At 55.8% G+C, this 40697-nt stretch carries 37 protein-coding genes; 13 read left to right on the top strand and 24 right to left on the bottom strand.

The window, feature by feature from the left end:
- The 6 genes from N879_RS08195 to N879_RS08220 form a co-directional block, all read right to left on the bottom strand.
- The coding region (locus N879_RS08195) for a retention module-containing protein (protein ID WP_152978313.1) at positions 1–1515 on the bottom strand (1515 nt) is incomplete at its 3' end.
- A gap of 175 nt (positions 1516–1690) precedes the next feature.
- Positions 1691–2305 carry a response regulator transcription factor gene (locus tag N879_RS08200; protein ID WP_009462470.1) on the bottom strand — a complete coding sequence of 205 codons (615 nt, stop codon included), beginning with the start codon at positions 2303–2305 and terminating at the stop codon, positions 1691–1693.
- A gap of 108 nt (positions 2306–2413) precedes the next feature.
- Positions 2414–3775: an HlyD family type I secretion periplasmic adaptor subunit gene (locus N879_RS08205; protein WP_031232555.1), complete on the bottom strand. Its 1362-nt coding sequence runs from the start codon at positions 3773–3775 to the stop codon at positions 2414–2416.
- Positions 3772–5961, bottom strand: a complete 2190-nt coding sequence (locus tag N879_RS08210) for a type I secretion system permease/ATPase (protein WP_031232557.1) — start codon at positions 5959–5961, stop codon at positions 3772–3774. Before N879_RS08210 ends, N879_RS08205 begins: the two co-directional genes overlap by 4 nt.
- Complete coding sequence (locus tag N879_RS08215; RefSeq protein WP_022983326.1) at positions 5939–6160, bottom strand: hypothetical protein; 222 nt, start codon at positions 6158–6160, stop codon at positions 5939–5941. The genes N879_RS08210 and N879_RS08215 overlap by 23 nt, the downstream gene beginning before the upstream one ends.
- A 43-nt stretch (positions 6161–6203) precedes the next feature.
- Positions 6204–7721, bottom strand: a complete 1518-nt coding sequence (locus N879_RS08220; RefSeq protein WP_009462462.1) for a TolC family outer membrane protein — start codon at positions 7719–7721, stop codon at positions 6204–6206.
- A gap of 848 nt (positions 7722–8569) precedes the next feature.
- Between N879_RS08220 and N879_RS08225 the strand changes: the two genes are divergently transcribed.
- From N879_RS08225 to cysG, 12 genes are all read left to right on the top strand, one after another.
- Positions 8570–9997, top strand: coding sequence for an NAD-dependent succinate-semialdehyde dehydrogenase (locus tag N879_RS08225; protein ID WP_022983327.1), 1428 nt, complete (start codon positions 8570–8572; stop codon positions 9995–9997).
- Between the two features lie 106 nt (positions 9998–10103).
- Positions 10104–10757, top strand: a complete 654-nt coding sequence (locus N879_RS08230) for a TetR/AcrR family transcriptional regulator (protein ID WP_009462459.1) — start codon at positions 10104–10106, stop codon at positions 10755–10757.
- A 211-nt stretch (positions 10758–10968) separates the two neighbouring features.
- Positions 10969–13314 carry an acyl-CoA dehydrogenase gene (locus N879_RS08235; RefSeq protein ID WP_022983328.1) on the top strand — a complete coding sequence of 782 codons (2346 nt, stop codon included), beginning with the start codon at positions 10969–10971 and terminating at the stop codon, positions 13312–13314.
- The gene (locus tag N879_RS08240; RefSeq protein WP_022983329.1) at positions 13311–14606 is read left to right on the top strand and encodes an acetyl-CoA C-acetyltransferase; all 1296 of its coding nucleotides are present in this window, start codon (positions 13311–13313) and stop codon (positions 14604–14606) included. The genes N879_RS08235 and N879_RS08240 overlap by 4 nt, the downstream gene beginning before the upstream one ends.
- The gene (locus tag N879_RS08245; RefSeq protein ID WP_009462457.1) at positions 14603–16546 is read left to right on the top strand and encodes a 3-hydroxyacyl-CoA dehydrogenase NAD-binding domain-containing protein; all 1944 of its coding nucleotides are present in this window, start codon (positions 14603–14605) and stop codon (positions 16544–16546) included. The genes N879_RS08240 and N879_RS08245 overlap by 4 nt, the downstream gene beginning before the upstream one ends.
- Positions 16547–16671: 125 nt before the next feature.
- Complete coding sequence (locus N879_RS08250) at positions 16672–17997, top strand: OmpP1/FadL family transporter (RefSeq protein ID WP_009462456.1); 1326 nt, start codon at positions 16672–16674, stop codon at positions 17995–17997.
- A 9-nt stretch (positions 17998–18006) separates the two neighbouring features.
- Positions 18007–18525 carry a DUF4442 domain-containing protein gene (locus tag N879_RS08255; RefSeq protein ID WP_009462453.1) on the top strand — a complete coding sequence of 173 codons (519 nt, stop codon included), beginning with the start codon at positions 18007–18009 and terminating at the stop codon, positions 18523–18525.
- Positions 18526–18544: 19 nt separating this feature from the next.
- Positions 18545–19117 (top strand): chalcone isomerase family protein, encoded by a 573-nt coding sequence (locus N879_RS08260; RefSeq protein ID WP_009462452.1) that lies wholly within the window; start codon positions 18545–18547, stop codon positions 19115–19117.
- A gap of 23 nt (positions 19118–19140) precedes the next feature.
- Positions 19141–20805: a long-chain-fatty-acid--CoA ligase gene (locus tag N879_RS08265; protein WP_009462450.1), complete on the top strand. Its 1665-nt coding sequence runs from the start codon at positions 19141–19143 to the stop codon at positions 20803–20805.
- Between the two features lie 154 nt (positions 20806–20959).
- Positions 20960–22792 (top strand): assimilatory sulfite reductase (NADPH) flavoprotein subunit, encoded by a 1833-nt coding sequence (locus N879_RS08270; RefSeq protein WP_022983330.1) that lies wholly within the window; start codon positions 20960–20962, stop codon positions 22790–22792.
- 11 nt (positions 22793–22803) lie between these two features.
- The gene (gene cysI, locus N879_RS08275) at positions 22804–24513 is read left to right on the top strand and encodes an assimilatory sulfite reductase (NADPH) hemoprotein subunit (protein ID WP_009462446.1); all 1710 of its coding nucleotides are present in this window, start codon (positions 22804–22806) and stop codon (positions 24511–24513) included.
- A 1-nt stretch (position 24514) separates the two neighbouring features.
- On the top strand, positions 24515–25969 hold the full coding sequence (gene cysG / locus N879_RS08280; RefSeq protein ID WP_009462445.1) for a siroheme synthase CysG: 1455 nt from the start codon (positions 24515–24517) through the stop codon (positions 25967–25969).
- A gap of 326 nt (positions 25970–26295) precedes the next feature.
- Here cysG and N879_RS08285 read toward each other — a convergent pair whose 3' ends face one another.
- The 5 genes from N879_RS08285 to N879_RS08305 all read right to left on the bottom strand — a co-directional run bounded on the left by N879_RS08285 (position 26296) and on the right by N879_RS08305 (position 30772).
- Positions 26296–27045 (bottom strand): ABC transporter permease, encoded by a 750-nt coding sequence (locus N879_RS08285; RefSeq protein WP_009462442.1) that lies wholly within the window; start codon positions 27043–27045, stop codon positions 26296–26298.
- A 77-nt stretch (positions 27046–27122) separates the two neighbouring features.
- A complete protein-coding gene (locus N879_RS08290) occupies positions 27123–28319 on the bottom strand; it encodes an ABC transporter substrate-binding protein (RefSeq protein WP_022983331.1) in 1197 nt (398 codons plus the stop codon).
- 10 nt (positions 28320–28329) lie between these two features.
- Positions 28330–29139 (bottom strand): ABC transporter ATP-binding protein, encoded by an 810-nt coding sequence (locus tag N879_RS08295; RefSeq protein WP_009462437.1) that lies wholly within the window; start codon positions 29137–29139, stop codon positions 28330–28332.
- Complete coding sequence (locus N879_RS08300; RefSeq protein WP_009462435.1) at positions 29136–30227, bottom strand: acyl-CoA dehydrogenase family protein; 1092 nt, start codon at positions 30225–30227, stop codon at positions 29136–29138. The genes N879_RS08295 and N879_RS08300 overlap by 4 nt, the downstream gene beginning before the upstream one ends.
- On the bottom strand, positions 30212–30772 hold the full coding sequence (locus N879_RS08305; RefSeq protein ID WP_009462432.1) for a carboxymuconolactone decarboxylase family protein: 561 nt from the start codon (positions 30770–30772) through the stop codon (positions 30212–30214). Before N879_RS08305 ends, N879_RS08300 begins: the two co-directional genes overlap by 16 nt.
- A 129-nt stretch (positions 30773–30901) precedes the next feature.
- Between N879_RS08305 and N879_RS08310 the strand changes: the two genes are divergently transcribed.
- Complete coding sequence (locus N879_RS08310) at positions 30902–31870, top strand: AraC family transcriptional regulator (RefSeq protein WP_009462430.1); 969 nt, start codon at positions 30902–30904, stop codon at positions 31868–31870.
- A 360-nt stretch (positions 31871–32230) separates the two neighbouring features.
- Here N879_RS08310 and rpsQ read toward each other — a convergent pair whose 3' ends face one another.
- The 13 genes from rpsQ to rpsJ all read right to left on the bottom strand — a co-directional run bounded on the left by rpsQ (position 32231) and on the right by rpsJ (position 40551).
- Positions 32231–32506, bottom strand: a complete 276-nt coding sequence (rpsQ, locus tag N879_RS08315) for a 30S ribosomal protein S17 (protein WP_009462428.1) — start codon at positions 32504–32506, stop codon at positions 32231–32233.
- A 1-nt stretch (position 32507) separates the two neighbouring features.
- A complete protein-coding gene (gene rpmC / locus N879_RS08320) occupies positions 32508–32699 on the bottom strand; it encodes a 50S ribosomal protein L29 (protein WP_003803032.1) in 192 nt (63 codons plus the stop codon).
- A gap of 9 nt (positions 32700–32708) precedes the next feature.
- Positions 32709–33125 (bottom strand): 50S ribosomal protein L16, encoded by a 417-nt coding sequence (gene rplP, locus N879_RS08325; protein WP_003803033.1) that lies wholly within the window; start codon positions 33123–33125, stop codon positions 32709–32711.
- 3 nt (positions 33126–33128) lie between these two features.
- Positions 33129–33902, bottom strand: coding sequence for a 30S ribosomal protein S3 (rpsC, locus tag N879_RS08330; protein WP_003803035.1), 774 nt, complete (start codon positions 33900–33902; stop codon positions 33129–33131).
- Positions 33903–33911: 9 nt separating this feature from the next.
- Positions 33912–34241, bottom strand: a complete 330-nt coding sequence (gene rplV / locus N879_RS08335; RefSeq protein ID WP_009462426.1) for a 50S ribosomal protein L22 — start codon at positions 34239–34241, stop codon at positions 33912–33914.
- A 3-nt stretch (positions 34242–34244) separates the two neighbouring features.
- Positions 34245–34520, bottom strand: a complete 276-nt coding sequence (gene rpsS, locus N879_RS08340; protein ID WP_003803039.1) for a 30S ribosomal protein S19 — start codon at positions 34518–34520, stop codon at positions 34245–34247.
- Between the two features lie 12 nt (positions 34521–34532).
- Positions 34533–35360, bottom strand: coding sequence for a 50S ribosomal protein L2 (gene rplB, locus N879_RS08345; protein ID WP_003803041.1), 828 nt, complete (start codon positions 35358–35360; stop codon positions 34533–34535).
- Between the two features lies 1 nt (position 35361).
- Positions 35362–35658 carry a 50S ribosomal protein L23 gene (gene rplW, locus N879_RS08350; RefSeq protein ID WP_003803043.1) on the bottom strand — a complete coding sequence of 99 codons (297 nt, stop codon included), beginning with the start codon at positions 35656–35658 and terminating at the stop codon, positions 35362–35364.
- On the bottom strand, positions 35655–36275 hold the full coding sequence (gene rplD / locus N879_RS08355; RefSeq protein ID WP_009462425.1) for a 50S ribosomal protein L4: 621 nt from the start codon (positions 36273–36275) through the stop codon (positions 35655–35657). Before rplD ends, rplW begins: the two co-directional genes overlap by 4 nt.
- Positions 36276–36278: 3 nt before the next feature.
- Positions 36279–36953 carry a 50S ribosomal protein L3 gene (gene rplC, locus N879_RS08360; RefSeq protein ID WP_003803046.1) on the bottom strand — a complete coding sequence of 225 codons (675 nt, stop codon included), beginning with the start codon at positions 36951–36953 and terminating at the stop codon, positions 36279–36281.
- Positions 36954–37193: 240 nt separating this feature from the next.
- Positions 37194–38036: an ATP-binding cassette domain-containing protein gene (locus N879_RS08365; protein ID WP_009462424.1), complete on the bottom strand. Its 843-nt coding sequence runs from the start codon at positions 38034–38036 to the stop codon at positions 37194–37196.
- Positions 38033–39967 carry a glycine betaine ABC transporter substrate-binding protein gene (locus N879_RS20970; protein WP_009462423.1) on the bottom strand — a complete coding sequence of 645 codons (1935 nt, stop codon included), beginning with the start codon at positions 39965–39967 and terminating at the stop codon, positions 38033–38035. The genes N879_RS08365 and N879_RS20970 overlap by 4 nt, the downstream gene beginning before the upstream one ends.
- A gap of 272 nt (positions 39968–40239) precedes the next feature.
- Positions 40240–40551 (bottom strand): 30S ribosomal protein S10, encoded by a 312-nt coding sequence (gene rpsJ, locus N879_RS08375; protein WP_003803053.1) that lies wholly within the window; start codon positions 40549–40551, stop codon positions 40240–40242.
- Between the last annotated feature and the right edge of the window lie 146 nt (positions 40552–40697).

The following is a 40697-nucleotide window of genomic DNA, read 5'->3' on the forward strand; positions in this document are numbered from 1 at the left end:
ATCATCAACAATCTTACCGCTACCCTCTCCTTGAACCTTGTCAACAGGGGTGCCATTTTGGGTCTCGCCCTCTTGGGTGACCGTCAGGGTGAAGTCCTCTTCACCCTCAAAAATATCGTCATCTTTGGTTTCGACCGTAACGGTGACGTCAGTAATACCTGGCGGCAATGTGAAACTATAGGTGCCATCACCATTTGGAGTGACAGCGACAGTATCGCCGTTTGGCAAACGAACAACGGGGGGCTGACCAAGGTCTATATCATCACCATCTGTCGTCCCGTGCCCAAGCTTCAAGGTGACAGTGGTTTCGTTATCGACAGGTTTGCCAAAATTAACGTCAAACGTACCGGTACCGCCTTCATTAATGACGGTGTCAGATACTGTAATGGCTGGCACATCGTTGTCCACAACGACAGTAGTGACTGGGTCGCCGTATTCAACTTTCTCGTAGTTTCCGCCGGTACTGCTTTCGATACCGACATCTTCAGGAATATTACCCTGAACCGTGTTGTCGTCAGGACGCGCAGGGTAGGTCACCGAACCCGTGGTCTCTCCCTCTTTAATGATGATTTCTTCACCATTTGTGAGCTTGATGACAAGATCACCACCTTGGGGCGGATTACTTACGGTTGCCGTAATAGTGACATTTTCACCTTCAACAACGGTCGCAGGCCCTTCCAAGGTAATAATCGTTGGATCCTCGTCGTCGACGATAGTGCTACTGGACGTGCTGCTCGTATCCAGATTTTCATAGTTACCACCTGTAGTGGTACTAATCCCGACATCTTCAGGGCGATCGCCTTGCTTATACGAGTCATCTGGATACGGATTCTCAACAGTTACACGACCTTCACTTTCCCCCACCGGAATCGTAATGGTGCTGCCGTTAGTAAGGGTAATAACCAAATCCTGGCCTGTAACAGGCCTATCAACACGCGCAATAATGTCGTAGGGCTCGCCTTCGACAATATTTTGGGGTGTTTCCAGCGTAATAGTCGTTGTGCCAGTAACCAAACTCGGATCAGTATCATCCCCCGAGTAACCACCCAAGCGAGGTAACTCGACAGGAGCAACGGACGGTTTGGGATACTCCAACGCCAGGGGACGAGTAGTTTCAACAATGCTCATCAAGCGGACAAAGCTACTGCCGCCACCTTCCCCACCACCGCTCAGCACTGCTGCGGTCGGATCCAATTGCTCAAATGGATCTTGCCCCGCTTCCAAAGCTGCCAAAACCGCTGTAATTGCTGGATCGTCCGGATTGGCCAAGGCTGCAGCGACTGCGTCAGCATCAGTTTCCGCAATATCACCACTAACCAGGAAAGAGCGGTTATCAGAAATCGTCATGGACGGACTGCCGGGGATTTCAAGCTCAACGCTAGCACCTGTTTCGGTGATAATTTCGGCGTTAACAGGGACACGCATCCCTTCTTTTAGAGCTACCTTTGAACCATCGCTCGTACGAATCCATGCCGTACCTTCAACGCGGGTTACTAAAACAGTATCCAGAGCCATGACTGTCTAATTCCTAAAAAAAAGACTGCCGCCACGCAGCAATCCGAAATTAATTTCTTTGATATAAGGATATCGAGTTGCCTATCTACCCAATATTGGCGTCGCCGCCAGTTCGCTGTTTTATTTATTGTTATTGACCTAACTTAACAAAGCGAACGGGACGACGAGCAAGGTCTTAGGCTATGCCGTGTACTTTTAGCGCCAACATCAAACGATCTGTTACATCCAATTTTTCAAAAACAGCTTGGAGGTGAGCGCGAACCGTTCTTTCAGTGATGCCTAGATCGTCGGCAATCAACTGATTGGAGTGACCCAGCGAGGCGCGTTGCGCAACCTCGACTTCACGGCTGGTCAATGTGCTTTCCCAACCTGCCTTGGGTTCCAGACGACGGGTGACATCGCTAAGCAAACGGCTCAGCAAGGACTCCCCTACCCAGACCTGTCCACTGGCCACATGATCCAGCGCCTGCACCAGCAAAGGCGAGGAACTGTAGGCGTGGATATAGCCACGTGCCCCCAAGGCCAGAACAGCCTGACCTTCGGTATCCAAAGGACGGGGGCTGGCGACAATAATTTTCATGCCCTGCACTGCCTGGGCCCACTGGGGATGGTTCCACAAGGCCAGGGCGCTATCGATCACCACAAGATCACGCTGCTGTTGTTTCCAACGCAATAAATCATCCATGCCCTGCCCTCTGGCGGGCAGCCAGGTGACCGAATCCAGATGACGCCAATGCTGCCACAACGCTTCATCAGCAGTCAGAAATAAAACCGAATTTACTTGTCGCATACCGCTTTTCCCTTACTGGTAACACGAGCTATAAGCCATCAGCTCTTGGTCTGACTCGGGTGTTACACCTCTATCGTCAGCGCTACTCCCCCAACGGACAGATCGGTCTTAACGCTCCCTGAAGGCGTTGGATCTGGCCCTGAGAATAGGTTTGAGTAAGTACTGCATCACCGTTCTCTTTCCTGTCAAAATATGTACCTCGGCTACCATACCGGGCAAAATAGGCCGGTTATCATCACCGACATACACCGTTTCGGTGCGTACCTTCGCTATATAAAATGAATTACCCTTTTCATCCGTGATAGTGTCGGCACTGGTTTGCTCCAGCACGCCTGCCAAACCTCCATAGACTGCGAAGTCATACGCTGTAAATTTGACCTCGGCCGTTTGTCCAGCGTGCAAAAACCCAATATCCCGAGGGTTAATGCGCACCTCTAGCAACAGGGTGTCATCTGTAGGGACAATTTCCAAAATATCCTTGCCTGGCTGCACAACACCGCCAACAGTATTGGCAGCTAAGGTCTTGATCGTGCCACGCACCGGCGAGCGCACCTCAGACAGCCGCACACGATCAGCCAAGGCCCGCTGGCCTTGTTCTAAAGAAGCCAACTTGGCACGTGTTTCCGCCAGTTCAGTACGCGCTTGATTGCGAAAGGTAATTTCCACGTCACCAATTTTGTTTTGGGCTTCCTGGATAGCTGCCTGAATACGACTGATTTGCGCATTAGCTGCCTTTTGCTCACCGCAAAAACGCGCCACATCACGCTGCAGACGCAATAAATCCACCTCTGACACAGCCCCACTTTTCAGTAAAGGCCGAGTCATTTGCAGCTCTTGCGAAGTCAGGCCACAACTAGATGCGGCTTGGTCCCTATTAGCCTGTGTTTCTCGCAGCTCTTGTTGGCGTTGATTCAATTGCTCTTGGGCCAAGGAAAGATTGGAGCGAAGCTCATCCGTCCGTGCCTGCCAAACTCGCCGCTCCATTTCCGCCAGGTCAGGAGCTTTTTCCAACACATCGACGGGCATGTTAAGAGCTTGATCACCCGCAATTGCTTCCAATCGTGCAGCTTTCGCCAATAGTGATAAAGACTCCGCCTCATTCTCTCCTAAGGAAGAAGAAGCCCGAGTCGGGTCAATCCGCAGCAAAACCTCGCCGACCTCGACAGACTGCCCAGGACGAACCAAAATTTCCTCAACAACACCGCCATCCAGATTCTGTATGACCTGAACCTGACGTGACGGAACCACTTTCCCCTCACCACGCACCACCTCATCAATGCTGGCGAAAGAAGCCCATAGAATCAGCACACAGATAGCAAGCAGTGTCACCCAAATCAAAAGACGCGAACCTCTTGCCTCTTGATGGCGCGCAGTCCACGCCGCATTCTTAACAATGTTATTACCCGCAGGAGGAGCGTTAGAGTCCTCCAGTTGTGTCCGAAGCCATTTGCGCCAATTACTTTTCTTCATACTGCGCTCCGGGCCTTACCAATTTGTCCGCCACGCAATGCCGCAATCACTTGATCTTTAGGACCATCCGCAACAATGCGTCCCATATCCATGACGATCAAGCGATCAACCAGATCCAACAGCGCAGTTCTATGCGTGACTAACACAACAGTCTTACCGTCACATTCTTTACGCAGACTTTCACGCAACGCAGATTCACTCTGGTTATCCATATTGCTGCTGGGTTCATCGAGCAACAATATGGAGGGATTCCCAATCAAGGCACGGGCTACCGCAATAGCCTGCCTTTGCCCACCAGACAACGACTCGCCACGCTCGCCAATCATCATGTCGTAGCCATCTGGGTGACGCGAGGCAAACTCATCCACCCCCGCCTGCTTAGCGGCTGCCAACATCTGATCATCACTGGCAAAAGGCGAACCGATGGTCAGATTATGTTTCAAGGTTCCATAGAACAACACGGGATCTTGCGAAACATAGCCCATCGATCGACGTACATCGGCCGGATCAATCTGCTGGTTATCAAGGCCATCAAGCACGACTGTTCCCGCTGTCGGTTGAAACAACCCAAGGATCAACTTCGAGAGAGTCGTTTTACCAGATCCGATGCGGCCGATAATCGCAACCTTCTCGCCCGCCTTTAAAGAAAAGCTAAGCGAATCCAACACTTTTTGTGTAGTTCCTGGATAGCTAAAACTAACCCCTCGAAACTCGATCTCCCCCTTCAGGAAAGGCCGTGGCACGAAGTTGCGATCATCAGGATGCTCAACCGGCAACGACATATACATATCAACCGAATCGAGCGATGTCCGCGCATTCTGATACTGCATCATCAGGCCTGTCACTTGCCCTAAAGGTGCCAAACAACGCCCAGCGATCATGGATGAGGCAATAATCCCCCCCATGGACAACTGAGCCTCCTGAATCAAGTACGTACCAATGATAATTACAGCGATCGTGACAACTTGCTGTAACGTCTGCACGGTATTGACCGTAAGCGAAGACGTCAGTTTGATCTTTGCGCCCTGCCGAGCCAAATACTCAGTTGATTGCTCCCAAGAGCGCTGCGCACCACTTTGAGCATTCAACACTTTCAAGGTTTCCAGACCGGCCAAGGACTCAACCAGCCCGGCGTTACGCTGCGCGGCAGCTTGAAAGGTCTGTTTAGTTAACTGTTCCATACGGGCTTGGGCAAACCACGAAACAACCAACGCAATCACAATCGCTACAACGGGCGGGATCAGCATCCAGGGCGAAATCCAGGCCAGCACCACCAGAAACAATAAGATGAAAGGCAAATCCACCAAAGTAGTCAGGCTAGCTGATGCAATAAAGTCTCGCACCGACTCAAATGAGCGCAAATTAGCCGCAAACGAACCTACAGAGGCCGGCCGACTCTCCATGCGCAAATCTAACACTCGTTCCATGATTAGCGCTGATAACTGCACATCAACTTTCTTGCTGGCAACATCGACAACGTATGCCCGCACCGTCGTCAAAACAAAGTTCAGCAGCAAGACCAACCCAATCCCAATAGACAGAACCCAAAGAGTTTCTATCGCATTATTAGGCACGACCCGGTCGTACACATTCATGGTGTACAAAGGAATCGCCAAGGCAAACAAGTTAATTAGTACAGCAGCGCCCAGCGCATCACGATACAGACGCCAATTTCCCAGGACCGTGGCCCAAAACCAATGCTTGCCTTTTAAGGCGGACACACCTTCTCTGGCACGCGCCTCCACCCGAAACTCTGGCTGTACGATGGCTAATAGCCCCGAGTACTGCTCCTGCAGCGCCTCAACGCTTATTTCACTAGGACTCCCACTTTCCGGATAATGAACCTGCGCTTTCTCCTCTCCGTAGCTGAGCAACACACAAGCCCGATTATCCTTGAGCAACAAAATCGCCGGCAACAAGCTCGAATTCAACTCTGTAAAAGAGCGGCGCCATATACGAGAGGAACAGTGACCACGGGCCGCTGCCCGACTTAGCAGGGCAGGGGTCAAGCGTCCTTTAGGCAAAGGCAAGCCTGCAGACAAGTGCTGCGGCGTGCAAGGATTACCGTGGATACGGGTAATCTCTGCCAGGCAGGTCAGAAGAGGATCATCATGCGTCAGATGAGGCGGGATACTGTATTGCCCGCTTGCTTGTGTCGTGCTGTCAGATGAGTGGTTCATCGTCATTAATCAAATCCAGCGAATCCCGCAGGCGTTGACGGGTACGTTTGCGCTCGTTCAATTTGGCCAAGGCCTGGGGAGGCAGATCAGTCATACGAAGCACACCGTTAGCAACCAGTGCGTCAATCAAATCCTCCAGCACTCGGATAAAACTGGCATCCGAGACTGAGAGCTCTTGTTTGTAGTCATCTTCGTTCTGACTCATACGTGCCTCCCTTCACTATCCAATAACGCCAAGAAGCAGCTACTTACAGCCCGGCTGGTTTCTCGCGCAGGACTGGCGGAGCAATACCGTCGCGGTAATCAACAGAAACCGGGGTCAGGTTGCTGGTATCTGGAACAGGCGTCATACATGCCTTGAATGCCTCTTCGGGGAAGTCCAGCTTGGCGGCTTCTTCAGGCTGCTCCGAGTAAGGCTGGGACAGGCCAACTGCCGACACCAGACGGTGCGACAAGGTCAACCAACGGTATTCGGCTTGTTGCAGGTCGTAAGTGGCATTGGCCAGAGCACGACGCGCATCAAACAGTTCGTTTTCCGTATCCAGCAAGTCCAGCAAGGAGCGCTGACCGATCTGGAACTGCTGCATGTAAGCAACGCGAACCTTGGACGTAGCCAGTTCGTGTTGTTTCAGGAATGGCAACTGAGCACGCAGGCGCTCGATGTTGTTCCAGGCCACGGCCAGATCCTGCTGTACGTTGCGGCAGGTGTAATCGCGCACGTCGCGGGCAGCGTATTGCTGAGCTGTGGTTTGACGGATGCGAGCAGCATCGGCACCACCACGGAACAGGTTGTACGACAGCATCAACTGCACGTTGCTGCTTTGCGAATCGCGGTAAGCGGAACCTGGCGGATCGCTTTTGTCCTTACCGGTAGCTGCACGCAGTTCAAGCGTAGGCGACATACGGCCTTGAGCCACGTGTTTGCCCGACTCAGCAGCTTGATACAAGGCCTGCTTGGCCAAAATCACAGGGCTGGTGCGCAAGGATGGCAAGAAGTCGGTGGTATTGGCAGGAATCGACTCGCTCAGGCTAGGGGCCGCCTGCATGACTTCAGGAGCAGCCACACCCACAATGCGACGGTAGCGTTGCAGCACGTCGTTCAGGTTGCCGGCCTCGGTCATCATGTTGCTTTGAGCCAGGGACTGGCGGCCATAAGCTTGTTCCAGGTCCACACCACGGCCCACGCCGGATGCCGAACGTTCCTGAATCTGGCTCAGGATGTTCATGTGCATGCCGTAGTTTTCACGGGCCAGCTTTTCCATTTCGCGGTAACGCAGCACATCGATGTGCGCGTTGGCCGCTTCCAGAGCCAGGGAATCTACCGAAGCCAGCAGCTCGTAGTAAGTAGCCAGTTTTTCGTAACCCAACTGACGAACCTGGTTGATCGAGGAGAAGCCATCAAAAATCAACTGACGCAGTTGCAGGCTGTAGCCGCTGCGGGACCAGTCGGTAGACGGGGCACCCGAAGTGCTGCCACGCCACTCTTTGCCAACCCAACCCTGGGCATTGACCTCGGGCAACAAGGCGCCACGGCTAACGTTCTGACCTTCAAGCGCAGACTGGAAATCCTGGAAGCGAGCGCCAAGTTCAGGATTGGACATAATTGCCCGCTCAATACTGTCCTTGAAGCTCAGGCTGTTTTCCTGCTGGGCAAGCGCTGGTTGCGCCAGCAGTAGCGCTGTCAGCAGCGCACTTACCGTTAGAGTTTTCTTACCACGCACGTCGGCCTCCGTAAGATCTTGTGCCGCGTTCGCAACAGACGTCATTACGTCAGCGTTGCAACGCATTGCCAGATCAAATTTAAGTACAAAAATGAAAGAAGAATGGGTTCGGTGTGTCGCTCAAACAAAGCGAAAGAAACACCACCCGAGGGCCCAATACCTATGTATTGCACATGGGCTTTACATCTAAGGCTGGCAAGTACATCGCCAGCCGCAGCAGTATGTTCATAATGGACCGGGGCAAGACAAGGCGGAGCTACAGGCTTCTGACCTGTATTCTTGGAGCATAACCTTGTGTCTGATTGTGACTTTTTACGTGACGCATAGTGAAACTCATCACGTAGATCACGGGACAAATTGTATCTTAGATTACAAGGGGCTTCGTGGACGACAATGTTAAAAATGATAAATAGCCTGTGATAAAAAAAGCAACAATACACTGAAATTAAACGATTTCGGGCGATTAGGCGCTTAACCAATAACTGTTGCGCTTATCCCACGTAGCGCGATCGTTGGTAATAATCTACAAAAAACTTTCACCTTAATAAGCATTTAGGTTACATCAAGATAAAACCAGCTTATCACCAAGCGATAAAAATATTTTCATCGTTAAAAATATAACAATCGCTCACATTACGAATGCTGCACTTGTAACGATTTCTTATTGCAGCTAGATGTCGGTTTTCATCTCTTTGCCAGGCCTTCAAAAAGAGATGTGAAATCAAAAACTTATAACGGTTTCTTGAAACCCCCCTGTTTCGCGCCCGTTTGTTGCTTCTCTGAACAATCCGTTGCCGCAATATCCGCCGCCCACGCTTGTCCCGTTTCTGCTCGCCCGATACCATCGAACGGTACGTATTTAGTTAGCAACACAGACAACTTGGAGGCCGCTCATGTATCAACACCTGGCCCTGTATATCAATGGTCAATTTCTGGATGGACAAGGTCGCCAGACCCAGGCCGTCATCAATCCTGCCAATGGCAGCACCTTGGGCCAACTGCCGCTGGCATCCCAGGCGGATCTGGACGCGGCTCTGAACGCCGCCCAGGACGCGTTCAAAAGCTGGCGTCACAGCTCGCCCATGGATCGCAGCGCGATCCTGCGCAAGGTCGCGGAACTGTCGCGTGGACGCGCCCAGGAAATTGGCCGCAATCTGACACTGGACCAAGGCAAGCCCTTGGCCGAGGCGGTGGGCGAAATCATGTCCTGCGCGGATCATGCGGATTGGCACGCCGAGGAGTGCCGCCGTATTTATGGCCGCGTCATCCCCGCCCGCAACCCCAAAGTGCAGCAAATGGTTCTGCGCGAGCCCATCGGAGTGTGCGCGGCCTTTACGCCCTGGAACTTTCCCTACAACCAGGCCATTCGCAAAATCTGCGCGGCTATCGGTGCTGGGTGCACGATTATTCTGAAAGGCCCCGAGGACTCCCCCAGTGCGGTCATGGCTCTTGCCCAAGCCTTTCATGATGCGGGCCTGCCTCCGGGTGTACTGAATATTGTCTGGGGTGTGCCACAGGAGGTGTCGGACTACCTGATCCGCTCGCCCATCGTGCGTAAAGTCTCCTTTACCGGATCTGTACCTGTAGGCAAGCAACTGGCTGCACTGGCCGGTGCCCATATGAAACGCATCACCATGGAATTGGGCGGTCACTCGCCTGTGCTGGTCCTGCCTGATGCCGATGTAGCCCGCGCTGCTCGTCAGTTGGCTCGTTTCAAAATTCGCAATGCTGGTCAGGTGTGCATTTCGCCCACGCGTTTTTATATCCACGACGATATCTACACTGCATTTGTGGACCGCTTCACCGAAGAGCTGGCCAATGTAAAAGTGGGCGATGGTATGGACCCGGATACGCAAATGGGGCCCTTGGCTCACGAGCGCCGCCTGCCCATGATGCAAAAGTTTGTCGACAACGCCCGTTCTCTGGGTGGCAAAGTGTTGCTAGGAGGAGAACAGATCAAGCGCGATGGATTCTTTTTCTCGCCCACAGTGCTGACGGATTTGCCCGACGATGCACTGGTCATGACCGAGGAGCCATTTGGCCCCATCGCCCCCTTGACGCGCTACAGCGATCTGGACGATGCCATCGCCCGTGCCAACAGCCTGCCCTACGGTTTGTCGGCCTATGCCTTTACGCAATCCTTGCAAGATGCACATCGACTGGGCACCGAACTGGAATCCGGTATGGTCAATATCAATCACTTCGGCAGTTCCCTGCCCGAGACTCCGTTTGGCGGCGTCAAGGACAGCGGCATTGGCAGCGAAGGTGGTGCCGAAACCTTTGACGGATACTTAGTCACCAAATTTGTGACCCAGATCTAAGACTGGCTCCTGGCCCCGCTTTGCGGGGCTAGGGTGAACCCCTACTGTACTAACTGCGCATTCCCGTTACATTATTCAAACACTCGTTTGAAATTAGGAAATAACGGTGAAACGCTCTGATCGGACACAGTCCGCCATTCTCGATGCAGCCGAACATCTTTTCGCGCTGTATGGCCACGAAAATACCTCCATGCGCCAGATTACGGCGCAAGCCAAGGTGAACCTGTCGGCTGTCAATTATCACTTTGGCAGTAAAGACGGACTGACACAGGCCGTGTTCCAGCGCCGCCTGAACAGCATCAATCAAGAGCGCCTGGAAAAATTGGCGTTTTATCGCCAGCAAGCCGGTGAAGGTCCTTTGAAAGCATCCCAGGTGGTGGATGCCTTTTTTGGCCCACTGATCCGCCTGGCGGGTTCAGGCAACGGCGCCCCACGCTCGTTTATTCCTTTGCCGGGGCAGGACCGCCCGGCGCCGCAGGATTTCATTCAGTCCATCTGTTGGGACGAACAAGTCGCCATCTTCCTGCCCTTCAAGCAGGCTTTGCATGAAGCTCTGCCTACCGTGCCTGAAGAAGAAATCATCTGGCGATTCCATTTCATGCTGGGTGCCACCTCTTATGCCTTGATGGGCACCCAATCACTGCGTCGGGCTTTGCAATTACCCCTTAGCGACAGCCCGGAAAGTGAGCAACAACTGCAACAGCGCTTGATGAGTTTCCTGCTGGGTGGATTACGAGCTCCGTTACCCGCCAGCACCTGAGCTGAACGGCCCTGACCACCAAGCTACACCACGGTGAACCGCGCCCCTCTCTTAGGGGCAGCAAGTCGAAGGTGCAGCATGAGGGGGTTTTACCGCCGGGCCGCTACCAAGGCTCGGCGCCCCCGGTAAAAAGTGTCCCCTCGGGGGCAACAAGCCGAAGGCGCAGCGTGGGGGCCTTCTTCTTTTTTTTCTGAGCTAGTTCGGAGTTGCTATGTTTGTGACCTTGCTATTGATAGTGCTAGTGCTTGGCTGCGTCTACGTTCTCAAAAACCGGAATCTACGCACCAAGTGGCTAAGCCGCCCAATCTACCGCGCCTTTTCCAGCGTTCTGCCTGCCATGTCCCAAACCGAGCGCGATGCGCTGGAAGCAGGTACGGTCTGGTGGGAAAGTGAGCTGTTTCGCGGCAAACCCAACTGGAATACCCTGAGCTCTTATCCGGCCTACCGGCTCACCGATGAAGAGCGCCAGTTCATGGACAATGAAGTCAATGTGGCTTGCGCCATGATTGACGACTGGCAAGTCAGCCAGGAAGACTTCGACATGCCTGCCGAGGTCTGGAACTACCTGAAAGAAAACCGCTTCTTCAGCCTGATTATTCCCAAGGAATACGGCGGTCGTGGTTTTTCGGCGCAAGCGCACTCGGCGGTTGTCGCCAAGCTCTCCACCCGTAACTCGGCCTTGTCCGTCTCGGTCATGGTGCCCAACTCGCTGGGCCCGGCAGAACTGCTGCTGCACTACGGTACCGACGAGCAGAAACAACACTATCTGCCCCGCTTGGCTGATGGCCGTGACATCCCCGCTTTCGCACTGACCAGCCCTTGGGCCGGTTCAGACGCCGCCTCTATTCCTGACGTAGGGATTGTCTGCAAGGGCGAATGGGAAGGTCAGGAAGTGCTGGGCATGCGCGTCACCTGGGACAAACGCTACATCACCCTGGCTCCGGTTTGCACCTTGTTGGGTCTGGCCTTCCGCCTATATGACCCGGACGGTTTGCTGGGTGGCGAAAAAGACATTGGCATTACCTGCGCCCTGGTTCCAAGCGACCACCCCGGCGTGGATACTGGCCGTCGTCACTTCCCCTTGAACGCCATGTTCATGAACGGCCCCACCCGTGGCAAAGACGTGTTCATGCCGCTGGAGTTCATCATTGGTGGCCCCGCCATGGCTGGCCAGGGCTGGCGCATGTTGATGGAATGTCTGGCTGCTGGCCGCTCCATCTCTCTACCCTCCTCCTTTACTGGCATGGCCAAGCTAACCAGCCGCGCCGTGGGCGGTTACTCCGCCGTCCGTACCCAATTTCGCAGCGCCATCAGCAAGTTTGAAGGCGTGGAAGAGGCTCTGGCCCGTATCGCAGGACACACCTACGCCATGGATGCGGCGCGCACCATGACGGCAGCCGCCGTGGACCTGGGCGAGAAACCTTCCGTGGTCTCGGCCATCGTCAAATACCATGTGACCGAGCGTGGTCGTATTGTGGTGAATGACGGTATGGATGTCATTGGTGGTAAAGGTATTTGCCTTGGCCCATCAAACTTCCTGGGCCGTGCTTACCAACAGATCCCCGTCGGTATTACGGTGGAAGGCGCCAATATTCTGACGCGCAGCCTGATCATCTTCGGTCAAGGCGCTATCCGTTGCCATCCTTTCATCCTTGAAGAGATGACAGCCGCCCTGAACCCTGACCGCGAAGCCGGTTTGCGTAAATTTGACCAGGCTTTCTGGGCGCACATCCGCTACACACTGGCCAATACAGGCCGCTCCTTCTGGCTGGGCCTGGGTGGCTGGCGCTTGCTAAGTGGCCCTACTGGCACCTCCAAGGCCATGCACACCTACTACAGCCAGGCCAGCCGTTACAGTGCTGCTTTCTCCCTGCTGGCCGATGCCTCCATGCTGGTTCTGGGTGGTTCCCTGAAAATGCGCGAGCGCCTGTCCTCGCGTCTGGGGGATGTGCTGTCCGAGCTGTACATGCTAAGCGCCGTGCTCAAGCGTTACCAAGACGAAGGTCGTCATCAGGAAGATGCACCTTTGGCCCACTGGGCGGCTCAAGACGCCTTGATGCGCGCTCAACACGCTCTGGACAAAGTACTGGAGAACTTCCCGAACCGTCCTTTGGCGGCCGTGCTGCGCTTCCTGGTCTTCCCTCTGGGTCTGCGCCGTCTGGGCCCTGATGACAAATTGGACCACACCGTTGCCAAACTTTTGACCAAGCCCGGCGCCACTCGTGATCGTCTGACTTACGACACCTACTTGCCTGACGACGATATGGAACCCGTCGGTGCGATTGAAGCAGCCCTGCTGGCTTCGCTGAACACCCGCGATATTGACGCCAAAATCCGTCAGTTCGAGAAAAGCGGTCAATTGCAGGACAACCCCAAAGCCAACGTACGCGATCTGGCCGAAGCCGTCTTTCAGGCCGGTGGCATCACGGCCCAGGAATACGAGCAAATCCAGGCCCGCGACATCGTGCGTGATCGCGTTATTGCCGTGGATGATTTCCCCTTCGATTTGCGTCGGGAAAATCCTGCCGCTGAAGCCGCCAGTGGGAGCCAAGCATGAGTTTTCAACCGGTCTATATTATTGACGGCGCACGCAGCCCGTTTCTGAAAGCGCGCAATGCGCCCGGCCCCTTCTCTGCTGGAGATCTGGCCGTGCAAACGGGTCGCGAGCTGTTGCTGCGCCAACCCTTCGAGGCCCCGCAGCTAAGCGAGGTCATCCTGGGTTGCGCCGCCCCCTCGCCCGATGAAACCAATATCGGCCGGGTTCTGGGTCTGCGTCTGGGCACAGGTCACAAAGTGCCGGGCTGGACCGTGATGCGTAACTGCGCCTCGGGTATGCAGGCACTGGACTCGGGCGTACAGGCCATTCAAACCGGCCGCTCGGATCTGGTGCTGGCCGGTGGCGTGGATGCGCTGTCTCACGCCCCCATCCTGTTCAGCGACGACATGGTGCGCTGGCTGGCCACCTGGGGCAAAGCGCGTAGCCTGGGCGCACGCCTGAAAGCGCTGCGCAGTCTGCGTCTGTCCTATCTGAAACCAGTGATCGGCCTGCTTAAAGGGCTGACTGATCCCGTCGTTGGCCTGTCCATGGGGCAGACCGCTGAAATTCTGGCGCACGAGTTTGGTATCAGCCGTCAGGATATGGACGAGTTTGCGGCCCGCAGTCACCGTCTGGCTTTGCGTGCTCAACAAGAAAACGCTTTTGAAGAAATCGTGCCGTTAAGCGACACGCGCGGTAATAACTACCCGCAAGACGATGGCGTACGCGAAGACTCCACGCCCGAGAAGCTGGCCAAGCTGCGTCCGGTCTTTGATCCACCTTGGGGCAATATCACGGCCGGCAATAGCTCCCAGGTGACCGATGGCGCTGCCCTGCTGATTCTGGCCAGCGAAGCCGCCGTCAAGGAACATCAGCTCAAACCCATTGGCCGCATTGTAGATGCGCAATGGGCTGGCCTGGACCCAGCCACCATGGGCCTGGGCCCTGTTTTCGCCGCGACGCCTATTTTGGAGCGCAACCGTCTGGCCCTAAATGGTCCGGACTTGTGGGAAATCAACGAGGCTTTTGCAGCACAGGTACTAGCATGTCGTGCTGCATGGGACAACCAGGAGTGGTGCCAAAAGCATCTGGGTCGTGATGCTTTGGGTCTGCTGGATATGGACAAGCTCAATGTGGACGGCGGCGCCATTGCGATCGGCCACCCGGTGGGTGCCTCCGGAGCGCGAATTGTGCTGCATTGCTTGAATGCCCTGCGTCGTCGCAACTTGCGCCTGGGCATGGCCGCTATTTGTATTGGCGGCGGACAAGGCGGCGCCATGCTGATCGAATCGCTGCAAGGAACTGAATCATGATGCCCGTCGCTACCCTGGATTTGCAAAACTTCACGCTGTACACGGACGATCAGCAAATTGCCTGGCTGAAAATCGATTGCGTGGGCAGCTCGGTCAATCGACTCTCGGCAGCCGTCCTGCAGGAGCTGAACCAGGCGCTGGACTACCTGGGCAGCCATCCTCCTAAAGCACTGATCATTTACTCCGGCAAAGCTGCCGGTTTTGTAGCCGGTGCGGACATTGACGAGTTTTCGGAACACAACAACAACCCTGAAAAGGGCTTGGCACTGGTCACACGCGGCTGGACCGTCTTCAACAAGCTGGCCAAGCAGAGCTACCCCACGTTGGCGCTGGTGCAAGGCCACTGCCTGGGCGGTGGTCTGGAGCTGGCCCTGGCATGCCGTTATTGCCTGGCCGTAGATCAGGACGATACACGCCTGGCTCTGCCTGAAGTGATGCTGGGTATTTTCCCCGGTTGGGGCGGCATGTTGCGCCTGCCTGAATATATAGGCCCTGCCGCCGCCATGGACTTGATGCTGAGCGGCAAAAGCGTGGATGCTCGCAAGGCCGCCCGTCTGGGTATGGTCGATGCCTGCGTTCCTGTCCGTCTGGCCAAGCAAGCTGCTATCAAACAGGTGCTCAGTGGTAAGAAGCCGCGTCGCGCCAAGGGTCTGTCACGCCTGATGAATACCAAGCTGCTACGCCCCCTGGTTGCTAATCAGGTACGCAAGCAGTTGGCAAAGCGCGATCCCTATCAGCACTATCAGGCGCCCCGCGCCATCCTGGAGATCTGGGAAAAGCACAACGGCAATGCCTTGAAGGCACCCGAACTGATCGAACAAATCACCCGCTCCAACACCGCAGCCAATCTGCTGCGTGTCTTCCATTTGCAAGAGCGTCTGAAAAGCGTAGGCAAGCATTCGTCGACTCAGGAGATCAAGCATATTCACGTGGTCGGTGCTGGTGTCATGGGGGGCGATATTGCCGCTGTATGTGCACTGAAAGGCATGCGTGTGACGCTGCAGGATCAGGACCGCAAGCGTATCGCCCAGGCACAAGGTCGTGCCGCCAAGCTGTTCCAGCGCCGTCTCAAAGACCGCAGACTGGTACAAGCCGCCTTGGACCGCTTGATCCCGGACCCGGACGGCCACGGCATCCCGTCGGCAGATCTGGTTCTGGAGGCCATCTTCGAGAACGCCGATGCCAAGCGCAGCCTGTACGCCACCATTGAGCCCTTGCTAAAGCCCGGTGCTGTGCTGGCGACAAACACCTCCAGCCTGCCTTTATCCGAGCTCAGCCTGAACCTGATCAATCCGGAACGACTGGTAGGCATTCACTTCTTTAACCCGGTCTCTCGCATGCCCTTGGTTGAAGTGGTGGAAAGCGAACTGCTGGCCCCGGAAGTGCGCAGCGTTGCCTACGCCTTTGTGAACCAGATTGGCAAGCTGCCCTTGCCCGTTAAAGACAGCCCCGGCTTTCTGGTCAATGCCGTCCTGGCTCCCTATATGTTGGAAGCCATGCGCTGCGTGGACGAGGGGCTGGACCCGGCCACCGTGGACAAAGCCATGGTGCAGTTCGGCATGCCGATGGGACCACTGGAATTGGCCGATACCGTAGGCCTGGATATTGCGCGTGATGCAGGTGCCCAATTAAGCCAGCAAACCGCCATGCCAGCCTGCCTGAAAACCCATCTGGATCGTCAGGAACTGGGCCGTAAAACCGGCCAGGGTTTTTACACGTGGAAAGATGGCAAAGCCCAGAAATCTCCTGCGGGAACAGTCCCAAGCGGTCTGGCAGATCGCTTGATTAAACCGCTGATCGAACAGACCGAACACCAGGTTCGCATCGGTGTTGTGGAGAACGACGATCTGGCCGATGCAGGCGTGATTTTCGGTACCGGCTTTGCCCCATTCAGAGGGGGCCCTCTGCATTACAAAGCAACACAAAAACAACGCAATTAGTTCGGATTGGCACAAATACCTATACGCCGATTGGCCTAGGTCATGCACCATAGAAAACAAACAGGTGTTTTAAAACTTGTCATAAGCCTCTGTCAGACGTCGCACCTATACCTTGGAGAAGAGACATGAAAAAGACGGTTGTAGCTTTGCGTACCATCCCCGCCTTGCTGATTCCTCTGGGAATGAGCATGGGAATGGGTCAAGCCCATGCGGCTGGTTTTAACTTGCTCGAACAGAATGCGAGCGGCCTGGGCAATGCCTACGCAGGCTCGGCCGCCATTGGTGACAATGCCAGCACGATCTACTTCAACCCGGCCGGCATGACCTTGTTGCCCGAGACCAACTTCTCGGCAGGTTTTAACGCGATTAAACCTACCTTCAAGTTCTCCGATAAAGGCAGTACCGACCCCCTGGCCCTGACAGGTGGCGCCAGCCGTCCCGCTACTGGCGGCTCAGGTGGTGATGCCGGTAAAGTCGCCGCCGTTCCCAATATTTATCTGTCCCATCAGCTCTCGCCCAAGTGGTGGGTGGGCCTGGGTATTGGTGTCCCGTTTGGTCTGACAACTGAATATGACGAAGGCTGGGTTGGCCGTTACCACTCTGAAAAATTTGCCATTGAAACCATCAACGTCAACCCGTCGGTGGCTTACAAAGTCAACGATCAGTTGTCCTTCGGTGTGGGTGTGAACTGGCTGCACATTGATGCGGACTACCGTCTGGCTACCCCGGTTGGTTATCACCCGGCTTTGGGTCCACTGGACATGGACACCCGCGTCAAGATGAAGGGCGACGCCTGGGGCTGGAATGCCGGTTTGCTGTACCAAATTACCCCCAGCACTCGTTTGGGCGTTTCCTATCGCTCGCAAATCAAGGTCACGGCTGACGGCGACACCAAGCTGCGCAACCGCAACGTGCCGGCTGGCATTCCTGCCCCCAACATCAATTGGGACGCAGAAGCCACCATCAAGCTGCCTGACACCGCCATTGTCAGCTTGGTGCACGACCTGAACTCGCGCTGGCAATTGCTGGCCGATGTGTCCTGGACAGGCTGGAGCAGCATCCCGCGTCTGACCATTGAAAACAGCGGCCCCGGTGCCAAGGATTCCGGTCTGGAACTGAAATTCAAGGATGCATGGCGCGTCGCCCTGGGTGCGAACTACCACTACAACGAGCAGTGGACCTTCAAGGGTGGTATTGCCTGGGACCAATCTCCCGTTCGCGACAAGAACTACCGCCCAACCGCCCTGCCTGACAGCGACCGCTACTGGGTGTCCCTGGGTGCTCAGTATCGCGCCAGCAAGAACGCCACCTGGGATATCGGCTACACCCACTTGTTCCTGAAAAACACCGACATGAACAACAACACGGATCCCGCTGGTCGTGGTCTGACACGCGGTACTTACAAAAACAGTGGTGACATCCTGGGCGTGCAGTTCAGCTATCGCTTCTAAGGATGCACTATGGCCCGCAGTCGCCGCATGGAGCTGCTCGCACGCCTACCCCCCACATGGCGTGCGCGCTTTTTGCAGCTGGGCTTTAACTGGCACCCCGCCTTCCGGGCAACCGGCGGGCGGGTCCACAAAGTTTCAGCGAACTTGCAACACATCGTCGTACGCCTGCCATTGCGTCGTCGCACTCGCAACATCAATGGCTCTTTATTTGGCGGCTCCCTGTTTGCCATTACAGACGGCGTGCACGCCACCATGCTTCTGGCTGGGCTGCAACGCCATGTGATTGTCTGGGACAAGAATGCAGAGATTCAGTATCGCCGCCCCGGCTACCAAACTCTGTACGCCAATTTTCAAATCAATCCAGATGAACTGGACGCAATACGAGGACAGCTAGACCAATACCACGAGGCTGAAGCCACGTTTACCGTGCAGATCCAGGACCCCGAAGGCCAGATCTACACCACGGTGGAACGCACCATCTATATCGCCGACGCCCACTTCTACAAGCAGAAAACACAATCACGCTAATTTGCCGGAGGACCGCTTCATGTTTACCCCCCGCTGTGCCGCCCTGATTTTAAGTCTGTCCCTGGGGCTACCCGCCGCCCAGGCCGCGACTGTTGCGAATGTCACCGTGCCAGACACGGTCACCGTCGAGCAGCAAAGCCTGAAACTGAATGGGGCAGGCCTGCGCAAGAAAGTTGTTTTTGATGTGTACGTCGCCGCCCTGTATACCGCTTCGCCTTCCCAGGATGCCGAAGCCATTATTCAATCCCCCGGGCCGCATCAAATCCGACTGGTCCTCAAACGCGACCTGGATGCCCAAACCCTGATCGATGCCCTGAAAGACGGCATTCACAACAACCTGACTGATCCTGAAAAACAAGAACTGGACTCTGTCATCAAGCAATTTGAAGACTTGATGCGCCAGGTGGGTGAAGCCAAGGAAGGCGACGTTGTGGTGCTGGACATGCACACCCCTCAGGTCAAGATCCTGTTCAACGACAAGACGCTGGGAGAGCTCTCTCACCCTGATCTGACCCCTGCTTTGTTGAAAATCTGGCTAGGCAAGAAGCCTGCCCAAGAATCGCTCAAAAAGGCCCTGCTGGGATTGTCTTGAACCTACACGCCTCGGAGCGCTTCATGGATAAAGTCTGGCTGCAGAACTACCCCGCCGGTATTCCTGCCACTATCGAAGATCAGGCCCAGCAGTACTCGTCCTTGCTGGATGTATTTGAACAAAGTTGTACCGAGTTCGCGCAGCGCACTGCCTATATCAGCATGGGCAAACGCATGAGCTACCGCGAACTGTCGACCAATGCCTTGGCCCTGGCCAGCTGGCTGCAAAGCCAAGGCGTGAAAAAAGGCGATCGTGTCGCCCTGATGATGCCCAATATGCTGCAGTACCCCATCAGTCTGTATGGGGTGTTGCGCAGCGGGGCCACCATTATCAATACCAACCCGCTGTATACGGCCCGTGAACTGCGCCACCAGCTGCAAGACAGTGGCGCGGAAACCATCATCATTGCGGAGAACTTTGCCCACGTGCTGCAGGAAATCCTGCACGAAACACCCATCAAGCGAGTCATTGTGACCAGCGTGGGGGATTGTCTGGGCGGCTTCAAGGGCTGGCTGGTCAATCAAGTGGTGCGCCACATTAAAAAAGGTGTGCCTGCCTGGTCCTTGCCTGGCTCCGTCTCTTTCAAAGCCGTACTGGCTCAGGGCCGAGGCCGCGCACCGGCCCCGGTCAAGCTGACCCACGATGATATTGCCTGCCTGCAATACACCGGGGGCACGACGGGCGTTGCAAAAGGGGCCATCCTGACCCACGGCAATCTGGTTTCAAACCTGAGCCAGGCCTTGTCCTGGATTCGCCCGTATTTGAGAGAAGGCCAGATCGACTGCGTTGTTACTGCCCTGCCGCTCTACCATATCTTCGCTTTCACCGCGAACCTGCTGGTGTTTCTGCGTTTGGGTGCGGAGAACCTGTTGATCATTAACGCACGCGACATTCCCTCCATGATCAAGGACATGTCCAAGCTGCGTTTTACTGCCATTACGGGGGTGAACACACTCTTTAATGCCATGCTGAACAATGCCGAGTTCCGCAAGCTGGATTTCTCCTCGCTGCGCTTTACATTAGGTGGCGGTATGGCAGTGCAGGAAGTGGTCGCCAAGCGCTGGCTGGAAGCGACCGGCAAACCCCTGGCCCAGGCTTATGGACTGACTGAAACTTCACCAGCAGCCACAATCAATCCGCTGGATAAAAAAGAGTTCACTGGCTCAATCGGGCTGCCCGTTCCTTCTACCGACATACGCATACGCGACGAAAACCAGAACGACCTGCCGTTGGGCGAAACGGGCGAGCTATGCATTCGTGGGCCGCAAGTTACTCCCGGCTACTGGCAACGTCCCGATGAAACCGCCAAGGTCTTTGATCGCGACGGCTTTTTACGCACGGGCGATATTGGCTATATGGACGAGCAAGGTTATGTCTTCCTGCTGGATCGCAAAAAAGACATGATTCTGGTCTCGGGCTTTAACGTCTACCCCAATGAAGTGGAAGCCGTCGCCGCCCAGCACCCGGATATTGTCGAGGCCGCCGCCGTCGGTGTACCGGATGAAAAAGCAGGCGAAATCGTCAAGCTCTATGTCATCAGCCGTAATCCCGAGCTGACGGAAAAAGACGTGATTGCCTTTTGCCGCAAGGAGCTGACCGGCTACAAGGCCCCGCGTATTGTCGAATTCCGCGACGATCTGCCCCGCACCAATGTGGGCAAAATCCTGCGTCGGGAACTGCGTCCATAACACGTATTTCGCACGCGCTTAGACCAAGATGAAAGGGGCTTATGCCCCTTTTTCATTAACCGGAGTATTCATAAACAAATAAGAATCGGATCGTTCGTAGCCCTGATACCGCTCTTTAGAATGGGACAAACTATTTATATAAGCGAGTGTCAGAATGCACGCCCTGTCCCGCCTCTCGGAGTCCAATCGCACGGCGATTGCTCAAATTACCGACGAGCTCGATCCGCTGTCCCTGAACTGGCTGTCCGGCTATCTCGCGGGTGTCGCGCAAGTGCGCCACACCGGCCTTCCCGCTCAAGCGCCTGTTTCTCCTGAACTGTCTTTGGTCCCGGCCGCCGCTGCGCCCGCCCAACGACCTGCCACCATTGTGTTTGGCAGCCAGACAGGCAATGCCCAACGCGTCGCCGAAGCCTTTGCCCAACGCTGCGAAGCCGCCGGCATCCCCGTGCGCCTGCTGCGCGCCGACCGTTACCCCACGCGCGAGCTGAAAGAAGAGCGTCTGCTGTACGTCATTATCAGCACCCAGGGTGAAGGCGACCCGCCAGACGATTCGATCGCGTTTTTCGAGTTCCTGTCCGGCGCCCGTGCTCCCAAGCTGCCCGAGCTGAAATTCGGTGTGCTGGGTCTGGGTGATTCCAGCTATCCCCTGTTCTGTGGGATCGCGGAAAAGATTGATCAACGTCTGCTGGCGCTGGGTGCGGAACGCATTCTGGACGCAGGGCTGGCTGATCTGGATATTGATACGGTCGCCTCCCCCTGGCAGGACAAAGCCTTTGGGTTTCTGGAAACGGATCACCAGGCCCACGCCGCTGCGGCCGTTCCTGCCGCCCAATCCAGCAACGTTACGGTGCTGGAAACCCAGACCCGCAGCAGCTTCACCCGCGACAATCCATTCCAGGCCACCGTGCTGCAAAGCCAAAGCATTACGGGCCGCGACAGCACCCGCAACATCTATCACTACGAGTTGTCGCTGGAAGGCAGTGGCCTGAAGTACCAACCCGGTGATGCCCTGGGTGTCTGGCCTACACAAAACGCCAAACTGGTCGAAGCGGTTATCCAGACGTTGAAGTTGGACCCGCAAGAGACCGTCACCATTCAGGACAAGTCGCACACGCTGCAAGAATGGCTTAGCCACTACCGCGAGCTGACGCAACTGACCAAACCTTTCCTGGTGGAACTGGCCAAGCGCAATAGCGATGCCGTGCTACAGACAGCCGTAGGCCCAGAAGGTTTGAGCACTTTGCAAGAGCTGCTGAAAACCCATCAAGTGCTGGACGTATTGGAACGCTTCCCGGCCACCTGGAGCGCTGCCGAGCTGGTGCAAGCCTTGCGCCCCCTGGCACCCCGCATGTACTCCATCGCCTCCAGCCAGTCCGAGGTGGACGAAGAAGTACATCTGACCGTGGCCAATGTGCATTACCAATTCAACGAGCAGGATCGTTGGGGCGTGGCTTCCGACTATCTGGCCCGCCTGAACGAAGGCGATACCGTGCCGGTGTTTATCGACCCCAATACACGCTTCCGCCTGCCTGAAGATACCAGCCGTGACGTGATCATGATTGGTCCCGGCACCGGCGTTGCCCCTTTCCGTGCCTTTGTGCAGGAACGCAGCGTTCAGGGTGGTGAAGGCCGCAACTGGCTGTTCTTTGGCAACCCGCACTTTCACTCCGATTTCCTCTACCAGACCGAATGGCAACGCGCCTTGCAGGACGGTCAGTTGCAACACCTGGATCTGGCCTTCTCGCGCGATCAGGAAAACAAGGTTTACGTCCAGCACCGCTTGCTGGAAAAAGCAGCCGAGGTCTATGCCTGGATTCAGGGCGGCGCCCACATTTATGTGTGCGGTGATGCCAATCAGATGGCCAAGGACGTACACCAGACCCTGCAGGAAATTGCCCGCCAGGAAGGTGGATTGGACGCAGACCAGGCTCGCAGCTGGTTGGAAGAACTCTCGGCGCAGGGCCGCTACGCCCGCGACGTTTACTGAGAAGCAAGGACATGACAGAAAAGAAAATCGCCGCTATCGAGCAAGTAAAAATTGATAGCCGCTATCTGCGCGGTGGCATTACCGAGGGTCTGGCAGACCCAATCACGGGCGCCATCAGCGAAGACGACAACAAGCTGCTGAAATTTCACGGCAGCTATCAGCAAGACGACCGCGACCAGCGTGAAGAGCGTCGCAAGCAAAAGCTGGAACCGGCTTTCAGCTTCATGATTCGCGCCCGCCTGCCTGGTGGCGTGGTCACGCCCGCCCAGTGGCTGGCCTTTGACCAGATCGCCTGTGACTGGGCCCAGTTTGGCCTGCGCATCACCACCCGTCAGACCTTTCAATGGCATGGCGTACGCAAGCCCTTTTTAAAACCCACACTGCAAGCCATCAACAAGGCCATGTCCACGACATTGGCTACTTGCGGTGATGTGAACCGTCAGGTGGTCAGCGCCACCAATCCCTTGCTGTCGGAGCAACATGGCTTGGTTCAGGAGTGGGCTGACAAGATTTCCGAAACCTTCCTGCCCAAAACCCGCGCCTATGCCGAGATCTGGCTGGACGGCAAAAAAGTCGAAGACGCCATTGACGGCGAAGACTTTGAACCGATTTACGGCAAGACTTACCTGCCCCGCAAATTCAAGATCGGCATTGCCGTGCCTCCCTTGAATGATGTGGACGTGTTTGCGCAGGATATCGGCCTGATCGCGATTATCGACAACAATCAGTTGCTGGGCTTTAACGTCGCCATTGGTGGTGGCATGGGTGCCACACATGGCGACGACACCACCTATCCACGGCTGGGCAGCGTGATCGGCTTTGTACGCCCCGAGCAATTGCTGGCCGTTTGCGAGGCCGTTATCACCACACAACGTGACCACGGTAACCGCGACGAGCGCCGTCATGCCCGTCTGAAATACACCGTGGATAAGCTGGGCACCGACTGGTTCCTGGAAGAAGTGCAAAACCGCAGTGGTCAAACGCTGGAGCCGTCACGCCCCTACCATTTTGACCACAATGGCGACCGCTTCGGCTGGACCCAAGGCAGCAATGGCCGCTGGCATCTGAGCCTGCGTATCGATTCGGGCCGCATCATGGATACCGAAGTCGGCCCCTGGCTGACGGGTATGCGTGAAATTGCCAAGATTCACCAGGGACAGTTCCGCCTGACTTGCAACCAGAACCTGATCATTGCCGATGTGCCTGAAGAAGATAAGGCCAAGATCGACAAGCTGGTCGCAGATCACAAGCTGGATGTGTACCAGACACAAAGCGGCATACGCAGCAGCACGATTGCCTGTGTCTCTTTGCCGACCTGCGGTTTGGCCATGGCCGAGAGCGAACGCTACGCCCCCATCCTGCTGCCCAAGCTGGAAGCCTTGCTGGACAAGTACCAGCTACGCGACGAGCGCATTGTGCTGCGTATCTCCGGCTGCCCTAACGGCTGCGCCCGTCCTTATCTGGGTGAAATTGCCCTGGTTGGCCGTGCTCTGGGTCGCTATGACTTGCGTCTGGGTGCGAACTTCAGCGGCGAGCGCCTGAACGTAATCTATCGTCAAAATATTGCCGAACCAGAAATTCTGAGCATTCTGGATGAGCTGTTTGGCCGCTTCGCTGCCGAGCGTCTGGAAGGCGAGCACTTTGGCGATTTTCTGGTTCGCGCTGGCGTGGTTGCCGAGCCTACAAGCCGCTTGATTCCTTTAGTTTTACAGCCAGCCTGACATGAACCTCTTTCCTTTATTCGCCAACTTGAAGCAGCGCGCGGTATTAGTGATCGGCGGTGGAGAAATCGCCGAGCGCAAAGTGCGTCTGGTCCTGGCCGCCGGTGCCCAGGTCACGCTGGTCGCCCCCTATGTGGTGGACAGTCTGGAAGAGCTGGCGAATCAAGGGCGCATTATCCTGATTCGGGAGCGCTATCAGGCCCAGCATCTACAAGGGGCCTGGCTGATTATTGCCGCCACTGACAAACGGGACGTAAACCAGATCATTGCCCAGGACGCACAAGAAGCCCGCATTCTGGTCAATGTGGTGGACGACCCCGAATTGTCCAGTTTTCAGGTGCCTGCCATTGTGGATCGTTCACCACTGATTATTGCCATTTCCTCTGCAGGGTCGGCCCCCATGTTGGCACGGCGAGTACGGGAGCAACTGGAAACCATGTTGGACCACAGCCTGGGTGCGATCAGCCGTCTGGCGCAGGAATACCGCAGCGCCATTCGGCGCGCCCGCCCCGAGCTGGGTGCGCGCCGCCGTTTCTACGACTGGCTGCTGGATGGCCCGGTAGGTGCCGCCCTGCGCAGTCAGCAAGCCGAGCAAGCCCGCTTGAGCCTGGAGAGCGCGCTGCAACAGCCTGAGTCACCCCGCGCCACACAAGGCCGCGTGATTCTGGTGGGCGCCGGTCCAGGCAATCCAGGTCTGCTGACCCTGCATGCCCTGCGTGCACTGAATCGTGCTGATGTGATTCTGTACGATCGTCTTGTATCCGATCAGGTGATGGAGTTGGCTCGTCGCGATGCCCACCGTATTTTTGTAGGCAAGCAATTGGGCGAAGATCATCACCAGACCCAAAACCGCATTCATCAGTTGATGATTGAACACGCCAGAGCAGGTCAAACCGTGGTGCGCCTGAAAGGCGGCGATGGCTTTATTTTTGGCCGTGGCGGTGAAGAACTGGAATATCTGGCCGAGCATGGCATCGCATTTGAAGTGGTGCCAGGCATCACGGCTGCCATTGCATGTGCGGCTTATAGCGGTATTCCTCTTACCCATCGTGACCACGCGCAGTCCGTGCAGTTTGTGACGGCTCACCGCAAAAGCGGTCATGGTATTGAGGACTGGAACCCGCTGCTGGATACCAGCCAGACGGTTGCTGTCTACATGGGTTTGCAGCAGATTCTGGGCTTTAGCCATGAGCTGGTACAACGGGGCCGCAGTGCCACTACGCCCTGCGCCTTGATTGAAAATGGTTCGCGCCCTGAGCAGCGCACCTTGCTGTCCACGCTGCAAAACATTGCCCAGGATGCGCAGCAGCATCAGTTTGCCAGCCCCTGCATTCTGGTGATCGGTCAGGTAGCTACCTTGGGCAGCACCTTATCCTGGTATGGCGAGCTAGTCGACCAGCTCAGTCCACGTACAGCAATTACGCAGGATGCGGACAATACCCTGGTCGCTGCATGAAGGCAGTGATCAAGGCCTAGCTAGAGTCTCGTCTCAAGATCACTTTTCTATACGTACGTACCAACTAAGGCTCCAGTCAGTGCGGGATTAGCATCCGTGAATACCGCTTCAAACTGAATCCAAAAAGGCCCTCAACATCTCAATGTTGAGGGCCTTTTTTATCTTTCTGCAGCTTCTGAAAAACCACTAAGCACCAGGTAAAACTGCCAGCGCCTACAAGAACAAAACTGGCAGCGGCAGATAGCCTGAGCATGCTCTGTCACTTGTCTTTCCTGGAAATACAAAACAGTCAAAGCTCTTCGCCTGTCGGCCCATGGGCTGAGTATTTAGCGCTGTCCCAAGGCCGCAAACAAGGCTCGCAAAGCGCTATCCAGCAGATAGCCAATCAGACCAATCAAGACAATTACGGCCATCAGTTCGGAATATGCCATGCGATCACGCGTATCCAGAATCAGGTAACCCAAACCAGCCGACACACCCAGCATTTCGCAAGGTACCAGCACAATCCACAAGACACCAATAGCCAGTCGGCTACCCGTCAGTACCGAGCCTACAATGCCGGGCAGAATCAAGTACAACAGCGTTTCCAGCTTGGTGGCCGCCAGACTGCGACCCAGCATCAGCCAGCGCGGATTCAGATGCCGTACGCCCGAGGCTGTATTCAGCAAGACAGGCCAGACACCGGCCACACCCAACAGAAAATAAATCGGTGCATCCCCAATACCAAAGGCCATGACGGCAATAGGCATCCAGGACAGGGGCGAGATCATGCGCAGGAACTGGAATAAGGGAGTCAATGCGGCGTGAGCTCGCGCTGACAAGCCCAGCAGCAAACCGGCGGGCACGCCGACACCCAATGAGATCGCCAGCCCTACAAAAATACGTTGCAAGCTGGCACCTACGTGCATCCAGGTCTCGGACCAGCCCAGTATCTCCAGCAAGCTATGAAAGGCAGCTGATGGTCCGAATTGCTGCATCAGAGGGCTGCTGGACCAGGCTGTGGCCAAGTACCACAGCACGACTCCCGCCAACAAACCGCCCAAGCCCCACAGGGTGCTGGCAATCCAGGCATTCATTTTGGGACGTCGCAAAGACGCAGCCGATCGCGGATCAGACTGCGCCAATGACGGAGAAGAAGCAGACGCACTCAAACTCATACAACAATGCTCTCGTTGCGGGTGTATTGCTCGGACAAGCCAAACTGCGCCAGGCCCCCCTGCTTTTCCAACGCGGCACGGACAAAGCGGTCATCCACCAGATCGCTGGCTACGTGTTCAGGAGACAGCCCTTCCAGAAAACCACGCTCGCCCTGAATCAAGGTCCCTTGCAGCATTTGCACCAAGGACTCGGTGTAGCTGGGGAAAGGATAAGGTTGAAAATCGATACGCTGGTCGTCCCAGTCCGGATGACGAATCACGCCAGACTTCACGTATTGCGCACGATCCGCCGGGTCCGGGGACAGCACTTTCAACAGGTTTTCTTGAGTGTGCGGGGTATAGCGGTTCCCGCCTTCACGCGACAGAATCTGGGCCGCCTCGGCACGGTGACTACGTATCCAGATCTGTGCCTTGACCAGACCATCCACCACGGCTTGCGACCATTGGGGGCGAGTCTGCAAATCCTGCTCGTGCATGAAGGCCACGCAACAGGCGTGATCGCGCCAGACGTCGCCAGTAAAGCGCAAGATGCGGCCCATGCCCTGAGTTTCGGCTAAGGCATTGAAAGGTTCGGCCACCGTAAAACCGGCAATCCGCCCCGAAGCCAAGGCCGGCGGCATATCGGCAGGGGCCATCACCACCAGATTGACCTCGTTGGGGGCCAGCGCAGCGGAGTTTTTCACGACAGGCGTCAGGCCGTATGCTTTGAGCACATGCTGCATCACCACATTGTGAATCGAGTACCAGAAAGGAATCGCCACCGTCTGCCCGCCCAATTGCTCGGCCGAGCTGATGTTCTGCGCCACCGTGATAGCAGAGCCACTCATGTGATTCCATGCCACCACCTTTGCAGGGACTTTGCTGCCGTAGCGCGCCCACACCGTCATAGGCGAGAGCAAGTGCACCAGATTGACCTGACCGGAGATGAAAGCCTCGATCAACTGAGCCCAACTGCGCACCATCACGGGCTTTTCAACCGCAATACCCGCTTCTTCAAAATACCCATTGTGATGCGCCACCAACATGGCGGTGGCATCGGTAATCGGCAAATAGCCGATACGCAAAGGCGCATTTGACTCACTTTGTGCACGGGCAGTCCCTTGGGCCAGCAAGGGCGCAGCACCCGCAACGGTCAGCAAAGACGCCAGTTTCAGCAAGTCGCGACGGGTACGGGACGTAGGAGATTCAATCATGAGGTGCACCTTACAAAACAGCAGCGTGAACCGCCTGGGAGAGGCTTTGCTCCAGGCTGGCCACAATTTCCAGGCGTATGGCCTGAAGCCAGTTATCCAGATGAGATCGGGGGTGGGCCGGGCAGCTCCATTCACGCTGCAAACCGGCAGGACGGCCACCTAACAGCAGGACACGGTCCGCCAGCAAGAGGGCCTCATCAATATCGTGAGTGACCAGCACAATGGCGCAGCCGGTCTGATCGCGTATCGACAGAATCAGCTCCTGCATCTGGCGACGAGTTACTTCATCCAGGGCGCCAAAGGGTTCGTCCATCAACAAGACTTGTGGGCGTCGAGCCAGACAACGCGCAATGGCAACACGCTGTGCCATACCACCCGACAAGGCACCAGGACGCTGATGACGGCTTTCATACAAACCAACCTGACGCAGCGCCTGTTCAACCCGCAGGCGGCGTTCGGCGGCGGATACGGAAGGCTGGCGTGCAAAGCCCAGACCAAAACCGGTATTGGCCTGCACATTCAGCCACGGCAAGAGAATGGCTTCCTGAAACGCCATGGCCAAAGCGGGGTGAACCCCACGCACGGGCTGCCCCAGAAAGGACACCTCTCCCTGGGTGGGCGTTTGGAGGCCTGCCAGTACCCGCAACAAAGAGGATTTACCCACTCCGCTGGGGCCCAGCAGCGCCACGATCTCGCCCGCGCGCACGCTCAAGTTCAGGTTCTGCAAGATCGTCTGGCCACCGTAGGCCAGATTGATCCCCCGAGCGGACAAGAGTCCGGTCCCTTCAGAATCGGTATGCGAGGGGGCGGCGGAACTCATACTGCATCCTGCCCAAGTTCGGCTTTCAGTTGCGCCACCGTGGGTGAAATCAAAGGCACCAGCATGGCTTCGCGATAACGGCGCAGCAGTTGCGGATGCTTGCCCTGCATATAGGTCGCCCCGCCGATCGCGGAGCTTTCCAGGGCCACAGCCTGCGACGCCAAACTACTTAGCTCGATACGGACTTTGAACAAATCAGGCGGCGTGGCCGAGCCGGGCTTACGTACGGCATCAACCAGCACATCCGACAATTCCTGCACACGATCCAGCAGGCGGCGGGCGGGCTGCTCCTGTACCCATTGGCAGCGTGGCGCATCCAGCACTTGCTTCAAGGAACGACGTGCCAAGCCCATGGTCATCCCGCATTGCAGCGCCATGAAACGGGGGCGTACCGAGCGCACAAAGTGGCCTGCATCGGGATGCAGCAAACGCTCTTGTCCCAGACGCACAGCATTGAACTTCAAAGCGGCGGTATTGCTGCCACGCAGTCCGACCAGATCCAGATCTGCGGAACGCTCCAAGCCTGGATCGCCCAGTTCTGCCACCCAAATACCGGCTTGCTCTTCAGGCATGGCGGCCACAATGGCGACCAGGCAGCTGCCGGGACGCAGATTGGTAATCCAGGGCAAACGGCCCTCAAACTGCCAATGTCCTTGTTCAGGCTGGGCACGCACTTGCAGCTCTTCAATGCCACCCAAAAACTTGATGGCATTGGACAGACCCGTCGCACCGGCAACACTGCCATCCAGCAAACCGGGCAAATAGCGCTCGCGCATGGCGGGGTCCTGAACGTCACGCAGGTATTCAATAAAGGTACGCTGGCTCCACAGGACAAAACCTGCCGTCAGCGAATGTTCGGCCACTTCCACGATGGATTGAACCGCATCACCGAAGTCGGAAAAATCCGCTTTCAGGCCCAGGCTCAACAAACCGTCTTGCGCCAGGCGAGGCAACAAGGCCTGCGCCTGGGATGCATCGCTATCCAGCGACAGGGCATGCTCTTCCAGCCACTGGGCCAAGCCAGGCGACAAAACAGGGCGCTCTGAGACCAGCACAGGCTGCTCAGCGCGCTTTAAGGCGTTTCCCATGCGTAGGCCTCCAACTGGCTATTGAGCGGCGTACGAGCCAGATTATTGGCAAAGTTGCAGATCGTCGCCAAGCCAATACCGGTAATCACTTCCAGAGCCTGCTGGTCGCCGTAACCGGCAGCACGGAAATCGGCCAGAGCCTGATCCGACACCTGACCACGGGTATCAATCACGGCGCGACTGAACAGAGCCAGAGCCTGCAGGCGCTCGTCGTTGATCTGGTCAAAGCCACGCGCACGCAAAGCGGCCAGAATTTCCGGGTCCAGCTTGGCTTTATTGGTCGCAATGGCGGTGTGACCGGCCACGCAGAAACGGCAACCGTGAGTGGTACCGGCAACCAGTTGCACGACTTCACGCTCGACCAGCGACAGGCTGGCGGTAGCGTTCAAGGCAGACATATCCTGATAGGCTTGCAGGGCAACGGGCGCATTAGCCAAAATAGCCAGCAAATTGGACAAAAAGCCGCTACCACGCACAGCTTTTTCAAGGGCTGGTTTGACCGCCTCTGGTGCGGAGTCCACAGTATGCAAAGTTAAGCGAGTCATGATGGCGACAATTCCTTAGTTAATCCGAGAAGGTTTCATTGTCGATTGACTGGCGCCTTATCTCCATGTGCGAACATAGCGGTATTCATATTAAAAATATCCACGAAAAGAAATAAGCATATTTTCTGCATGAGCGACTCTGCCTTTCCTGACAGCCATTGCGCTGTCGACTCCAAAGACACAGGACACCCTGTGGAGGAACTGCTCTTGTCCGGGCTGGAGATCTCGGCCAGCCTGTTTCACTTGGGGCAATACTGCAATCAATGGGAAAGCAGCCTGCACGGGCACCAACGCGCAGGCTTTCATGTGGTCTTGCATGGGCCGTGCTGGCTGCATATTCAGCATCAGGAAGCCTTGGCCTTGCAGGCGGGTGATGCGGTGTTCTTCTTGCGGGATGTGCCCCATCGCCTAAGCTCCTCCCCCACGCCGCCAGACTGGAATGCGGCCATGCGGCGACAAACCATGCAGAGCCTGGAGCCGCAAGTGCCACACAGTACGGGCTTGCTCTGTGGTTTTCTGGATCTGGGCCGTGGTTTGAGCGAATTGCTGCTGGCGACCGTGCCTGATGTTTTGTTGATTGATGGTTCTCAGACAGATGCAGATTCAGGACGCCCTTTGCTGGACTTGATCCAGGCCGAAATGCGACGCCAGCCGCAAGCCAACTCCAGCCTGCTGGAAAAGTTGGTGGAGCTGTTGTTGTTCTATACCTTGCGCCAGCAAATAGGACAGACACCCACCGAAGGTGCCCTGCCCGCCGGCTTGATTCATCTGGCAAGTGACCCTGCCTTTGGTGGCCTGATCGAGCAGCTGCTGCGTGAACCCGCCAAAGCCTGGTCGGTGGACGATATGGCCGCCTACTTGAACATGTCACGCGCTGCCTTTCACCGCCGCTTTACCTTGCTGTGCGGGATGGCGCCAGCCCAAGTACTGTTGCAACTACGTATGCAGCTGGCCAAGCGTCAGCTGGAGCAAGGTCTGACCATGGAGCAGATTGCCGAGCGTATCGGTTATAGCTCTGCGGCCGCATTCAGCGCCGCGTTCAGACGCAGTGTGGGTCTCAGCCCGGCGCAATGGCGCAAGCAAGACGCGCGTCCATAAGTCAGCAAGCTGCTACAACTCTGCCCCCCAGATTGTCGTCCTACCCCGAGTACGTATGCAGGGTAGCTGGCACGATATAGCCCTCGCCCCATAGTTGCCACCGCACAGAATAGAACAAGCTGTTCCCGCTTTTTTGTGAAGGCTTCCGGCTTACGCATACAAGCCGCTAAGCCCCAAGCTTGATCATTCAGTTCAGCTACGGTTCAAGCGCCATGACGGGCAACAAGACGAAATACGAACATTGCTCCTGTCTATGAGCAACAGCAAAGTGGACAAGCATAAAAAAACCCCAATCTGTAAACAGATCGGGGTTTTTGACCTACCAGAGCCAGGCCGAAGCCTGGACATCTGAGCAAGCGTTTAGATCACGCGGGCTGCTTCGATCAGACGCACAACAGTCCAGGACTTGCTGCGGCTGATAGGACGGCCTTCGGTAATCTCAACGGTATCGCCTTCGTTGTACTGGTTGGTCTCGTCGTGCGCTTTGTATTTATTGGAGCGGACGATGATCTTGCCATACAAGGGATGTTTAACGCGGCGTTCAACCAGAACGACGACAGTTTTGTCCATCTTGTTGCTGACAACTTGACCGATCAGGGTACGTTGACGTTTTGCGGTAGTTTGAGTTTCGCTCATCTTACTTTCCTGCGGTCTCAGCCATGACGGTACGGACGCGAGCGATGTCGCGACGTACTTTGCCCAATTGGCTGGTGTTGGAAAGCTGTTGAGTAGCACGCTGCATGCGCAGGTTAAATTGTGCTTTCAACAGGCTCTCGAGCTCTTTTTGGAGCTCGGCGGCATCTTTAGTACGGAGTTCGCTGGCTTTCATGACGTCTCCTTAAGCACCGATCTGACGCGTTACGAACGTCGTCGAGATAGGCAGCTTGGCAGCGGCCAGACGGAATGCTTCGCGTGCCAGCTCTTCGCTAACACCTTCCATTTCGTACAGGACCTTGCCTGGTTGAATCTCAGCGACCCAGAACTCTGGATTACCCTTACCGTTACCCATACGAACTTCGGCAGGTTTCTGCGAAATTGGCTTATCGGGGAAGATGCGGATCCAGATGCGGCCACCACGTTTGATGTGACGGTTAATTGCACGACGTGCTGCTTCGATCTGGCGAGCAGTCAGACGGCCACGGTCAGTGGCTTTCAGACCAAATTCGCCAAACGAAACTTGCGCACCGCGAGTAGCCAGACCGGTGTTACGGCCTTTGTGCTCTTTGCGATACTTTCTGCGAGAAGGTTGCAGCATGTTTTATTCTCCTTCGGACGCAGCAGGAGCAGCGTCTTTACGAGGACCGCGGCCACGACCACCTGGACGGCGGTTTTCAGGGCGGTCACCACGTGGACGACGTGGGCGGCGCTCTTCAGGGGCTACGGTGTCAACAGGCATTTCGCCGTTAGGCAGCATGTCGCCCTTGTAGACCCAGACCTTGATACCGATGATCCCGTACGTCGTGTGCGCTTCGGAAGTACCGTAATCGATGTTAGCGCGCAGGGTGTGCAGAGGCACACGGCCTTCGCGGTACCATTCGGTACGAGCGATTTCGATGCCGTTCAAGCGACCCGAGCTCATGATCTTGATGCCTTGGGCACCCAGACGCATGGCGTTTTGCATGGAACGCTTCATCGCACGACGGAACATGATGCGCTTTTCCAATTGCTGAGCAATGGAGTCGGCGATCAGTTGAGCGTCGGTTTCAGGTTTGCGAATTTCTTCGATGTTAACGTGCACTGGCACGCCCAACAGGCGCTGCAGGTCAGCCTTCAGGCTTTCGATATCCTCGCCGCGCTTGCCGATCACTACACCAGGACGAGCCGAGTAAATAGTGATGCGAGCATTCTTGGCAGGACGCTCGATGACCACACGGCCAACGGACGCACTTTTCAGCTTGCGTTTCAGGTATTCGCGCACACGGATGTCGTCAGCCAACATCGTACCGAACTCAGCACCGTCAGCGTACCAACGCGAGCTCCAGTTACGGTTAACAGCCAGGCGGAACCCAATTGGGTGGATTTTCTGTCCCATTGTGACTCCTTAAGCGCCGACTTTGACCACAATGTGGCAAGTCTGCTTCTCAATACGGTTACCGCGGCCTTTGGCTCGTGCAGAAAAACGCTTCAACGACTGAGCCTTGTCCACGTAAATGGAGGTGACTTTCAGTTCGTCGATGTCGGCGCCGTCATTGTGCTCAGCGTTGGCAATAGCCGATTCCAGAGCTTTCTTGATGATGCCAGCGGCTTTCTTGGGAGTGAAAGTCAGCGTATTCAGAGCGTGAGCGACGGACTTGCCGCGGACCATGTCCGCAACCAGACGTGCTTTTTGCGCCGAAATATGGACTCCACGAATAATTGCTGTAGTTTCCATCACTTATCTCCGGGCCTTTTTGTCCGCAGCGTGACCCTTGAAAGTACGGGTCAAGGCGAACTCGCCGAGCTTGTGGCCAACCATGTTCTCGTTGATATAAACGGGAATGTGTTGACGGCCATTGTGAACGGCAATCGTCAGCCCAATGAACTCGGGCAGGATGGTAGAGCGGCGCGACCAGGTTTTGATTGGTCGCTTGTCGTTACCCACAACGGCTGCGTCAACCTTTTTGATCAGGTGAGCATCAACGAATGGGCCTTTTTTGATCGAACGTGACATAGTGTTCGCCCCTTACTTGCGCTTACGGCGCGAAACAATCATGTTGTCTGTGCGCTTGTTACGACGGGTGCGGTAGCCCTTGGCAGGAGTACCCCATGGGCTGACTGGCTCACGGCCTTCACCCGTACGACCTTCACCACCACCGTGCGGGTGATCGACTGGGTTCATCGCCACACCGCGAACGGTAGGACGAATACCACGCCAGCGAACAGCACCGGCTTTACCGATTTGACGCAGGCTGTGATCGTGGTTGCTGACTTCGCCAATCGTGGCGCGGCAGTCGATGTGAATGCGGCGAACCTCACCGGAACGCAGACGCACTTGAGCGTACGTGCCTTCACGAGCCAGCAACACAGCGGAACCACCAGCGGAACGAGCGATTTGAGCACCCTTACCAGGCAGCATCTCGATGCAGTGAATGGTTTGACCCACAGGAATGTTGCGGATAGGCAAAGTGTTGCCGGAACGGATAGGAGCTTCCGCGCCAGACACAACCGTTGCACCCACTTCCAGACCACGAGGGGCGATGATGTAACGACGCTCGCCGTCTGCGTAGCACACCAATGCGATGTGAGCGCTGCGGTTAGGGTCGTATTCCAGACGTTCTACTTTCGCAGGAATACCGTCCTTGTTGCGACGGAAGTCGACAATACGGTAATGCTGCTTGTGACCGCCGCCACGGTGACGAACCGTGATGTGGCCGTTGTTGTTACGGCCAGCACTGCTGGATTTCTTTTCCAGCAAAGCCGCGTAAGGAGCGCCTTTGTGCAGTTCAGGGTGAACCACTTTGATCATGCCACGGCGACCTGGCGACGTTGGTTTTACTTTTACCAATGCCATATTAGTTCACCTCAGAAAAGTCGAGTTCCTGACCGGGCTTGAGCGAGACATATGCCTTGCGCACACTGCGGCGGCGACCCATGAAACGGCCAAAGCGCTTTTCCTTGCCCTTCTGATTGAGCACCTGCACCGACTCAACTTCTACTTTGAACAGCAGTTCAATAGCAGCTTTGATTTCAGGCTTGGTAGCATCAGGAGCGACGCGGAAAGCGATTTGCTGATTTTTTTCGGCAACGTACGTGGCTTTTTCAGTCACGACAGGAGCCAGAATTACTTGCAATAGACGTTCGGCGTTCATCCCAACATCTCCTCAAACTGAGCGACAGCCGCTTTGGTGACCAACACTTTTTTGTAGTGGATCAGGGACAGCGGGTCGGCGTAGCGTGGTTCAACCACAGCAACGTGAGGCAGGTTACGCGTAGCCAGGTACACGTTCTCGTCCAGCGCGTCGGTGATGATCAGCACGGATTCCAGGCCCAGGTCTTTCAGCTTGTTGGCTGCCAGACGGGTCTTGGGTGCTTCCAGAGTGAAGGAATCAACAACCAACAGACGCTCGTCACGGACCAACTGAGACAGAATCGCGCTGATACCTGCGCGGTACATCTTCTTGTTGACCTTGTGTGCGTAGTTTTCTTCACCGGTGTTGGGGAATGCACGACCGCCTCCACGCCACACGGGCGAGGATGTCATACCAGCACGAGCGCGGCCGGTGCCTTTCTGGCGCCATGGCTTCTTGGTGCTGTGGTTGACTTCGGCACGAGTCAATTGCTTGCTGTTACCGCTGCGAGCATTGGCTTGGTATGCAACAACGATCTGGTGAACCAGTGCTTCGTTGAATTCACGACCGAAAACGGTTTCGTTGGCCTGCAATGTGGATGCAGCTTGGCCTTGTTCGTTCAGGAGCTTCAGTTCCATGGATTAGGCTCCTTTCACAGCAGGGCGCACAACGATATTGGCATTCTTGTGACCTGGGACAGCGCCCCGGACCAGCAACAAGCCACGCTCGGCGTCGACGCGGATCACGTCAAGATTCTGAACCGTACGGGTAACGTCACCCATATGGCCCGACATTTTTTTACCTTTGAACACACGGCCTGGATCCTGGGCTTGACCAATGGAACCGGGTACGCGGTGCGAGCGCGAGTTACCGTGGCTGTTACGCTGGCCGCCAAAATTGTGGCGTTTGATGGTACCGGCAAAGCCTTTACCGATCGTGGTGCCCGTAACGTCAACCTTCTGACCCGCTTCGAAAATGCTTTCCACAGCAACTACGGAACCGGCGGAAAGCTCGGCGATAGCAGCGGGGTCGAGGCGGAATTCTTTCAGGATGCTGCCAGCTTCAACGCCAGCTTTTGCATAGTGCCCTGCCTGGGGCTTGGTAACGCGTGTTGCACGACGGGTGCCAAAGGCAACCTGTACAGCAGCGTAACCGTCAACTGCGGGCGTCTTGACCTGGGTGATGCGGTTGTTGGACACGTCCAGCACGGTCACAGGGATGGACTCGCCTTCCTCTGTAAACACACGGGTCATGCCAACTTTACGCCCAACAAGGCCCAGCCGCCACGCGGCAGGCGTAGGTGTCGAGTTCGACATCGTTTTCTCCATTCCTGACTACGATTGGTCAGGGCTAACTGAGAGTACACGCAATAATTTGCGCGACGACCATAGCCAAAACTTTTTGGCTAAGCTAGTAAATATAGCACGCAGCTGTAAAGCCAAGCAAGATTTACTGCAAAAATCCGCCCTAAACTGCTTGATTGACAACAGTTTTTTTGAATTCGGGGTGCTTGGCTACACAGTCTGAATCAGAAAAATTGATCTGCCGCGCATTTTCTATTGATGCGCCTTATTGACAAAACGAGCCACGTATTCGTTCACCGGTTCATCACGAATTTGAGCCGGAGTACCGCTTTGTTCCACCCTGCCCTCACGTAGCACCACAATATGCTGGCCCAACCGTAATGCCTCATCAATATCGTGAGTAATAAAGATGATGGTTTTGTTCAGGCTGTTTTGCAGGCGTAAAAGCTCATCCTGCATCTCGTAGCGAATCAAGGGATCCAGGGCCGAGAAGGCTTCGTCCATCAAAAGAATGTCTGCATCAACGGCCAAGGCTCGGGCAAGTCCTACTCGTTGCTGCATCCCGCCTGACAATTCGTCCGGATAGTTATCGGCATAATCATGCAGACCCACGCGCTCCAGCCATTGCCGAGCCTGCTCTCTGGCCTGTGAACGCTTGTCTCCTCGGACCTCCAGACCGAAGGCGACGTTCTCCACCACCGTCAAATGGGGTAACAAGCCAAAGGCCTGAAAGACCATGCTGATCCCATAGCGGCGAAATTGTCGCAAGCTGGCCATGTCCAGCTGCAATATGTCCTGTCCATCCACCAACACCTGCCCGGCACTGGGGTCGATCAAACGGTTGATGTGGCGCACCAGCGTGGATTTGCCTGAACCGGATAAACCCATGACGCAGGATATCTGCTGCGCGGGAAAGCAGGCATCGACCCCTGCCAGGCCTACGATGCAATCTGTCTGCTTTTGCACGGCCTGCTTGTCGGCCCCCTGCTTTAACAGCTCTACGGCTTCGGTCGCCCGGCTCCCAAAGACCTTATAAACGTCTCGCAGTTCTATCTTGCAGGCCTGCTCACCCGAGGGGGTAGGAATGGTATTCATGCTTGCCTCCTGACCTTGCGACGGTGACGCTGAGAACGACCAAAGGATTGAGAGATTCGGTCAATAACAATGGCCAGGATCACAATCGCCACCCCCGCCTGCAAACCACGTCCTATATCCAGTGTCTGAATACCAGCCAGCACGTCTTCACCCAAACCCTGAGCCCCAATCATGGAAGCGACCACCACCATGGACAAGGCCATCATGGTGGTTTGATTAATACCGGCCATGATGCTGGGCCGCGCCAGCGGCAAGGTGACCTTGGTCAGCATTTGCCAGCGTGTAACCCCGTACGCCTGGGCTGCTTCCATCACATGTTTGTCCACCTGTCGCAAGCCCAGGCTGGTCAGGCGAATCAAGGGCGGGACGGCATAGACAACAGTGGCCAAAACGGCGGGAACCTTACCCAGACCGAACAGCATCAGTACCGGGATCAGATACACGAAACTGGGCATGGTTTGCATCACATCCAGTACGGGCGTCAGCACTTTTCTAAGCAGGCGGCTACGAGCACTAAGAATGCCAACCGGGACGCCGATCAGCACAGAAAAGACCGTGGCCACCAGTACCAAGGTGAAGGTTTGCATCAGCTTGTCCCACAGGCCCATAGCGCCTATCAAGTACAGGCCAGCTACATAGAGCAGAACAGGCAAAAAGCGCCGTTGTCCCCACCACGCCAGCAAACCGGTCAAAGCCAGAATCGCCCAGGCAGGCACCTGCTGCAAGACACGCTCCACCGGCAAAATGGCATGCGTCAGAATCCAGGCGCTGATCTGGCGAAAACCTGTGCCCCAATCCTGCACGGCCACCAACAACTGACGGTTAACCCAGTCTGCAGCTGACCACTCCGGGAAGAAGCGGGACTGCGCTGCGGCGACCGGCTGTATTGCCTGAGGTTCCAAAGCTGCCTGCAAGCGATCTGCCTGGGCCATTGGCATCCACTGACGCCATTGCTCTGCATTCTCTTTCAGGAACTTCTGTACCTGCGTGCTGGCGTTCTGCCCACCCTCTGTCATGCCCAAAATGATCTTGTTCATCTGTTCGGGCTCTAGCTGGATCTTTTCAAACAAGGTCACCAGCTCGGGGTGGGACTCTACGAAAGGAGTAGAAGCCGCTACACCTATATGCGCCAGGATAAAGTCCGTTGGACAGATCTTGCCCTTACCCGACACAGCGGCTTCCCAACAGCTTTCATTGAAAGGCGCGCTAGCTAACTTCTTGAAGGAATACTTGGCCATCAGGCCCGCAGGCTGCCAGTAATAGAACAGGATCGGTTCACGCCTGTCATAGGCGGCGCTGATTGCCGCATCCAGAGCCGCGCCCGTACCGGGCCGAAAGTTTTGATAGTGTTCGCCCAGACCATAGAGATCGAACAGGCGACTATTGAAGGTTTCACATACCCAGCCGGAGGGGCAGTTATAGAAGCGGCCTTTATTGGGCTGTTCCGGGTCACTAAAAACAGTGGCGTAGCGCCCTAAATCCTCAACTTTCTGTAGATCGGGTGCAGTTGGCTTGATTCCCTTGTCCGGGTCGCCATCGATGACATAGTCCGGCACATACCAGCCCTGTTCTGCCCCACCCTTCAGGGTATTACCAAGTACCTGCACCTGGCCGGCTTCAATGGCTTTTTCAATGATCTCGGTACGTCCCGACCAGATCTCGCCAATTACTTGAATATCATTTTGCGCCAGCGCACTTTCCAAAGCCGCCGAGGAGCCTGGAACCCGTTCGGTCTTGCAACCGTAGGCCTTCTCCAGAATCTGCTGATACAGCTCGGTGCTAAATGCTGCGCTCTCCCAGCTCAGGTCCGCCAGCCGTATGGGTTTGTCGTCCCCACACGCTTGCGCTGATGCACTGCTTCCCCACAGACATAGCCAAAGCGCCAGGAAATACCACAGGGCCAGGAACGGCTGTCGTCTCCGATTTATCATTCTTGTCCTCCTTCAACCCTGCCCATCGTCGCATTTGTAGCCCTGGCAAAGTGTGTCCGGTCGTAAAAAGTAGACCAAAACCCGCTTTTTCCCAATCACAACACCATGATGAACTAGCCATGAAACACCTGAGAGCAAAGCTCTTGTTCTGTTCAGGATAAACGGACAGTCGCCATTGCTCCTGCAGCGTCAGAAGGAAACGTGCAGACGAAAAAAAACGCCATGCGGTTGCATGGCGTTTCTTTCGATGTAACTCGAACAGCTAGGCAGAATTACTGCAGAGCGATTTCGACGTCAACACCGGCTGGCAAATCCAGACGCATCAGAGCGTCGACGGTCTTGTCGGTAGGATCGACAATGTCCATCAAGCGCTGGTGGGTACGCATTTCAAACTGATCGCGCGATGTCTTGTTGACGTGCGGCGAACGCAGAATGTCGTAGCGACGGATACGTGTTGGCAGTGGTACTGGACCACGAACAACAGCGCCGGTGCGCTTGGCGGTTTCTACGATCTCAGCAGCAGACTGATCGATCAACTTGTAATCGTAAGCCTTCAGACGGATGCGGATTTTCTGGTTTTTCATGGGTAATCCTAAAGAACGATATAAGTGGGGCCTTTTTGACCGGGTTTATCGATTACTCGAAGAAACGCTGACTAAAAAGCACCCCTTTTGGGGGTAGCAAAGACGCGGCGGGAAGGTTTGCACCTTCACACCGCGATCAAGGCTTA

Source organism: Alcaligenes sp. EGD-AK7, assembly GCF_000465875.3.
GTDB lineage: Bacteria > Pseudomonadota > Gammaproteobacteria > Burkholderiales > Burkholderiaceae_B > Alcaligenes > Alcaligenes phenolicus.

Bases quoted from the DNA above. Each gene is read 5' to 3' on its own strand.
- N879_RS08200 (WP_009462470.1), bottom strand. From the start codon at position 2,305: ATGCGACAAGTAAATTCGGTTTTATTTCTGACTGCTGATGAAGCGTTG.
- N879_RS08205 (WP_031232555.1), bottom strand. From the start codon at position 3,775: ATGAAGAAAAGTAATTGGCGCAAATGGCTTCGGACACAACTGGAGGAC.
- N879_RS08210 (WP_031232557.1), bottom strand. From the start codon at position 5,961: ATGACGATGAACCACTCATCTGACAGCACGACACAAGCAAGCGGGCAA.
- N879_RS08215 (WP_022983326.1), bottom strand. From the start codon at position 6,160: ATGAGTCAGAACGAAGATGACTACAAACAAGAGCTCTCAGTCTCGGAT.
- N879_RS08220 (WP_009462462.1), bottom strand. From the start codon at position 7,721: ATGACGTCTGTTGCGAACGCGGCACAAGATCTTACGGAGGCCGACGTG.
- N879_RS08225 (WP_022983327.1), top strand. From the start codon at position 8,570: ATGTATCAACACCTGGCCCTGTATATCAATGGTCAATTTCTGGATGGA.
- N879_RS08235 (WP_022983328.1), top strand. From the start codon at position 10,969: ATGTTTGTGACCTTGCTATTGATAGTGCTAGTGCTTGGCTGCGTCTAC.
- N879_RS08240 (WP_022983329.1), top strand. From the start codon at position 13,311: ATGAGTTTTCAACCGGTCTATATTATTGACGGCGCACGCAGCCCGTTT.
- N879_RS08245 (WP_009462457.1), top strand. From the start codon at position 14,603: ATGATGCCCGTCGCTACCCTGGATTTGCAAAACTTCACGCTGTACACG.
- N879_RS08250 (WP_009462456.1), top strand. From the start codon at position 16,672: ATGAAAAAGACGGTTGTAGCTTTGCGTACCATCCCCGCCTTGCTGATT.
- N879_RS08255 (WP_009462453.1), top strand. From the start codon at position 18,007: ATGGCCCGCAGTCGCCGCATGGAGCTGCTCGCACGCCTACCCCCCACA.
- N879_RS08260 (WP_009462452.1), top strand. From the start codon at position 18,545: ATGTTTACCCCCCGCTGTGCCGCCCTGATTTTAAGTCTGTCCCTGGGG.
- N879_RS08265 (WP_009462450.1), top strand. From the start codon at position 19,141: ATGGATAAAGTCTGGCTGCAGAACTACCCCGCCGGTATTCCTGCCACT.
- N879_RS08270 (WP_022983330.1), top strand. From the start codon at position 20,960: ATGCACGCCCTGTCCCGCCTCTCGGAGTCCAATCGCACGGCGATTGCT.
- cysI (WP_009462446.1), top strand. From the start codon at position 22,804: ATGACAGAAAAGAAAATCGCCGCTATCGAGCAAGTAAAAATTGATAGC.
- cysG (WP_009462445.1), top strand. From the start codon at position 24,515: ATGAACCTCTTTCCTTTATTCGCCAACTTGAAGCAGCGCGCGGTATTA.
- N879_RS08285 (WP_009462442.1), bottom strand. From the start codon at position 27,045: ATGAATGCCTGGATTGCCAGCACCCTGTGGGGCTTGGGCGGTTTGTTG.
- N879_RS08290 (WP_022983331.1), bottom strand. From the start codon at position 28,319: ATGATTGAATCTCCTACGTCCCGTACCCGTCGCGACTTGCTGAAACTG.
- N879_RS08295 (WP_009462437.1), bottom strand. From the start codon at position 29,139: ATGAGTTCCGCCGCCCCCTCGCATACCGATTCTGAAGGGACCGGACTC.
- N879_RS08300 (WP_009462435.1), bottom strand. From the start codon at position 30,227: ATGGGAAACGCCTTAAAGCGCGCTGAGCAGCCTGTGCTGGTCTCAGAG.
- N879_RS08305 (WP_009462432.1), bottom strand. From the start codon at position 30,772: ATGACTCGCTTAACTTTGCATACTGTGGACTCCGCACCAGAGGCGGTC.
- N879_RS08310 (WP_009462430.1), top strand. From the start codon at position 30,902: ATGAGCGACTCTGCCTTTCCTGACAGCCATTGCGCTGTCGACTCCAAA.
- rpsQ (WP_009462428.1), bottom strand. From the start codon at position 32,506: ATGAGCGAAACTCAAACTACCGCAAAACGTCAACGTACCCTGATCGGT.
- rpmC (WP_003803032.1), bottom strand. From the start codon at position 32,699: ATGAAAGCCAGCGAACTCCGTACTAAAGATGCCGCCGAGCTCCAAAAA.
- rplP (WP_003803033.1), bottom strand. From the start codon at position 33,125: ATGCTGCAACCTTCTCGCAGAAAGTATCGCAAAGAGCACAAAGGCCGT.
- rpsC (WP_003803035.1), bottom strand. From the start codon at position 33,902: ATGGGACAGAAAATCCACCCAATTGGGTTCCGCCTGGCTGTTAACCGT.
- rplV (WP_009462426.1), bottom strand. From the start codon at position 34,241: ATGGAAACTACAGCAATTATTCGTGGAGTCCATATTTCGGCGCAAAAA.
- rpsS (WP_003803039.1), bottom strand. From the start codon at position 34,520: ATGTCACGTTCGATCAAAAAAGGCCCATTCGTTGATGCTCACCTGATC.
- rplB (WP_003803041.1), bottom strand. From the start codon at position 35,360: ATGGCATTGGTAAAAGTAAAACCAACGTCGCCAGGTCGCCGTGGCATG.
- rplW (WP_003803043.1), bottom strand. From the start codon at position 35,658: ATGAACGCCGAACGTCTATTGCAAGTAATTCTGGCTCCTGTCGTGACT.
- rplD (WP_009462425.1), bottom strand. From the start codon at position 36,275: ATGGAACTGAAGCTCCTGAACGAACAAGGCCAAGCTGCATCCACATTG.
- rplC (WP_003803046.1), bottom strand. From the start codon at position 36,953: ATGTCGAACTCGACACCTACGCCTGCCGCGTGGCGGCTGGGCCTTGTT.
- N879_RS08365 (WP_009462424.1), bottom strand. From the start codon at position 38,036: ATGAATACCATTCCTACCCCCTCGGGTGAGCAGGCCTGCAAGATAGAA.
- N879_RS20970 (WP_009462423.1), bottom strand. From the start codon at position 39,967: ATGATAAATCGGAGACGACAGCCGTTCCTGGCCCTGTGGTATTTCCTG.
- rpsJ (WP_003803053.1), bottom strand. From the start codon at position 40,551: ATGAAAAACCAGAAAATCCGCATCCGTCTGAAGGCTTACGATTACAAG.